54 protein-coding genes and 1 tRNA gene (1 of these 55 running past the window's edge) are annotated in these 56003 nt (G+C 66.4%); 35 read left to right on the forward strand and 20 right to left on the reverse strand.

The window, feature by feature from the left end; translation table 11 throughout:
- Window positions 1-495 (reverse strand): hypothetical protein (locus tag KY389_RS08070; protein ID WP_219830393.1); only part of this gene is annotated, 495 nt, incomplete at its 3' end.
- On the opposite strand from KY389_RS08070, the gene KY389_RS15645 reads away from it, so the two are divergent.
- The 3 genes from KY389_RS15645 (at window position 494) to KY389_RS08080 (ending at window position 2942) form a co-directional block, all read left to right on the forward strand.
- Window positions 494-628, forward strand: coding sequence for a hypothetical protein (locus tag KY389_RS15645; protein WP_281426524.1), 135 nt, complete (start codon window positions 494-496; stop codon window positions 626-628). The genes KY389_RS08070 and KY389_RS15645 overlap by 2 nt on opposite strands.
- Window positions 629-630: 2 nt before the next feature.
- Window positions 631-1758 carry a peptide chain release factor 2 gene (gene prfB / locus KY389_RS08075; protein WP_219830394.1) on the forward strand — a complete coding sequence of 376 codons (1128 nt, stop codon included), beginning with the start codon at window positions 631-633 and terminating at the stop codon, window positions 1756-1758.
- 119 nt (window positions 1759-1877) lie between these two features.
- Window positions 1878-2942: a patatin-like phospholipase family protein gene (locus tag KY389_RS08080; RefSeq protein ID WP_219830456.1), complete on the forward strand. Its 1065-nt coding sequence runs from the start codon at window positions 1878-1880 to the stop codon at window positions 2940-2942.
- On the opposite strand, the gene KY389_RS08085 is transcribed toward KY389_RS08080, so the two are convergent.
- Genes KY389_RS08085 through KY389_RS08095 form a run of 3 tightly spaced genes read right to left on the reverse strand, consistent with a single transcriptional unit; the run spans window position 2939 to window position 5083 of the window.
- A complete protein-coding gene (locus tag KY389_RS08085; protein ID WP_219830395.1) occupies window positions 2939-3853 on the reverse strand; it encodes a pseudouridine-5'-phosphate glycosidase in 915 nt (304 codons plus the stop codon). The two genes, KY389_RS08080 and KY389_RS08085, sit on opposite strands and share 4 nt — an antisense overlap.
- Window positions 3850-4728 (reverse strand): PfkB family carbohydrate kinase, encoded by an 879-nt coding sequence (locus tag KY389_RS08090; protein ID WP_219830396.1) that lies wholly within the window; start codon window positions 4726-4728, stop codon window positions 3850-3852. The genes KY389_RS08085 and KY389_RS08090 overlap by 4 nt, the downstream gene beginning before the upstream one ends.
- A complete protein-coding gene (locus KY389_RS08095) occupies window positions 4712-5083 on the reverse strand; it encodes an ArsR/SmtB family transcription factor (protein WP_219830397.1) in 372 nt (123 codons plus the stop codon). The genes KY389_RS08090 and KY389_RS08095 overlap by 17 nt, the downstream gene beginning before the upstream one ends.
- A 227-nt stretch (window positions 5084-5310) precedes the next feature.
- Here KY389_RS08095 and KY389_RS08100 point away from each other — a divergent pair, with 227 nt between their 5' ends.
- From KY389_RS08100 to KY389_RS08120, 5 genes are all read left to right on the forward strand, one after another.
- Complete coding sequence (locus KY389_RS08100) at window positions 5311-5673, forward strand: AtpZ/AtpI family protein (RefSeq protein ID WP_343222925.1); 363 nt, start codon at window positions 5311-5313, stop codon at window positions 5671-5673.
- A gap of 2 nt (window positions 5674-5675) precedes the next feature.
- Window positions 5676-6422, forward strand: a complete 747-nt coding sequence (locus KY389_RS08105) for a F0F1 ATP synthase subunit A (RefSeq protein ID WP_343222926.1) — start codon at window positions 5676-5678, stop codon at window positions 6420-6422.
- An 84-nt stretch (window positions 6423-6506) separates the two neighbouring features.
- Window positions 6507-6743: a F0F1 ATP synthase subunit C gene (locus tag KY389_RS08110; protein ID WP_219830398.1), complete on the forward strand. Its 237-nt coding sequence runs from the start codon at window positions 6507-6509 to the stop codon at window positions 6741-6743.
- 74 nt (window positions 6744-6817) lie between these two features.
- Window positions 6818-7453, forward strand: a complete 636-nt coding sequence (locus KY389_RS08115; RefSeq protein ID WP_219830399.1) for a F0F1 ATP synthase subunit B' — start codon at window positions 6818-6820, stop codon at window positions 7451-7453.
- On the forward strand, window positions 7450-8013 hold the full coding sequence (locus tag KY389_RS08120; protein ID WP_219830400.1) for a F0F1 ATP synthase subunit B: 564 nt from the start codon (window positions 7450-7452) through the stop codon (window positions 8011-8013). Before KY389_RS08115 ends, KY389_RS08120 begins: the two co-directional genes overlap by 4 nt.
- A 96-nt stretch (window positions 8014-8109) precedes the next feature.
- On the opposite strand, the gene KY389_RS08125 is transcribed toward KY389_RS08120, so the two are convergent.
- From KY389_RS08125 to KY389_RS08140, 4 genes are all read right to left on the reverse strand, one after another.
- A complete protein-coding gene (locus tag KY389_RS08125) occupies window positions 8110-8838 on the reverse strand; it encodes a COG3904 family protein (protein WP_219830401.1) in 729 nt (242 codons plus the stop codon).
- 4 nt (window positions 8839-8842) lie between these two features.
- A complete protein-coding gene (locus KY389_RS08130) occupies window positions 8843-10135 on the reverse strand; it encodes a hypothetical protein (RefSeq protein WP_246588033.1) in 1293 nt (430 codons plus the stop codon).
- Between the two features lie 112 nt (window positions 10136-10247).
- Window positions 10248-10332, reverse strand: a tRNA-Leu gene (locus KY389_RS08135).
- 47 nt (window positions 10333-10379) lie between these two features.
- Complete coding sequence (locus tag KY389_RS08140; RefSeq protein ID WP_246588027.1) at window positions 10380-11903, reverse strand: NAD(P)H-hydrate dehydratase; 1524 nt, start codon at window positions 11901-11903, stop codon at window positions 10380-10382.
- 177 nt (window positions 11904-12080) lie between these two features.
- Between KY389_RS08140 and KY389_RS08145 the strand changes: the two genes are divergently transcribed.
- Both KY389_RS08145 and glnA read left to right on the forward strand, forming a co-directional pair.
- Window positions 12081-12419 carry a P-II family nitrogen regulator gene (locus KY389_RS08145; RefSeq protein ID WP_219830403.1) on the forward strand — a complete coding sequence of 113 codons (339 nt, stop codon included), beginning with the start codon at window positions 12081-12083 and terminating at the stop codon, window positions 12417-12419.
- 101 nt (window positions 12420-12520) lie between these two features.
- Window positions 12521-13927 (forward strand): type I glutamate--ammonia ligase, encoded by a 1407-nt coding sequence (gene glnA / locus KY389_RS08150; RefSeq protein WP_219830404.1) that lies wholly within the window; start codon window positions 12521-12523, stop codon window positions 13925-13927.
- Between the two features lie 66 nt (window positions 13928-13993).
- On the opposite strand, the gene KY389_RS08155 is transcribed toward glnA, so the two are convergent.
- A complete protein-coding gene (locus KY389_RS08155) occupies window positions 13994-15067 on the reverse strand; it encodes an alkene reductase (protein WP_219830405.1) in 1074 nt (357 codons plus the stop codon).
- A gap of 155 nt (window positions 15068-15222) precedes the next feature.
- On the opposite strand from KY389_RS08155, the gene KY389_RS08160 reads away from it, so the two are divergent.
- The 5 genes from KY389_RS08160 (at window position 15223) to KY389_RS08180 (ending at window position 23488) form a co-directional block, all read left to right on the forward strand.
- Window positions 15223-17790, forward strand: coding sequence for a cation:proton antiporter (locus KY389_RS08160; RefSeq protein ID WP_219830406.1), 2568 nt, complete (start codon window positions 15223-15225; stop codon window positions 17788-17790).
- Window positions 17791-17823: 33 nt separating this feature from the next.
- Window positions 17824-20136 (forward strand): Tex family protein, encoded by a 2313-nt coding sequence (locus KY389_RS08165; protein WP_219830407.1) that lies wholly within the window; start codon window positions 17824-17826, stop codon window positions 20134-20136.
- Between the two features lie 14 nt (window positions 20137-20150).
- Window positions 20151-21392 carry an AGE family epimerase/isomerase gene (locus KY389_RS08170; protein WP_219830408.1) on the forward strand — a complete coding sequence of 414 codons (1242 nt, stop codon included), beginning with the start codon at window positions 20151-20153 and terminating at the stop codon, window positions 21390-21392.
- A gap of 107 nt (window positions 21393-21499) precedes the next feature.
- The gene (locus tag KY389_RS08175) at window positions 21500-22636 is read left to right on the forward strand and encodes a sensor histidine kinase (protein WP_219830409.1); all 1137 of its coding nucleotides are present in this window, start codon (window positions 21500-21502) and stop codon (window positions 22634-22636) included.
- A 69-nt stretch (window positions 22637-22705) separates the two neighbouring features.
- Window positions 22706-23488, forward strand: coding sequence for a transglutaminase-like domain-containing protein (locus KY389_RS08180; protein WP_246588028.1), 783 nt, complete (start codon window positions 22706-22708; stop codon window positions 23486-23488).
- On the opposite strand, the gene cbiB is transcribed toward KY389_RS08180, so the two are convergent.
- Both cbiB and KY389_RS08190 read right to left on the reverse strand, forming a co-directional pair.
- Window positions 23485-24396 carry an adenosylcobinamide-phosphate synthase CbiB gene (gene cbiB, locus KY389_RS08185; RefSeq protein ID WP_219830410.1) on the reverse strand — a complete coding sequence of 304 codons (912 nt, stop codon included), beginning with the start codon at window positions 24394-24396 and terminating at the stop codon, window positions 23485-23487. The genes KY389_RS08180 and cbiB overlap by 4 nt on opposite strands.
- Window positions 24396-24953 (reverse strand): histidine phosphatase family protein, encoded by a 558-nt coding sequence (locus tag KY389_RS08190; protein WP_219830411.1) that lies wholly within the window; start codon window positions 24951-24953, stop codon window positions 24396-24398. Before KY389_RS08190 ends, cbiB begins: the two co-directional genes overlap by 1 nt.
- A 178-nt stretch (window positions 24954-25131) precedes the next feature.
- Here KY389_RS08190 and KY389_RS08195 point away from each other — a divergent pair, with 178 nt between their 5' ends.
- From KY389_RS08195 to KY389_RS08230, 8 genes are read left to right on the forward strand one after another with little or no spacing between them, the layout of a single operon-like run.
- Entirely contained in the window at window positions 25132-26292 is a 1161-nt protein-coding gene (locus KY389_RS08195; RefSeq protein WP_219830412.1) for an isovaleryl-CoA dehydrogenase, read from the forward strand.
- Complete coding sequence (locus tag KY389_RS08200) at window positions 26292-26780, forward strand: lysozyme inhibitor LprI family protein (RefSeq protein ID WP_219830413.1); 489 nt, start codon at window positions 26292-26294, stop codon at window positions 26778-26780. Before KY389_RS08195 ends, KY389_RS08200 begins: the two co-directional genes overlap by 1 nt.
- A 3-nt stretch (window positions 26781-26783) precedes the next feature.
- Window positions 26784-28319: an AMP-binding protein gene (locus KY389_RS08205; protein WP_219830414.1), complete on the forward strand. Its 1536-nt coding sequence runs from the start codon at window positions 26784-26786 to the stop codon at window positions 28317-28319.
- Window positions 28320-28359: 40 nt separating this feature from the next.
- Window positions 28360-29964, forward strand: a complete 1605-nt coding sequence (locus KY389_RS08210) for a carboxyl transferase domain-containing protein (protein WP_219830415.1) — start codon at window positions 28360-28362, stop codon at window positions 29962-29964.
- A 53-nt stretch (window positions 29965-30017) separates the two neighbouring features.
- Window positions 30018-31943: an ATP-binding protein gene (locus tag KY389_RS08215; RefSeq protein WP_343222928.1), complete on the forward strand. Its 1926-nt coding sequence runs from the start codon at window positions 30018-30020 to the stop codon at window positions 31941-31943.
- Window positions 31940-32587, forward strand: a complete 648-nt coding sequence (locus KY389_RS08220) for a glutathione S-transferase family protein (RefSeq protein ID WP_246588029.1) — start codon at window positions 31940-31942, stop codon at window positions 32585-32587. The genes KY389_RS08215 and KY389_RS08220 overlap by 4 nt, the downstream gene beginning before the upstream one ends.
- A complete protein-coding gene (locus KY389_RS08225; protein ID WP_219830417.1) occupies window positions 32580-33434 on the forward strand; it encodes a hydroxymethylglutaryl-CoA lyase in 855 nt (284 codons plus the stop codon). Before KY389_RS08220 ends, KY389_RS08225 begins: the two co-directional genes overlap by 8 nt.
- Before the next feature lie 2 nt (window positions 33435-33436).
- Window positions 33437-34222 carry a crotonase/enoyl-CoA hydratase family protein gene (locus tag KY389_RS08230; RefSeq protein ID WP_219830418.1) on the forward strand — a complete coding sequence of 262 codons (786 nt, stop codon included), beginning with the start codon at window positions 33437-33439 and terminating at the stop codon, window positions 34220-34222.
- 107 nt (window positions 34223-34329) lie between these two features.
- Here KY389_RS08230 and glyA read toward each other — a convergent pair whose 3' ends face one another.
- The gene (gene glyA / locus KY389_RS08235; RefSeq protein ID WP_219830419.1) at window positions 34330-35625 is read right to left on the reverse strand and encodes a serine hydroxymethyltransferase; all 1296 of its coding nucleotides are present in this window, start codon (window positions 35623-35625) and stop codon (window positions 34330-34332) included.
- A gap of 186 nt (window positions 35626-35811) precedes the next feature.
- On the opposite strand from glyA, the gene KY389_RS08240 reads away from it, so the two are divergent.
- Complete coding sequence (locus tag KY389_RS08240) at window positions 35812-36573, forward strand: NAD kinase (RefSeq protein ID WP_219830420.1); 762 nt, start codon at window positions 35812-35814, stop codon at window positions 36571-36573.
- Between the two features lie 84 nt (window positions 36574-36657).
- Here the strand turns inward: KY389_RS08240 and KY389_RS08245 are convergent, their stop codons facing one another.
- Entirely contained in the window at window positions 36658-37410 is a 753-nt protein-coding gene (locus KY389_RS08245) for a Bax inhibitor-1/YccA family protein (RefSeq protein ID WP_219830421.1), read from the reverse strand.
- Window positions 37411-37674: 264 nt separating this feature from the next.
- Between KY389_RS08245 and KY389_RS08250 the strand changes: the two genes are divergently transcribed.
- The 6 genes from KY389_RS08250 (at window position 37675) to trpB (ending at window position 46479) form a co-directional block, all read left to right on the forward strand.
- The gene (locus tag KY389_RS08250) at window positions 37675-38034 is read left to right on the forward strand and encodes a helix-turn-helix domain-containing protein (protein ID WP_219830422.1); all 360 of its coding nucleotides are present in this window, start codon (window positions 37675-37677) and stop codon (window positions 38032-38034) included.
- A gap of 205 nt (window positions 38035-38239) precedes the next feature.
- Window positions 38240-39031, forward strand: a complete 792-nt coding sequence (locus tag KY389_RS08255) for an inositol monophosphatase family protein (protein ID WP_219830423.1) — start codon at window positions 38240-38242, stop codon at window positions 39029-39031.
- A 26-nt stretch (window positions 39032-39057) separates the two neighbouring features.
- Window positions 39058-40461, forward strand: a complete 1404-nt coding sequence (mgtE, locus tag KY389_RS08260) for a magnesium transporter (protein WP_219830424.1) — start codon at window positions 39058-39060, stop codon at window positions 40459-40461.
- Complete coding sequence (locus KY389_RS08265; RefSeq protein ID WP_219830425.1) at window positions 40458-41012, forward strand: 5-formyltetrahydrofolate cyclo-ligase; 555 nt, start codon at window positions 40458-40460, stop codon at window positions 41010-41012. The genes mgtE and KY389_RS08265 overlap by 4 nt, the downstream gene beginning before the upstream one ends.
- A 425-nt stretch (window positions 41013-41437) precedes the next feature.
- Window positions 41438-45019: a vitamin B12-dependent ribonucleotide reductase gene (locus KY389_RS08270; RefSeq protein WP_219830426.1), complete on the forward strand. Its 3582-nt coding sequence runs from the start codon at window positions 41438-41440 to the stop codon at window positions 45017-45019.
- Between the two features lie 233 nt (window positions 45020-45252).
- Complete coding sequence (gene trpB / locus KY389_RS08275; protein WP_219830427.1) at window positions 45253-46479, forward strand: tryptophan synthase subunit beta; 1227 nt, start codon at window positions 45253-45255, stop codon at window positions 46477-46479.
- 38 nt (window positions 46480-46517) lie between these two features.
- Here trpB and KY389_RS08280 read toward each other — a convergent pair whose 3' ends face one another.
- The 4 genes from KY389_RS08280 to tyrS all read right to left on the reverse strand — a co-directional run bounded on the left by KY389_RS08280 (window position 46518) and on the right by tyrS (window position 49152).
- Window positions 46518-47129: a DUF4893 domain-containing protein gene (locus KY389_RS08280; RefSeq protein WP_219830428.1), complete on the reverse strand. Its 612-nt coding sequence runs from the start codon at window positions 47127-47129 to the stop codon at window positions 46518-46520.
- Complete coding sequence (locus tag KY389_RS08285; RefSeq protein ID WP_219830429.1) at window positions 47116-47490, reverse strand: DUF2237 family protein; 375 nt, start codon at window positions 47488-47490, stop codon at window positions 47116-47118. Before KY389_RS08285 ends, KY389_RS08280 begins: the two co-directional genes overlap by 14 nt.
- A gap of 142 nt (window positions 47491-47632) precedes the next feature.
- The gene (locus tag KY389_RS08290) at window positions 47633-47788 is read right to left on the reverse strand and encodes a hypothetical protein (protein ID WP_219830430.1); all 156 of its coding nucleotides are present in this window, start codon (window positions 47786-47788) and stop codon (window positions 47633-47635) included.
- A 119-nt stretch (window positions 47789-47907) separates the two neighbouring features.
- Entirely contained in the window at window positions 47908-49152 is a 1245-nt protein-coding gene (gene tyrS / locus KY389_RS08295; protein WP_219830431.1) for a tyrosine--tRNA ligase, read from the reverse strand.
- A gap of 60 nt (window positions 49153-49212) precedes the next feature.
- Here tyrS and KY389_RS08300 point away from each other — a divergent pair, with 60 nt between their 5' ends.
- The 5 genes from KY389_RS08300 (at window position 49213) to KY389_RS08320 (ending at window position 53003) form a co-directional block, all read left to right on the forward strand.
- A complete protein-coding gene (locus KY389_RS08300) occupies window positions 49213-50352 on the forward strand; it encodes an anhydro-N-acetylmuramic acid kinase (RefSeq protein WP_219830432.1) in 1140 nt (379 codons plus the stop codon).
- A 119-nt stretch (window positions 50353-50471) separates the two neighbouring features.
- Window positions 50472-51035, forward strand: a complete 564-nt coding sequence (locus KY389_RS08305; RefSeq protein ID WP_219830433.1) for a PRC-barrel domain-containing protein — start codon at window positions 50472-50474, stop codon at window positions 51033-51035.
- Between the two features lie 239 nt (window positions 51036-51274).
- Entirely contained in the window at window positions 51275-51829 is a 555-nt protein-coding gene (locus KY389_RS08310; protein WP_219830434.1) for a thioredoxin family protein, read from the forward strand.
- Window positions 51830-52522 (forward strand): phosphoglycolate phosphatase, encoded by a 693-nt coding sequence (gene gph, locus KY389_RS08315; protein WP_343222930.1) that lies wholly within the window; start codon window positions 51830-51832, stop codon window positions 52520-52522. It begins immediately after the preceding gene.
- 52 nt (window positions 52523-52574) lie between these two features.
- Window positions 52575-53003 (forward strand): protein tyrosine phosphatase family protein, encoded by a 429-nt coding sequence (locus tag KY389_RS08320; protein WP_219830435.1) that lies wholly within the window; start codon window positions 52575-52577, stop codon window positions 53001-53003.
- A gap of 50 nt (window positions 53004-53053) precedes the next feature.
- On the opposite strand, the gene KY389_RS08325 is transcribed toward KY389_RS08320, so the two are convergent.
- The 3 genes from KY389_RS08325 to KY389_RS08335 form a co-directional block, all read right to left on the reverse strand.
- Window positions 53054-53398, reverse strand: coding sequence for an arsenate reductase family protein (locus KY389_RS08325; RefSeq protein WP_246588030.1), 345 nt, complete (start codon window positions 53396-53398; stop codon window positions 53054-53056).
- 141 nt (window positions 53399-53539) lie between these two features.
- On the reverse strand, window positions 53540-54844 hold the full coding sequence (locus tag KY389_RS08330; RefSeq protein ID WP_219830436.1) for a DUF3422 family protein: 1305 nt from the start codon (window positions 54842-54844) through the stop codon (window positions 53540-53542).
- A 70-nt stretch (window positions 54845-54914) separates the two neighbouring features.
- Window positions 54915-56003, reverse strand: partial view of an NAD(P)(+) transhydrogenase (Re/Si-specific) subunit beta gene (locus KY389_RS08335; protein ID WP_219830437.1) — the 3' portion only. Its footprint extends 354 nt past the window's final position; the window shows 1089 of its 1443 coding nt (coding positions 355-1443); its start codon lies off the right edge, out of view — the gene reads right to left on this strand; its stop codon occupies window positions 54915-54917.

The following is a 56003-nucleotide window of genomic DNA, read 5'->3' on the forward strand; positions in this document are numbered from 1 at the left end:
CCATACAGGGACCGAGGGCAGCGCCGAAGGGCGATCTGTTTCCAGACGGCTGCGTCTGGGGCTTCGGTGGCCCAGGTCGCGCGGCTTCTTCGACCGCGAAGGGCTCGACCTGGACCGCTTCAGCCTGACCGGCCGGGTCGCAAATGCGCTGCCCTGCTGGAGCCGCTGGCCGACGCCATCGGACGCCATGCCCTGACCCGCATGGAACGCCTGCGCCCCCACCTCGATCACGGCATCCTGGAACTGGATAACAGCGCGGCTGAACGCGGCATGCGCGTCATCGCGCAGGGCCGGAAAACCCATCTTCGTCGGCTCCGAGGCAGGCGCCAAGGCCGCCGCCTTCGCCTGCGCCCTGGTCGAAACGGCCAAGCGCAACGCCGTCGATCCCTGTCCCTGGCTTGCCGAAACCCGCATCCGCATCCCGGACTGCAAGATCAACAGCCTGCTGCCATGGCGATGGAACGGATAGCGGTCAGGCCGGATGGTCACGAGCATGGATCCTTCCCTGCTGATGGGCCAGATCAGCGTGGCCGAACGCCGCAGGCAGGCCCACGGTTGCGCCGCCCTTGCCGATGCGGCTCGGGCGCGGTATCACCCCGAACCTGACGCCAGACCGAAGGAAGCCTGACCATGCGCGCCGAGACGCAGTCCACGATCGAAGCCATCCGCCGCTCGCTGGCTCTGCTGGGGCAGCGGCTTGACTGGACGACCGCACCGCACCGGCTGGAAGAAATGAACGCCATGATCGAGGATGGCGACCTGTGGTCCGACCCTGCCCGCGCGCAGAAGCTGATGCGCGAGCGGCAGTCGCTGTCAGATGCGATCGAGACCTATCGCCGGATCGAGGCCGATCTGGCTGCCAATGCAGAGATGGTCGAATTGGCCGAGGCCGAGGGCGATGCCGAGCTTGTTGCCGAGGCCGAGGCAAACCTGAAGGAGCTGGCCAAGCTGGCTTCGCAGAAAGAGCTTGAGGCGTTGCTGAACGGCGAAGCCGATGGCAACGACACCTTTCTTGAAATCAACGCCGGTGCGGGCGGCACGGAAAGCTGCGATTGGGCGGCCATGCTGGCGCGGATGTATGTGCGTTGGGCCGAGAAAAAGGGCTATCAGGTCGAACTTTTGTCCGAGACGCCAGGCGACGAGGCGGGCATCCGCAGCGCGGCCTACAAGATCACCGGCCACAATGCCTATGGCTGGCTGAAATCGGAATCGGGTGTGCATCGTCTGGTCCGCATCAGCCCCTATGACAGTGCGGCGCGGCGGCACACATCCTTCAGCAGCGTCTGGGTCTATCCCGTGGTGGACGACAATATCGAGATCGAGATCCCCGACCGCGACATCCGCATCGACACTTACCGGTCCTCGGGCGCGGGCGGGCAGCATGTCAACACGACCGACTCGGCCGTGCGGATCACGCACCTGCCGACCGGCATCGTCGTGACCAGTTCCGAGAAATCGCAACACCAGAACCGTGCCAATGCCATGGCCGCGCTGAAGGCGCGGCTGTATCAGATGGAGTTGGACAAGCGGAACGCCGCAATCAATGCCCAGCACGCAGCCAAGGGCGAGGCGGGATGGGGCAATCAGATCCGCTCCTATGTGCTGCACCCCTACCAGATGGTGAAGGATCTGCGGACCTCGGAAGAAACCAGCGATACGCAGGGCGTTCTTGACGGCGATCTGGACCGGTTCATGGCCGCCACGCTGGCGCTGGATGTCGCCGGCAAGAGCCGCGCCGAGGCTCGGGCCGAGGACTGAGCGCCGGCGCCGCCCATGGGGCGCTGCGCCGCAGCGTAAAGCTGCGGAACTTGCCCGGCTGTCCGTCGCTTCCTACAATGCTGCAACTGCAACATGAGGCAAAGGGCACGGCGATGGCGATGAAGGACAAGCAGATCAACCTGGCGCTCCAGGGGGGCGGCGCTCATGGCGCCTATACCTGGGGCGTTCTTGACCGGCTTCTGGACGAGCATTGGCTGCACATTTCTGCCATTACCGGGGCCTCGGCCGGGGCGCTGAACGGGGCGGCGCTGAAGGCGGGGCTGGCGGTCAATCCGGGCGTCTCGGGGCGGCGGGCGGCACGCGAGAACCTTGACGCCCTGTGGTCCGAGATCGGCGCCATGAGCGACAATCGCATGGTCCGCTGGATGCAGTCGCTGATGCCCATGACCAAGGGCCTGCAACGCTGGACCGAGATGGTGTCGCCCGCCGCATGGCTGGACAATCTGACGCGGCTGATCAGCCCCTATGACTACGGGCCCTTTTACGTCAACCCGCTCGGCCCGCTGCTGCGGGAATTGCCCCATCCGCATTTCGCCACGACCGAGGGGCCGGACCTGTTCGTCTCGGCGACGAACGTCCGCACGGGGGCGATCCGCGTCTTTACCGGAGAACAGGCCAATGTCGATGCGGTCCTGGCCTCGGCCTGCCTGCCCACCCTGTTCCAGGCGGTCGAGATCGCGGACCCCGTCACCGGGCAGGTCGATGCCTATTGGGACGGGGGCTTTGCGGGGAACCCCGCGCTCTATCCGCTCTACAAGCCGCGTTTTCCGCGTGACATCGTGATCGTGGCGATCAACCCGATGGTGCGCTGTGAATTGCCGCGCACGCCGGTCGAGATTTCGGACCGCGTGAACGAGATCAGCTTCAACGCCTCGCTTCTGTCGCAACTGCGCGCGATCAATTTCGTCAAGGAGTTGTTCGCCGAAAACCGCCTGACCGACAAGGCGATGAAGAACGTCCTGGTCCACATGATCATCGACGACGCGCTGATGACCGACCTGACGGCCCGGTCCAAGCTGATGCCGCGTCCCGGAATGCTGGATCGGATGAAGGCGGCGGGACAGGCCGCCGCCGATGCCTTCCTGAAAGAACATGCCGACAAGCTGAACGAGACCGACAGTTTCGACCTGTCGCAGCTTTTCGCCGGGATGATCGCGCGTTAGCCCATCGCCACCGCGATGGCGGCGGCAAGGCGGGCATTGTTCAGGACAAGCGCGATGTTGCTGTCCAGTGAGCGGCCTTGGGTCAGCTCGAAGATGCGCGACAGCAGGAAGGGCGTGACCGCCTTGGCAGCGATGCCCTGCGCCTCGGCCTCGGCCAGGGCCTGCTCGATCACCGGGTTGATCTGGTCGCGCGGGATTTCGGCCTCGGCGGGGATCGGGTTCGCGACCAATTGCCCGCCGCCCAGCCCAAGGCGCGCGCGCATCGCGGCGGCCGCGGCGATCTCGGCGGGGCTGTCCATCCGCAGCGGCGCCTTCAGTCCCGAATCGCGCGACCAGAAGGCGGGTAGCGCGTCCTGGCCATAGGCGATGACCGGCACGCCAAGCGTTTCCAGAACCTCCCATGTCTTGGGCAGGTCCAGGATCGCCTTGGCCCCCGCCGCCACCACGGTCACGGGTGTGCGCGCCAGTTCGTGCAGATCGGCCGAGATGTCAAAGCTGGTCTCGGCCCCGCGGTGCACGCCGCCGATCCCGCCGGTCGCAAAGACGCGGATGCCCGCCAGATCGGCGCAGATCATCGTCGCGGCGACAGTCGTCGCGCCAGTCCGGCCCGAGGCGACGCAGACGGCCAGATCGGCGCGGCTCAGCTTCATTGCCTGATCGGGCGGGGTCTGCGCCAGCGCGGTCAGCGTCTCGTCCGTCAGGCCGATATGGATCTGCCCGCCCATCACCGCGATGGTCGCGGGAACGGCGCCGCCTTCACGGATCACGGCCTCGACCTTGCGCGCCATCTCGAGGTTCTGCGGCCAGGGCATCCCATGCGTGATGATCGTCGATTCCAGCGCGACGACAGGGCGGCCGGCGGCCAGCGCTTCGGCCACGTCGGGGGAATGGGTCAGGGGCAGGGTGGTCACGGGACATCCTTTCCGGAAACATGGGCGGCGGCGGCCTCGACCGCGCGTCGCAACGCCGCATCGCGCGGCAGGTGGTCAAGTTCTGCGGCCAGATGCGCCGCGAGGAAGCAGTCGCCCGCGCCGGTCACGCGTGCGATCGTGACCGAGGGCGGGCGGCAGGTGATGGTCGGCGCGTTGGCCTGCGCCTCGGCGGCGGGGGCGGCGCCATCCGTCACCAGAACCCGCGCGGCGCCGCGCGCGACGACCGCCTCGGCGGCGGTGGCGGCGTCCGGGCAGGCACGGCCCGCCAGAATCTCGGCCTCGAGCCGGTTCAGGTAGAAACAGCCGCGCCGGGCGGCAATCAGCGGCTCAAGCCTTTCTGCCTTTCCGGGGCTGGCGGGGACAACACGCAGATCGGCCCGGCCAAGGCGCGGATCGCGGGCAATGGCGTCCAGAAGATCCTCGGTCAGGTTGCCGTCCAGCACCACCGGGCCGCTCCAGCCGGGCATCGCATCCAGCGGCGCGAGGATCGCGGCCCCCGCCTGTTCGAGGCTGTGCGCATCCGCGATGGCGGCGATCAGGCCCTCGCTGTCCTCGATGCCCATGTAGCAATCGGTGGGCAGGCCCGTGTCGCGCGCCAGATGGCCGGTCAGCACGCCCAGCCTTTCGGCCTCGGCGACCAGCGCCTCGCCCTCGGGGTCGCGGCCCACGGCCGACAGCACGGCGGGCGCCAGCCCCCATCGCGCCAGCGCGACCGCGACATTCAGCGCCACGCCGCCCGGCAGGTGGCGGATGCGGCCGGGCACGTCGGCGCCCGGCGCCATGCGGCGCGGCGCGCGTCCGATCACGTCCCAGAGCATCGCACCGATGCAGAGCACGTCAGGGGTCCTGGTCATCCTCGCCTCTCAGCTCGGCCTCAAGGAAGCGTTCGAAATCGTCCAGGTCCACCGGGTCGAACTGCCCGAAGCCCTGCATCCAGACCGAGGCCGCGCGCATCCCGTCGGGGTCCAGCTTGCACCAGGTGATCCGGCCCCGCCGCTCTTGCCGGATCAGCCCGGCGGCCGCAAGCACCGAGAGATGTTTCGAGATCGCGGCAAGGCTCATCTGGAAGGGTTGCGCCACATCGCTGACGGCCATGTCATCTTCGAGCAGCATCGACAGGACGCGCCGGCGCGTCGGATCGGCCAGTGCTGAAAAGATCTGGTCAAGCGCGGAGGGACCAGCGGCCGAGGGGGGAGGAGGTTCGCTCATGGGCTGTCCGGCAAGGATGCGGGCGGTTTCTGGGCGGCGTCGGGGTGCCAAAACTCAACCTGACGGTTGAATGATGCTGCGTGCGGATCATGATTGCAAGGGGGGATCGCGACCGCTTGATGCACGCAAACGCCAAGGATTGCAATGCGTTATGGCGGAAATCCTGGCGCTTGACTTGATCGCCCTTAGCCCCTAGACAGCGCCCGACGAAGAAAAGGGCGTGACAGGTGGCCGAAAAGCCCCATTCAGGCGAACGCCAGGGTGCAGAGGAACGGTCGGCGGATGCCGAACGGCTTCGCGCACTGGAAGAACGGATCGCCGCGCTTCGCCCCAAGCCCCAGGGCCCCGGCCCGATGGGGAAATACGAACAGGCAAATCTTGCCTGGCGCATGGTGGTCGAGCTTGTGACCGGCTTGGGGCTGGGTGGCGTGCTCGGCTACGGTCTTGATCATCTTCTGGGGACGACACCCCTGATGATGATCGTGTTCATTTTTCTCGGCCTCGCGGCCGGCATCAAGACGATGATGCGCACCGCGTCCGAGCTAGACAGGAAATCCGGCGAAAGCCCGGATCGAGACGAGAGGGACTGATCGTGGCGACGGAAGCGACTGGCGGCGGCCTTGAGTTCAAGCCGATGGAGCAGTTCGAGGTCAAGGCGCTGTTCGGCGAGACGGTTGCCTGGTACACGCCGACCAACGTGACTCTGTGGCTGTTCCTGACCGCGCTGGCCGCGATCTCGCTGCTGGTCCTCGGCAGCCGTGGCCGCGCCATCGTGCCCAGCCGGGCGCAGTCGGTCGCGGAACTGACCTATGGTCTGGTCCACAAGATGATCGAGGACATCGCGGGCAAGGAGGGCCTGCGCTACTTCCCCTACATCCTGACGCTGTTCCTGTTCGTGGCCTTCGCGAACCTGCTGGGCCTCGTGCCGATGGCCTTCACCGTCACGTCGCACATCGCCGTGACCGGGATTCTGGCCATGGCGGTCTTTGTCGGCGTCACGGCGATCGGCTTCATCAAGAACGGCGCGCATTTCCTGGACCTGTTCTGGGTCCGCTCGGCGCCGCTGGCCGTGCGTCCGATCCTGGCCGTGATCGAGGTCATCAGCTACTTCGTCCGCCCGCTGAGCCTCTCGATCCGTCTTGCCGGGAACATGATCGCGGGCCACGCCGTCATCAAGGTCTTCGCGGGCTTCGCGGCCATTGCCGCCGTCGCCCCTGTCGCGGTCGTCGCCGTGGTCGGCATGTATGCATTCGAGGTGCTGGTGGCACTGGTGCAGGCCTATGTGTTCACGATCCTGACCTGCGTCTATCTGAAGGATGCGCTGCATCCGTCGCACTGAGCCGACGACAGCAGCATTGTGGCGGCGCCATCCCGGCGCCGCAGAGAACCGGACAACCCTCTTCCAACCGCAAGGAGACATACCATGGAAGGCGAACTCGCAAATCTGGGCAAGTACATCGGCGTCGGTCTGACCGCGTTCGGCATGGGCTTTGCCGCTCTTGGTGTGGGCAACGTGGCCGGCAACTTCCTGGCTGGCGCCCTGCGCAACCCTTCGGCCGCTGCCGGCCAGACCGCCACGCTGTTCATCGGCATGGCCTTTGCGGAAGCCTTGGGGATCTTCTCGTTCCTCGTCGCGCTTCTGCTGATGTTCGCGGTCTGATCCTGCGCCATCCTTGCGGCGGGGTGGGGCTGTGCCCCCACCCCTTCGTGACTTACAAGGCCATGGGGTAGGATATGTTCAGCCTGTTGCAAGAGGCCGCCACCACCGCGGTCGAGATCACCGGGGAAGAGGCCGTCGTCATCGACGAGACCGCGCCCCATGCCGCCGATGCCCACACTTACGGGGATGCGGCGCATTACGCGGCGGAAAGCGCGGGCCTTCCGCAGCTGGACGTCACCACCTTCGGCAACCAGATCTTCTGGCTGGTCGTGACGCTTGTGGTCCTTTATCTGGTCCTGTCGCGCGTCGCCGTGCCGCGGATCGCTGCTGTTCTATCGGATCGTCAGGGGGCGCTGACCGGCGACCTGATGGCGGCCGAGGAATTCAAGCAGAAGGCCCGCGAGGCCGAAGCCGCCTATGACAAGGCATTGGCCGAAGCCCGCAGCGAAGCGCAGCGGATCGTCGCGCAGAACCGTGCCGAGATCCAGGCCGAGCTTGAGCGGGCCATCGCCAAGGCGGATGCCGAGATTGCGGCGCGCACAGCCGAATCCGAGGCCCGCATCCGTGAAATCCGCGCCTCGGCGGATCAGAGTGCCCGTGAAGTCGCCCGCGACGTGACGGCAGCCCTGGTCGAAAGCCTCGGCGGCACCGCCGACGCCGCCGCCATCGATGCCGCGCTGGACAGCCGCATGAAAGGGTTCGTGCAATGAAGCGTCTGATCGCCCCCCTGTCCGCTGCCCTGCTGGCCGCCGGACCGGCTGCGGCCGCCAGCGGGCCGTTCTTCTCGCTGCGCAACACCGACTTTATCGTCCTGATCTCGTTCCTGGTCTTTGTGGGTATTCTCGCTTACTACAAGGTTCCGGCCCTTCTGGGCGGGATTCTTGACAAGCGCGCCGAGACGATCCGCAACGAGCTGGAAGAGGCCCGCCGCCTGCGCGAGGAAGCGCAGGAGATCTATGCCAGCTACGAGCGTCGCGCCCGTGAGGTGAAGACCCAGGCCGACCAGATCGTCGCCAATGCCAGGCGCGAGGCCGAGGCCCAGGCTGCCAAGGCCCAGGATGATCTGGCACGCTCGATTCAGCGCCGCCTTCAGGCCGCGCAGGATCAGATTGCCAGCGCCGAGGCCGAGGCTGTTCGCGCCGTCCGCAATCGCGCCGTGGCCGCCTCTGTCGCTGCGGCTGCCGAATTGTTGCAGGCTCAGGTCCGTGCGGGCAACCGCTCGGCCGGGATCGACGACGCCATCGAAGACGTGGCGCGTCGCCTGAACTGAGAATCTGCCTGAACTGAGACAGACGCCCACAGGGCGAGGTCTTGGGGACAGTGATCGGCCCCCGGTTCTGTGCAAGCCGGGGGCCTCTTTGTCCGTTCAACCGGACGCGGCTTCGGTGATGAGTCGGAAATCCAGCAATTGTCCGGGATCGAGGATGGTAATGTCCTCGGGCGGGGTGCGCAGAGCATAGGGCATCAGCCGCAGATCGACGCCCATCTCGGTCAGGTAATCCATCACGCCTGCCTGCGAGCGTTGCAGGTCGCGCACCGCCATGAAGGCGGGAAGGATCGTGTTCTGGCCGAAATAATGCTGGTGGACGCCGACCACGCCCCCCGGTGCGGCGCGGCGCTCTACCCCGCCCGCCAGCATGTAGGGGCAGGCCGACAGGCAGACCGCGCCTTCGTCGATCAGCGTATCGCGCCCGGTGCTTCGGATCACGCGCCCGATGGCCACCGCATCTCCGACCGAGCCGCCCGAACTGTCCAGCCGCACCAGCCTTTCGTTGGCGCGGGTCTGGTCGAGCCAGGCCAGAAACCGGTCGGCATCGCCCGCAGCGATCTGGCCGGTGATGGTGATGGCGTCTTCGGATTGCGAGAATTCGAGCCGTTCGGGCATGGGCCGCATCGCGGGCCCGCCAGGGGCACCGGGTCGCAGATCCGGCCGATAGGGGCGGGTGCTTGGCCCCTGCGCGGGCGGAGCGAAAAGCTCGGGCGCCGCGGCGCCGGGTATGCGCCACATATCGGCCATGACGATGGCGGCGCCCAGCAGAACCTGCGACAGCAGCACCGCCCGGATCGCCCTCTGCGGGCTTGACAGGAACCGCATTCCCTTAGCCCTCGGCGCGGGGGGTGGCGGCGGGCGGACCGGCTTCGGACCGCGCAGTGGCCTCGGGCACGTTCGGGGGCGCCACCGGGCGCAGCAGATCGGCCGCCGCAAGGGCGGCGCGCAATTCGCCCACCGTCATGCGCTCGTCCGTCCGACCCTCGCCACGGCCCGACCGGATCGCAGCCTGCACGACCATGATGATAAAGACCAGCACGGCCGGCAGCAGGTCGATCGAGATCGCCCCCGCCCAGGCCGGCACGAAGTTCCCCGCATAGACGATCACCGCATCCGCTGCCGACATGGGCGTGTAGATCGCGTCATCGGGTTCGGGCAGGGCGATCACCTCGGCCGCCGCCTGCGAAAGGGTTGCGGCGCGCTGCGCGACCAGCGTCAGGACCGCGTTGATCGTGCTGCTCTGGCCCGCCTGAATCTCGGCCGTGCGTCCATCCAGTTCGGGCAGAACCACCGCATCGGCCAGATCCTGAGCCGCCCGCAGGACCAGCGGCGCGGGGTTCAGCTGCCGCAATTCGGTGATGAGGCCGGCCAGGGCGACCGCATCTTCGGAAAAGCGCACGGTGCGGTCGGGCAGGCCCCCCGCCTCGACCGAGATCGAACGCATCCGCGACAGGATCACGTTGCCCTGCGCGAAGGTGCTTTCGATGGGCGCTTCGATACCCAGAAGCTGATCCTCGAGCGCCTGCAATTCCGCACCCTTCTGGGTCAGCACCCGAAAGACCGCCCCGCGCCCGGAAAAGCCCGACAGGATGCCGCCTTCCTCTTGTGCAGACAGATCCTGAAAGCTCTGCCTGACGCGGGCCACGTCGCGCGCGAGCGACTGGCCCGACACGGCATTGGCATGGGCGCGTTCCAGCGCGGTCTGATAGCTTTTGACGGTTGTGGCCATATGGGTTTCCATCGCCGCCCCGCCCGCCAGCGCGGCGGCGTTCAGCCACGAGGACATGGCGATGATCGCCACCGCCCCCAGACCCATCGACAGGAACAGCCCGATCCGCGCCGTGGCGCCGCGCACCGCCGGAAGCAGCCGCAGAAGGTAGGACCAGAAGACGAAGATCCCGACCGACACCGCGATGGAATAGGCCAGTGCGGCGAAGGTCGTCCACAGGCCCGGCTCTTCCAGCAGCGTCCGCACGCCCAGATAGGTGTAGATCCCCGAGGCCGCCGCCAGCACGCCCAGCGCGGTCGGGGTGAAGCTGTCCAGCCAGTCCAGATGGCGTTCCAGTTCGCGCGCGTAGCGGTTGCCGGGATCATCGGGAAGGGCGCGTTCGGGCTGGTCCATGGGGTCTCGCTGCAAGAGGGTCGTCGCGGGCAGATAAGCAGGATCGCGGCCCGTTTTCATCCCTTCCCGGACGGGGTTCCATCACGCTTGCGGCATCACGGCCGCGGAATGATGGTGCGGGTGGAGGGACTTGAACCCCCACGCCTTGCGGCGCCAGAACCTAAATCTGGTGCGTCTGCCAATTTCGCCACACCCGCAATGGCGCCCTCTTAGCAAAGCCCGAAAGCGGGGGCGAGGGGGAAAATCACCGTTCCAGATCACGCAGGATGGCGGGCAGGGCCTCGGGCAGGTCATCGGCGATCAGGCCCGGTCCGATGCGGTGGGCCGCTTCGGCATGAAGCAGGACAGCGGCCTCGCAGGCTTCGGGCGCGGCGCGCGCGCGTGCCAGAAGACCGGTGATCAGACCCGCCAGCACATCGCCCGCGCCCGCCGTGGCCAGCCATCCCAGATCGTGACGCGAATGGATGATCGCGTGATCCGGCGTGGCAATGATCGTGTCGGGGCCTTTCAGCAGGATCGTCGCGCCGAGGTATCGGGCGGCTTCCTGTGCAGCCTCCAGCCGCGAGAGGGGCGCCACGGGGGCCTTCATCCGCGCTGTCAGATCCGGGAAGAGCCGCGCGAACTCGCCGTCATGCGGGGTCAGGACGCAGCCCGGATGAAGTGTCGCGCGCAGGTCCGCGCGCGAGGCCAGCGCGCTGATCGCATCGGCGTCCAGCACGAGCGCGCCGCCCCAATCCAGCGCGGCGGGCAGCAGCGCCTCGGCCCGCGCGATGCCGCAGCCCGGCCCCAGGCATAATGCGCGGATGCGCCCGTCCGACAGCCATTCCGCCAGTGCCTCGGCGCTGTCCACGGCGCGGCGCATCAGGGCGTCGGGCGGGCCGGCATGTTCGGGCATCGCGGCCTTGGGCGGGGCCAGGGTCACAAGCCCCGCCCCCGCGCGCAGTGCCGACCGCGCCGCCAGACGCGCCGCACCCCCGGCGCCCGGCCCGCCCGCCAGGACGACCGCATGGCCGTGATCGTATTTGTGCGCCCCCGGTGCCTTGGCCAGGTTCAGCGCGGCGGGCCGGGCCTGCCACAGGCTGCGCCGGATCGCGGTGGCGGGCGGCGCAAGGCCCAGATCGGCCACCATGACCCGCCCGCACAAGGCCGGACCCTCGGCCAGAAGATGTCCGGGTTTCAGGCTGTGGAAGCTGACCGTCAGATCGGCGGGGATCAGCCTGCCGCCCGGACCGACCAGAGCCCGCCCGCTATCGGCGCAAAGCCCGCTGGGCAGATCGACCGCGACCGAGGCGGCGATCCGCCCCTCGGCCCGGGCAGAGGCCAGGGCAGCAAGCAGCGGTTGATGATCCGTGACGGGGCGCGAGAGGCCAAAGCCGAACAACGCATCGACCAGAAGGTCGGAAGCCCCGACCGGGCCGGGATCGGACGGGTCCACGGGGCGCGCCTCGCCATGCACGCACCAGGCGTCATGGGCCGCGCGCGCCTCGGGCGAAAGGCGCATCGCCTCGCCGCAGAAGAGCACACGCACCTGCCAGCCCCGCTGGGCAAGATGCCGCGCGATCACGAAGCCGTCGCCCCCGTTATTGCCCGGCCCGCACAGGACCAGCGCCCGGCGGGGATCATGCGGGCGTTCCGCGCGCAGTTCGGGCCAGGTCTGCAGGATCGCGGTCATGACCGCCGCCCCGGCGCGCCGCATCAGATCACCGGCATCTGCCGCTCTGCGGGCGAAGGCATCGGATTCCATGGCGCGCGTTTGGGCGGCGGTCATGACTTCCGTGCAATCCGGCACCAGTTTTGCCTTCATCTTGTGCTGTATGCCTAACTTATGTGCATAAATTCCCGCGAACGCATTTCAGCGGCGCCTGAATGAGGCTGCCACATTTACCCGGCCCCGGAAACCCGCCAAGCAGTCTGCAAGGCAAGCCGCGAGGAAGGATCATTTGCGATGAAGAAGATCGAGGCGATCATCAAGCCGTTCAAGCTCGACGATGTCAAAGAGGCGCTGCAAGAGGTTGGCGTTCAGGGCCTTTCCGTGACCGAGGTCAAGGGCTTCGGCCGCCAGAAGGGGCACACCGAATTGTATCGCGGCGCCGAATATGTGGTCGATTTCCTGCCCAAGGTGAAGATCGAGCTGGTGCTGCCCGACGATCAGGTCGATGCCGCCATCGAAGCCATCGTCAGCGCCGCCCGGACCGAGAAGATCGGCGACGGCAAGATCTTCGTGCTGCCCGTCGAACAGGCCATCCGCATCCGCACCGGCGAGACCGGCGACGACGCGGTCTGATCCCCGGCCGTCGGACACGACAACAGGAAACCGGTTCCAACAGGACTTCCGCGCCCGGCCGGCCCTGGCCGCCGGGCAGCTACCATGAAGAAAGGGAAGAGATGAAAATCAAGGATGTCTTGAAGCTGATCGAAGACGAGGATGTCGCCTATGTCGATGTCCGCTTCACCGATCCCAAGGGCAAGCTTCAGCACGTGACGCTGGATCGCGATCTGGTCGATGAGGATTTCTTCGAGGAAGGCTTCATGTTCGACGGCAGCTCGATCGCGGGCTGGAAGTCGATCGACCAGTCGGACATGAAACTGATCCCCGATCCGGCCTCTGCCTATATTGATCCGTTCTACGCCGAAAAGACGCTCTGCGTGCATTGCAATGTGGTCGAGCCCGATACCGGCGAAGCCTACAGCCGCGACCCGCGCGGAACCGCTGCCAAGGCCGAGGCCTATCTGAAATCGACCGGCATTGGCGATGCGGCCTATTTCGGCCCCGAGGCCGAGTTCTTCATCTTCGACGACGTGCGCTATTCGGTCACGCCGCAGAAGGTCTCGTATCAGATCGACGCCGTTGACGCCGCCTGGAACACCGACACCGAATACGAGATGGGCAACCAGGCGCACCGCGCGGCCCACAAGGGCGGCTATTTCCCGGTGAACCCGATCGACGCCGGTCAGGACATCCGCGGCGAGATGCTGTCCACCATGAAGCGCATGGGGATGAAGGTGGACAAGCACCACCACGAGGTCGCCAGCGCGCAGCACGAGCTGGGTCTGATCTTCGGCGGTCTGGTCGAGCAGGCCGACAACATCCAGAAATACAAGTATGTCATCCACAACGTCGCTCATGCCTATGGCAAGTCGGCGACCTTCATGCCGAAGCCCATGAAGGGCGACAACGGCAGCGGGATGCACGTCAACATGTCGATCTGGAAGGACGGCAAGCCGCTCTTCGCGGGCGACAAATATGCTGACCTGAGCCAGGAGGCGCTGTGGTTCATCGGCGGCATCCTCAAGCACGCCAAGGCGCTGAACGCGCTGACCAACCCCTCGACCAACAGCTACAAGCGGCTGATCCCGGGCTTCGAGGCGCCGGTGCTGCGCGCCTATTCGGCGCGTAACCGTTCGGGCTGCGTGCGGATCCCGTGGACCGAAAGCCCCAAGGCCAAGCGCGTCGAGGCGCGCTTCCCCGATCCCTCGGCCAACCCCTATCTGTGCTTCGCCGCGCTTCTGATGGCGGGTCTGGACGGGATCAAGAACAAGATCGACCCAGGCCCGGCCTCGGACAAGGATCTCTATGATCTTCCGCCGGAGGAACTGGCCGAGATCCCGACCGTCTGCGGCAGCCTGCGCGAGGCGCTGGAGGAACTGGAAAAGGACATGGACTTCCTTCTGGCGGGCGACGTATTCACCCGTGACCAGCTCGAAGCCTACATGGCGCTGAAATGGGAAGAGGTCTATGCCTATGAGCATACGCCGCACCCCGTTGAATATGCGCTGTATTACGCCTGCTGAAACAGGAGACAGCGATGACGGAAAGGGCGCCGCAGGGCGCCCTTTCCCGTTCGGTCCGCCCGCGCGTCATTCGGCGGCGATGCCCGTTGCGGCCGGGTAATCGGTATAGCCTGCCGCGCCGCCTCTGTAGAAGGTCGAGGGGTCTTGCCGGTTCAAGGGCAGATCACGACGCAGGCGTTCGACCAGATCGGGATTGGCGATGAAGTCGCGCCCGAAACTGACCGCATCGGCCCGGTCTTCGGCCAGCAGGCTCTGCGCCATCTCGCGGGTCAGCCCCTCATTCGCGATGACCGGCCCGCCAAAGGCCGCACGGATCGCGGGCAGCAGGCTGTCAGGGCCGGGATGTTCGCGCAAGAACAGGAAGGCCAGACCCCGTGCGCCCATCTGCCGGGCGACATGGGTGAACAGCGCACGGGGATCGCTGTCGCCCATGTCGTGGCTGTCACCGCGCGGCGACAGGTGCAAGCCTACCCGGTCGGCGGACCATGCGTCGATCACCGCATCGGCAATCTCGCAGAGGAAGCGCGCACGGTTCTCGATGCTGCCGCCGTAGCGGTCGGTGCGGCGGTTGCTGCGATCCTGCAGGAATTGGTCGATCAGGTAACCGTTTGCGCCATGAATCTCGACGCCGTCGAATCCGGCGTGGCGCGCGCGGCGGGTGGCTTCGGCATAGGCCTCGACGATGCCGGCAATCTCGTCCGTTTCCAGCGCACGAGGCGTCACATAGGGCCGTTTGGGGCGCAACAGGCTGACATGGCCCGCAGGCGCAATGGCCGAGGGCGCGACGGGCAGGGCGCCATTCAGAAAATGCGGGTCCGAGATGCGTCCCACATGCCACAGTTGCAGAAAGATCAGCCCGCCGCGTTCATGCACGGCGCGCGTAACCTGCGACCAGCCCTCGACCTGGGCATCCGACCAGATCCCGGGCGTGGCCTCGTAGCCGACGCCCATGGGGGTGACGCTGGTGGCTTCGGACAGGATCATCCCGGCACCGGCGCGCTGCGCGTAATATTCTGCCATGAGCGCGTTGGGCTGGCGAGATTCGCCTGCGCGCGAACGGGTCAGCGGTGCCATGACGATGCGGTTTCGCAGCGTGACGGCGCCCATGGTCACCGGGTCAAAGAGAGTGGGCATCGGCATCCTTTCGTCTTGTCGGGCGGACAGGGGCCCGCGGCTTCAACTGTTACCGGATGTCGGCGGTTTCAAGGGGCGGGAAAGTCGCTTCAACTTTACCGCGCCCCTTGTTTACCGCGCCCCTTGTTCCCGCGCGCCGCTTCTGGCGTTATCGAACCATCATGGATCTTGTTCTGCTGACCACAATCACGGCGCTGCTGTTTTTGCTGATCGCGGCGGCCGAGCCGGTCGCGGATCGCCTGTCGTTGCCTTTCAGCGTGATTCTGGCGCTATTGGGCATGTTGATCGGGGGCGGCGCCATCTTTCTGCTGGACACCGATTACACGAATGTCTTCAATCCGATCGCGGAAACGATCCTGGCGCTGCCGATCCGCTCGAACGTCTTTCTTTACGTTTTCCTGCCCACGCTGATCTTTCAGGCCACGCTGGAGATGAATGTCCGGCGGATGCTGGACGACTGGGTGCCCATCCTGACGCTGGCGGTGGTCGCGGTGATCGTGGCCACGCTGACCATCGGCTATTCGCTGGCCTGGGTCAGCGGTCTGCCGCTGATGGTCTGCCTGCTGGTCGGCGCGATCGTCTCGACCACCGATCCCTCGGCCGTGGTCAGCATCTTCCGCTCGATCTCGGCGCCGCGCAGGTTGGCGCGCATCATCGAGGGCGAGAGCCTGCTGAACGACGCAGCCGCCATCGCGCTGTTCGGGCTGTTCATGGGCTTTGTCATGCTGGGCGTGCCCGATCCCAGCCTGTCCGAGGCGATGGCGCAATTTCCCGAACTGATCCTGGGCGGGGCCTTTGCGGGCTGGCTGATCGCGCGGGCGGCGCTGGCCCTGATGACGCTGTTCCACAGATTCGAGATGGCGCAGATTTCGGTCTCGGTCGCGGTGCCCTATCTGGCCTATGTCGGGGCCGAGCGGCTTCTGAGCGCCTCTGGCGTGATCGCGGTCGTGGCGGCGGCGTTGACGCTGAACCTGATGGGGCCGGGACGGCTGGCGCCTGCCTTCTGGGTGAACCTGCGCGAGGTCTGGCGGCTGCTGGCCCATTGGGCGGGGGCGCTGATCTTCATTCTGGCGGCCCTGCTGATCCCGCGCCTGCTGGGCGATCTGCGGGCGGGCGATCTGGCGCTGGTGGGCGTGGTGATCCTGGCGGCCTTTGCTGCGCGGGCGATGATCCTGTGGGGGCTTCTGCCGCTGCTGAGCGTGCTGCGCCTGTCGCCCCGAATCGAACGTCCTTACCGCGTGGCGATCATGTGGGGCGGCCTGCGCGGCGCGGTCACGCTGGCGCTGGCGCTGGCGGTGACCGAAAGCCTGCGCGTTCCGGTCGAGACAAAGCGTCTGGTCGGCATCCTGGCCACGGGTTTTACACTCTTTACGCTGCTTGTGCAGGGGACGACGCTGCGTTGGGTCATCAGCCTTCTGGGGCTGGACCGGTTGTCGCCGCTGGACCGGGCCTTGTCCGATCAGGTCGTCGCGGTTGCGTTGCAGACAGTGCGCGAAGAGGTCGCCGCCACGACCGAGAAATACGATCTGCCGCGCGAGACGGTGCGCTCCGAGGCCAAGCGTTTCGCCGCCCGGCTGGATCAGGCCGTCCAACGCGCCGAGGCCGAACACAATGCCGAGATCCTGGACCGCGACCGCATCACGCTTGGCCTGATTGCGCTGGCGGGCCATGAACGCGAGGCGATCCTGCAGCGCGTGCGCGAACGCGCGATCTCGGCCCGGCTGTCGGAACGGGCGCTGTTCGATGCCGACCGGGTGATCGAAGGCGCGCGCCAGGGGGGGCGCACGGGCTATCAGCGCGCGGCGCGCGATTCGTTGAGCTATGGTCCCGCCTTCCGGCTGGCCGCTTTCCTGCGCAACCGGCTGGGCATTTCCGGCCCGCTGGCGCGCATGACGGCGAACCGATTCGAGCTTTTGCTGGCCAAACGCCTGATCCTGCGCGATCTGCATGGCTTCATCGACCGCCGCATCCGCCGGATTCATGGCCGCCGCGTGGCGGAACTGCTGCACGAATTGCTCAATCGCCGGATCGAGGCCGTGGATACCGCGCTGGACGGTCTGCGCCTGCAATATCCCGGCTATGCCGAAGAGCTGGAGCGCCGCTTCATCCGCCGCACCGCGCTGCGGCTGGAGGAACGCGAGTATAACGCCATGCGCGAGGATGGGCTGATCGGCGCCGAGGTCCATACCGAACTGATGGCCGATATCCAGCGCCGCCGCGCCCAGGCCGAAACGCGGCCGCCCCTTGACCTTGCCCTGCGCAAGGACGAGCTGGCGCGCGTCTTTCCGCTGTTCTCGGATCTGGACGATGACGAACTCAGGCGCCTCAGCCGCCAGTTGGGCACGCGCTACGTGGACGCGGGGCAGATCATCATCCGCAAGGACACACCCGCGCGCAGCGTGTTCTTTGTCGCCTCGGGCGCCGTCGAACAGGAGGTCGCGGGCCAGGTCACCCGTCTGGGCCGCGGCGAGATGTTCGGCCAGATGGGCGTGCTGACCGGCCGCATTCGCCGGGCCGAGGTGCGCGCGATCACGCCTTCGACCCTGCTCATTCTGGACGAGACCGGGTTCCGGCGTCTGCTGAAACGCTCGCCTGCATTGCGGCGCGCGGTGCGCGACAGCGTGATCGGCAAGGCCTCGGCGGGCGAGGTGCTGCGGCTGCCGGAATTCCGTCTCGACGAGGCCGCCTCGGCACCCGAGCCGCTTGGCGAGGCCGGCGCCAGCCGCTAGACAAGCGGTCCAGACAAGACACAAGGGTTCCTCATGGACGCAGCCGCCCAGACCGCCGCCCGTATTGCTCGCCAGATCGCGTCCGAAATCGGCGCCAGCCCGGCCCAGGTCTCGGCCGCGGCGGATCTTCTGGACGGGGGCGCGACCGTCCCCTTTGTTGCGCGCTACCGCAAGGAGGCGACGGGCGGGCTGGATGACACACAGCTGCGCACCCTGTCCGAGCGCCTGACCTATCTGCGCGAGATGGAGGCGCGGCGGGCGGCGATCCTCGGTTCGATCCGCGAGCAGGGCAAGCTGACCGACGATCTGGCCCGCAAGATCGCCGAGGCCGACACCAAGGCTGCGCTTGAGGATATCTATCTGCCGTTCAAGCCCAAGCGCCGCACCAAGGCAATGATTGCGCGCGAAAACGGTCTGGAGCCGCTGCTGCGCGCCATTCAGGCCGACCCCGCCGCCGATCCCCAGGCCCTGGCGGCTGCCTATGTCAAGGACACGGTCGAGACGCCCAAGGCCGCGCTGGAGGGGGCGCGCGACATCCTGGTCGAGGAATTGTCCGAAAATGCCGATCTCTTGGGCCGCCTGCGCGATTTCATGCGGCGCGAGGCGGTGATCTCGGCCCGTGTCGTGCCGGGCAAGGAGGAAAGCGGCGCCAAGTTCAGCGATTACTTCGATCATCGCGAGGCCTGGGCCACCATCCCCGGCCACCGGGCGCTGGCGATCCTGCGCGCCGCCAGGGAAGAGGTCGTGACCATCGAGATCGCGCCGGACCCTGATACGGGCGCCGCGCGCGCCGAGGGGATTGTGGCGCAGGCCCTTGGCGTTCTCGGGCAGGGGCCGGGCGCGGACTGGCTGCGTGCGGCGGCGGGCTGGGCCTGGCGCGTCAAGCTGTCGAACGGCATGTATATCGACCTTCTGACCGAACTGCGCCAGCGCGCCCATGCCGAGGCGATCCAGGTCTTTGCTCGCAACCTGCGCGACCTGTTGCTGGCCGCCCCTGCCGGGCCGCGCCCGACGCTTGGCCTTGATCCCGGCATCCGGACCGGCTGCAAGATCGCGGTCGTGGACGCGACCGGCAAACTGGTCGATACGGCGACGATCTACCCTTTCCAGCCCAGAAACGACCTGCGCGGGGCCGAGGCCACGCTGCTGGCGCTGATCGCCCGGCATGGTGTGGAACTGGTCGCGATCGGCAATGGCACGGCCAGCCGCGAAAGCGAACGTCTGGTCGCCGAGGTGCTGAAACGCCTGCCCAAGGGCATCAAGGCGCCCACGCGGGTGGTGGTCTCCGAGGCGGGGGCCTCGGTCTATTCGGCCTCCGAACTGGCGGCGCGGGAATTCCCGGATCTGGATGTCAGCCTGCGCGGCGCCGTCAGCATCGCCCGGCGTCTGCAAGACCCGCTGGCCGAACTGGTCAAGGTGCCGCCGCAATCCATCGGCGTCGGCCAATATCAGCACGACGTGGACCAGCGCCAGCTTGCGAAATCGCTGGAAGCCGTGGTCGAGGATGCGGTGAACGCGGTGGGCGTGGACCTGAACACCGCCTCGGCGCCGCTTCTGGCGCATGTGTCGGGGCTGGGGCCGTCGCTGGCGCAGGCCATCGTCGCGCATCGCGATGCCTGCGGCGCGTTCCGCTCGCGTGCGGGGCTGAAAAAGGTCGCGGGTCTGGGGCCCAAGGCTTTCCAGCAATGCGCGGGCTTCCTGCGGATCCGCGACGGGGACGAGCCGCTGGATGCCTCGGCCGTCCACCCGGAAGCCTATGGCGTGGCGCGCCGGATCGTCTCGGCCTGCGGGCGCGATCTGCGCGCGGTGATGGGCGATGCGGCGGCGCTGCGGCGGCTGAATGCGGCCGATTTCGTGACCGAGGAATTCGGCCTGCCGACCGTGCGCGACATTCTGGCCGAACTGGAAAAACCCGGCCGCGACCCGCGCCCCGCCTTTGTTACGGCCCGTTTTGCCGAGGGTGTCGAGGACATCACGGATCTGCGCCCCGGCATGTCGCTTGAAGGCACCGTGACCAATGTGGCCGCATTCGGGGCCTTCGTCGATATTGGCGTTCATCAGGACGGGCTGGTCCATGTCAGCCAGCTGGCCGACCGTTTCGTCAAGGATCCGCACGAGGTGGTCAAGGCCGGCGACGTGGTTCGCGTCCGCGTCATCGAGGTTGACGTGGCGCGCAAGCGCATCGGCCTGACCATGCGCAAGGACGGCGCCGAGCCTGCCCCCAAGGGGCCGCACTGCGACCGGCAGGATCGCGGCGCCAGGCCGCGCCAGAGGCAGGCGGGGCCTGCGGTCGCCGCGCAGGGCGCATTCGGCGCGGCCCTGGCCGACGCGCTCTGCAAACGATGATGGAGGAGGTCGTCATGCAGGCAGGCCACCCGGACTTTGCGGGACATTGGCTCGACGATCCCATGCACCGGGCCTTTCTGGTGGCGGATGCGCGGCGGGCGCTGGATTTCTTCGATGCCAGCCCCCGTGCGGGCGGCGGCTTTCACCTGCTGGACGGGCAGGGCGTCCCGCGCCCGACCGGCTTGCAGGAATTGCACACAACGACGCGGCTGGTGCATTCCTATGCGCTGGCGCATGTTGCCGGGCGGCCTGACCGGGCGGGGATCGTGGATCAGGGGATGGACTACCTGTGGCGGCGTCACCGTGACGCCGATCATGGCGGCTATCTCTGGGCGCTGGAGGACGACACCATCGCCGATGGCACCAAGCTGGCCTATGGGCAGGTTTTTGTCCTCCTGGCGGCTTCCAGCGCGAAACTGGCCGGGCATCCCGATGCCGACCGTCTGCTGGCCGATGTCTCCGAGGTGCTGGAACGGTATTACTGGGACGAGGCGGCGGGCCTGTTCCGCGACGAATTCACCCGCGACTGGCAGCCCTTTTCGACCTATCGCGGCATGAATGCGAACATGCACGGTGCCGAGGCGCTGCTGGCCGCATACGAGTCCACGGGCGAGACATTGCATCTGACCCGCGCAGGCCGGATCCTTCATTTCTTCATCGACAGGCAGGCGCGCGCCCATGGGTGGCGGATTCCCGAACATTACGATCAGGACTGGCGCGTCGATGCCTCTTATGCGGGCAACCCGGTCTTTCGCCCGGCGGGCACCACGCCGGGCCATAGCGTCGAGATGGCCCGGCTTCTGCTGCAATGGTGGGATCTGGCAGGGCGCCCCGATGACGGCAGCCCCGCCATGGCCCGGGCCTTGACCGAAACCGCACTTGCAGGTGGCTGGAACGCGACCCAGGGCGGACTGGTCTATACGCTGGCGCTTGGGACGGGCGCGGTGGACAACCCGGCGCGCTACTGGTGGCCCGTGACCGAGGCGATCGGCGCGCTGGCTGCGCTGATCAAGCTGGACCCGATGCCGGGCGACGAGGTCTGGTATCGTCGGCTGTGGGGTTTCGCGGCCAGCCATCTGGTCGATCACCAGCGGGGCGGCTGGTGGCCCGAACTGGACCCCGACAATCACCCGACCCAGACCCAGTTTCCCGGCAAACCCGATCTCTACCACGCGCTTCAGGCTGATCTGTTCCCGCTGGTGCCGGGCTTGTCGCGGATCGCTGCGGGGCTGGGACAGGCACGCGCGCTGGTGTGACATGACGCCAGGTCACGCGGCTTGACCGCCGGCGCCGTTCGTGTCAAGCGGTCGAATCCGTCTGAGACAACCAGGCTGCTTTCGTTTCAAACAGATCGGTTTTCACCATGTGCCCCGATGCGCCCGTTGCGCCTCATACCTCTGACCGGCCGGATCTTGCCCAACGCGCGGCCCGAGCGTTGGCCGGGGTCGAGACCGGGATTGCCTTTTCGCTACTTGATGGCAGCCCGGACTGCATCAAGCTGATCGAACTGGACGGCAGTCTCAGCTACATGAACCCCGGCGGGCTTTGCGTGATGGAGATCGAGGATTTCGCGCAGGTGGCCGACCGTCCCTGGTCCGAACTATGGCCTGCAGAGCATCGGCCGTTGCTGGACAAGGCGATCCGGGACGCCTCGGAAGGGCGCGTGACGCGGTTCGAGGCTTTCTGTCCGACGGCGCGCGGCACGCCGCGCTGGTGGCAGGTGACGGTCTCGCCGGTGCGCAACACGCACGGAACGGTTGAACGCATCCTGTCGATCTCGCGCGATGTGACCGACATGGTCACGGCGCGCCGCCAGCGTGAGGAACAGGCCAGGATTCTGGCCGACGAGGTCGCTCAGAAGGACGCGGCCCTGGCCCGACAGCACGTGCTGCTGGGCGAGATCGACCACCGCGTGAAGAACAGCTTTGCCTCTGTGGTTGCGTTGCTCAGGATGAAGGCCCGCGCACATCGCGGCGACGCGGCGGGGATGGCGCTGGAGGATGCTGCAAACCGCATCGCAACCCTTGCACGGGTGCACGAGCAATTGCACCTGGACCCCGGATCGAGCCTGATCGCGCTGGCCGATTATATCCGCGAACTGGCCCTTGATATCGGTGGCGCGCTTGGCGCCAGGATCGAACTGTTGCCGATGCCCTCTGTGCAGATCGCGCCCTCGGATGCGGCGGCAATCGGGCAGATCCTGGCCGAATTGATCGCGAATGCCGTGCGTCACGGCGGCAGATCGGGCCATGCGCCGCAGATCCGCCTGGCGATGGCGCAGAAGGCTCAGGGGCTGTCGCTGGTGGTCGAAGATGACGGGCCGGGTCTGCCCGAGGGCTTCGACCCCGAGGCGGGGACAGGACTTGGGATGCAGGTCTGTTCGATCTATGCCAGCCAGTTGGGCGGCAGCATGAGCGCCGGAGCCTCGGATCAGGGCGGCGCGCGCTTTGAAGTGCTGCTGAACCCGCCCTCGTTGCAGGGCGACGGCGCGGCGGGCTGAGCGGGGGGTTGCGGGAACGAACCGGCGTCTTGCGCATTTCATGGCTTTGGGTCAGGTGACGGAGAAGCCATGATGCAAATGACGATCGAGGTCGATCTGGACTATCTCCTGGCCGCGCCAGGGGCCGCGATCCTGTCGATCGAGGCCGCCGAGACGGAAGGCCAGCAGATCCTGGCCTCGGATCTGCGGCTGGACCCGGCTCTGGCACCGCGTCTGGTGCCTGGTGACGAGGGGGTGGGGCGCAAGATGGCACTGCATGTGCCGGAACGGCTGAGGTGCTGCTATCGCGCCGAACTCAGGATCGACCGGAGCGTCCCCGATCTGCCGCGCCTTGCCGCGCTGCCGGTCGAGGATCTGCCCGCCGAGGCTCTGCGTGCGCTGATGCCCTCGCGCTACTGCGACCCGATCCGGTTTCTGGCCTATGTCGGCACGCGCTTTGGCGATCTGTCGGGCGGGCCCTTGGTTGCAGCTCTGGCGGAATGGGTGCAGGGCGCGCTGACCTATGTGCCGGGTGTGAGTGGCGCGGATACGACCGCGACGGATACCTTCGTCCAGCGGCAGGGCGTCTGCCGCGATTACGCGCACCTGCTGATCGCGCTTTGCCGGGCCGGGCAGGTGCCCGCGCGCATTGCCAGCGTCTATGCCCATTCGGTCGAACCGCAGGACTTCCACGCAGTGGTCCAGGTCTATCTGGACGGTGCATGGCATCTGGTCGATCCGACCGGCATGGCCAGCGCCGACCAGATGGCGCTGGTGGCGGTGGGGCGCGATGCGGTGGATGTTGCCTTCCTGACCACGATCACCCCGGCCAGCATGAGCGATCAAAGCGTGCTTGTCCGCCAGATCCTCTAGGCCACCCAGGCCCCGATCAGCACCAGCCCGACAAGCGCCACGGCGCGACGATAGAGCCCGAGCGCGGCGGCCAGATCGTCTGCACCCGGATCGCGGGCGCCGGGATTGAGCCAGGGCTCGTCCGCGACCCGGTCGGCGTAGATTCGCGGCCCTGACAGGCGGATGCCAAGCGCGCCCGCCATCGCGGCTTCGGGCCAACCCGCGTTGGGCGAGCGATGTGCAGATGCATCGCGGCGCGCGGTCGTGAAAGCCGCGCGTGCGCGCCCCCCCGCAGCCAACGCAAGCAGGCCCGCCGTCAGGCGCGCAGGAATCAGGTTCACCGCATCGTCCAGCCTTGCCGCGAAGGCGCCGAATGCCTCGTGCCGGGGCGTGCGGTGCCCGATCATGCTGTCCAGCGTGTTGATCGCCTTGTAAGCCACGATGCCCGGCAGCCCTCCGATGGCGGCCCAGAACAGCGGCGCGATCACGCCGTCGCTGGCGTTTTCGGCCAGACTCTCGATGCTGGCGCGGCTCAGCGCCGGGCTGTCCGCCCGGGTGACGTCGCGGCCCACGATCATGGCGGTCGCGGCCCGCGCGGCAGGCAGATCGCCTTGGCGCAGAGGATGCAGGACGGCCCGCACATGTTCATCCAGCGACCGCGCCGCGACCAGAGGCCAGGCGAGGATTGCCGCCGCCCAAGGCCCCAGCCAGACCTGCGCGAAAGCCGCCGGAATGACCGCGATCGCGATTACGACCAAAGCTGCCAGCGCGCCCTTGGCGCCGCGCGCGCAACCCCGGTTCAGCGCCCGGTCCAGTGCCGCGATCAGCCGTCCGAGCCATGTCACGGGGTGGCCGATGCGGCGATAAAGCGCCTGCGGCCAGCCGATCAGGGCATCAATCAGCAGCGCGATGGCCGCGATCATCGCCATCAGATGGTCTCCGGCAAAGTCAGATTCACGGCCTCGACCGCCCATTCCGCGCCCGCGGAATCGATTCGGTGGAGGATCGTCAGCGAGAGCGGCGCGACCGCGAATGACAGCGCCCGCGCACCCACCACCAGCGCCAGCGCGGCGCGGACGGTTCCGGCATGGGCCACGATCAGCGTGCCGGGCGGGGCCTCGACCAGCAGGGGATGAACGCGCGCGGCCATGTCCAGAAAGCTCTCGCCACCCTCGGGGCGGTGGCAGGCCAGGGCCTCGGGGGGCAGGGGGCCAAGGTCGGGCAGATCGGTCAGGGGCCGCCCCTCCCACAGGCCCTGATCCTGTTCCAGAAGCGCGGGCAGCATCCGGTCGGGGGCAAGGCCAAGCGCATGGGCCGTTTGCAGGCAACGCCGCGCCGGGCTGCACCAGACCTGCGCCGGGCGCCCGATCCGTGCGGCCATGCGCGCCAGCGCCGCGCGATTGCTGCAATCGGCATCGACCTCGCGCCGCCCGGTGATACGTCCTCCGGTCAGGGCAGGGGCATGGCGCAGGATCATCAGACTCATCGGTCCTCTCCCTGTTTCGCGCGCACCATGCGGCGGGCCGGGACAAAGGGCAAGCCGGGGCCGATTGACGCGGGCCGCACCCGGATGCAGGCTGCACTTGACGCGGAGGGGATGGCCGCGCTATCGGTTAAATGAACGCATGTTCATTTAATATCGGCAGCATGGGGGGGGCTTGCGGATGTTCACACGGGGCATGGAATTCGATCTGGGCGAAGATGTGAACGCGCTGCGCGAGATGGTGCATCGTTGGGCACAGGACCGGATCAAGCCGCTGGCCGCGGCGACCGACCGCGACAATGCCTTTCCCAACGAACTCTGGCCCGAAATGGGCGAGCTTGGTCTGTTGGGCATCACCGTTCCCGAGGAATTCGGCGGCGCCGGGATGGGTTATCTGGCCCATGTCGTCGCCACCGAGGAGATTGCACGGGCCAGCGCCTCGATCAGTCTGTCTTATGGGGCGCATTCAAACCTTTGCGTCAATCAGATCAAACTGAACGGCACCGATGCGCAGCGCGCGAAATACCTGCCGAAGCTCTGCAGCGGCCAGCATGTCGGCGCTCTGGCCATGTCCGAGGAAAGCGCGGGCAGCGATGTCGTCGGCATGAAGCTGCGCGCCGAGAAGCGGGGCGACGGCTATGTGCTGAATGGCAACAAGTATTGGATCACGAATGGTCCCGACGCCGACGTGCTGGTCGTCTATGCCAAGACCGACCCCGAGGCGGGCAGCAAGGGTATCACCGCCTTTATCGTCGAACGCGGGATGCCCGGCTTCTCGACCAGCCCGCATTTCGACAAGCTGGGGATGCGCGGGTCCAACACCGGAGAGCTGATCTTCGAGAATTGCACCATCCCCGCCGAGAACGTCCTGGGCGAGGAAGGGCGCGGCGTGCGCGTCCTGATGTCGGGTCTGGATTACGAACGTGTGGTTCTGTCGGGGATCGGCACGGGCATCATGGCCGCCTGCCTTGACGAGGTGCTGCCCTATCTGCGCGAGCGACGGCAATTCGGCCAGCCGATCGGTTCCTTTCAGTTGATGCAAGGCAAGATTGCCGACATGTATGTCGCGCTGAACACCGCCCGGGCCTATGTCTATGAGGTTGCGCGGGCCTGCGATGCAGGTCGCGTGACGCGCCAGGATGCAGCGGGCGCGGTGCTTTATGCCAGCGAGCAGGCCATGGTGCAGGCCCATCAGGCTGTGCAGGCGCTTGGCGGGGCGGGGTTCCTCAATGACAGCGTGGTCAGCCGGCTCTTCCGCGATGCCAAGCTGATGGAGATCGGCGCAGGCACCAGCGAAATCCGCCGTATGCTGATCGGACGCGAGCTGATGGGGCTGGTCTGATGCGGGCGGCGGCTTTCGCACTCTGCCTGCTGCCCCTGCCGGCGCTGGCCGATCTGCCAGACCCGGCGATCGACCCGGCGCTGGTCACCGATTGCCTGGCGGCAGGCCGGGGCGAGGCCTGCATCGGTCTGGCGGCAAATGCCTGCATGGAACAGCCCGGCGGCTTCTCGACCTATGGGATGAGCGCCTGTCTGGGGCTGGAATACGACCTCTGGGACGGGCTGCTGAACGATCACTACCGCGAGGTAATGGCACAGGCGCGCGCCATGGACGAAGAGATGGCCGGACTGGGCGGCACCTTCGAGGCGCAGGCCCCGGCCCTTCGGGATGCGCAGCGCCGCTGGATCGCCTGGCGCGACGCGGCCTGCGCCTTTGAACGCAGCCGGTGGGGCGGCGGCACCGGGGCGGGGCCTGCGGGCGTGGAATGCATGTTGACCCTGACCGCCCGGCAGGCGCTGTGGCTGGACCAGTATCGCGGCGAGACCTGAACCATGGCGCGCATCCTGGACGGAACCGATTACCAGCGCCTCTGCCGCGATTTCCGCTGGCATTATCCGGCGCGGCTGAACATGGCCGATCAATGCCTGGCCCATCCGGCGGGCGATGTGGCGATCATCGAACATGATGGCCAGCCCCGGCCCGTCACCTTTGGCGAACTGGCCGCCATGACCGACCGGCTGGCCCATGCTCTGGGCGCCGCGCCGGGCGAGCGCGTGGGCATCCTGCGGACGCAATCGGCCTGGACGGCGGCGGCGCATCTGGCGGTCTGGAAATCGGCGGCGATCTCGATTCCGCTCTTCAAGCTGTTCGGTCCCGAGGCCCTGGCGCTGCGCCTGAAGGATGCAGGCGCGCGGATCGTCGTGACCGACCCCGAGGGACGCGCCATGCTGGCGCCCTTTCCCGACCTGCACGTGATCGTCCCCGAAGAAGGCCTGCCCGAAGCCGGAGCTTTCGCCACAAGACCGACCGGACCGGAAGACCCTGCCGTGCTGATCTATACCTCGGGCACGACCGGCGCGCCCAAGGGGGCGCTTCATGGCCACCGGGTTCTGACCGGCCATCTGCCGGGCGTCGAGATGAGCCACGATCTGCTGGGCCAGCCCGGCGATGTGATCTGGACACCCGCCGACTGGGCCTGGATCGGAGGCCTGTTCGACGTGGCGATGCCCGGCCTTGCGCTTGGGGTGCCGGTCGTCGCCTCGCGCATGGCACGTTTCCAGCCTCAGGCGGTGCCCTCCCTGATCGCCGATTGCGCCATCCGCAACCTGTTCCTTCCGCCGACTGCGCTGAAGATGATGAAGGCCGCCGACATCACCCTGTCGGGGTTGCGCAGCGTGGCCTCGGGCGGCGAGCCTCTGGGCGCCGAAATGCTGGAATGGGGCCGCCGGGCGCTGGGGGTGACGATCAACGAATTCTATGGCCAGACCGAATGCAACATGGTCGCATCGTCTTCGGGGATGATGTTCCCGCCCCGGCCCGGCGCCATCGGCAGGGCCGTGCCGGGTTTCGATATCCGCATCATCGACGAGGACGGCAACCCGACCGATGGCGAAGGCGACATTGCCATCCGGCGCGGCGCGGGCAGCATGATGCTGGGCTATTGGCAGAACCCGCAGGCAACGGCGGCCAGGTTTCGCGGCGAGTGGATGGTGACGGGCGACCGTGGCGTGATCGAGGATGGCTATATCCGCTTTGTCGGGCGCGACGACGACGTGATCACTTCGGCCGGCTACCGCATCGGCCCGTCCGAGATCGAGGACGTGCTGCTGACCCATCCCGCCGTCGCACAAGCCGGAGTGGTCGGCAAACCCTGTCCGCTGCGCACGCAGATCGTCAAGGCCTATGTCGTGCTGCGCCCCGGCCATGCGCCCACGGATGAACTGGCCGCCGCCTTGCAGGATCATGCCCGGCGCCTGTCGGCCGCACATTCCTATCCGCGCGAGATCGCCTTTCTGGAGGCGCTGCCGCTGACCGTGACCGGCAAGGTCATGCGCCGCGAATTGCGCGCCATGGCCCAGGCCGAATGATGCGCGCGATCCCGACCCATCTGTTTCACAAGGCCCGCCCATGAAGTTGAGATCCGCCGCCCTGACGACTTCGGATGCCTATCGCGCCAACCGCGCGGCCCATCTGGAAATGCTTGCCGCAATCCGCGAGGCCGCCGAGGCGGCCGCCGCCGGAGGCGGCACGCGGGCGCTGGAGCGTCATGTCAGCCGCGGCAAGATGCCCCCGCGCGAGCGGGTCGCCAATCTGCTGGACCCAGGCAGCCCGTTTCTGGAAATCGGCGCCACGGCGGCGCATGGCATGTATGACGGCGCGGCCCCCTGTGCAGGCATCATTGCAGGCGTGGGGCGCATCCACGGGCAAGATGTCATGGTCGTGGCCAATGACGCGACCGTCAAGGGCGGCACCTATTACCCGATGACGGTGAAAAAGCACCTTCGTGCGCAGGAAATCGCCGAGGAATGCCATCTGCCCTGCCTCTATCTGGTCGATAGCGGCGGCGCGAACCTGCCCAATCAGGACGAGGTCTTTCCCGACCGCGACCATTTCGGTCGCATCTTCTACAATCAGGCCCGGATGAGCGCCAAGGGCATTCCCCAGATTGCGGTGGTGATGGGCTCGTGCACTGCGGGGGGCGCCTATGTGCCCGCCATGTCGGATGTCACGATCATCGTGAAGGGGCAGGGGACGATCTTTCTGGCCGGTCCACCCCTGGTCAAGGCCGCGACGGGCGAGGTCGTGACGGCCGAGGAGCTGGGCGGCGGCGATGTTCATACCCGCCTGTCCGGCGTGGCCGATTATCTGGCCGAAGACGATTCTCACGCGCTGGCCATGGCGCGCCGCGCGGTCAGCCATCTGAACCGCCGCCGCCCCGAGACAGTGCTGTGGCAATCGCCCGAGGCGCCTGCCTACGACCCCGACGAGATCCTGGGCGTCGTGCCCGCCGATCTGCGCACGCCTTACGATATCCGCGAGGTGATCGCGCGGGTCGTGGACGGCTCGCGGCTGGACGAGTTCAAGGCGCGCTTCGGCGAGACGCTTGTGACGGGTTTTGCCCATGTCGAGGGCTGCCCCGTCGGCATCATCGCCAATAACGGCGTGTTGTTCTCCGAGGCCGCGCAGAAGGGTGCGCATTTCATCGAGCTGTGCAGTCAGCGCGGCATTCCGCTGGTCTTCCTGCAGAACATCACCGGCTTCATGGTCGGCCGCAAATACGAGAACGAGGGGATCGCCCGCCATGGCGCCAAGATGGTGACGGCCGTGGCCACGACCTCGGTGCCCAAGATCACGATGCTGGTGGGCGGCAGTTTCGGCGCGGGCAATTATGGCATGGCAGGGCGGGCCTATGGGCCGCGCTTCCTGTGGACCTGGCCCAACAGCCGCATCAGCGTGATGGGCGGCGAACAGGCGGCTGGCGTTCTGGCCACGGTGCGCCGCGAGGCGATCGAGCGCGCGGGCGGTTCCTGGTCGCCCGAGGAGGAGGCCGCGTTCAAGCGCCCGACGATCGAGATGTTCGAGCGGCAGAGCCATCCGCTCTATGCCTCGGCGCGGCTATGGGACGACGGAATTGTGGACCCGCGCAAGACGCGCGAGATTCTGGCGCTGTCGCTGCGCGCCAGCCTGAATGCGCCGGTCGAGCCGACGCGCTTCGGCCTCTTCCGTATGTAAGGGGGGATGCGTCGCATGGGTATTTGGGCAACGGAGAAGGGGAGGGCGCGGCCGTGTTCGACAAGATCCTGATCGCCAATCGCGGCGAGATCGCCTGCCGCGTGATGAATACCTGCCGCAGACTGGGCGTGGCGACGGTTGCGGTATTTTCGGATGCCGACCGCGAGGCGCGGCATGTGTTCATGGCTGACGAGGCTGTCGGGCTGGGGGGCGCAGCGCCCGCCGAGAGCTATCTGCGCGGCGATGCGATCATCTCGGCGGCCAAGGCGACCGGCGCGCAGGCGATCCATCCGGGTTACGGCTTTCTGTCCGAAAACCCGGATTTCGTCGAAGCGGTCGAGGCGGCCGGTCTGGTCTTCATCGGCCCTTCGGCCAGGGCGATCCGGGCGATGGGGTTGAAGGATGCCGCCAAGGCGCTGATGGAAAGGGCGGGTGTGCCGGTCGTGCCGGGTTATCACGGCGCGGATCAATCCCCTGATCGGCTGGCCGGCGAGGCTGAGCGGATCGGCTATCCGGTGCTGATCAAGGCCGTGGCCGGAGGCGGGGGCAAGGGGATGCGTCTGGTCGAGAATCCGCAACGGTTTCTCCAGGCGCTGGAAAGCGCGCGGTCCGAAGCCCAGGGTGCCTTCGGCAATCCTGACGTGCTGGTCGAGAAATACGTCGTGCAGCCCCGTCACATCGAGGTTCAGGTCTTTGGCGATGGCAGGCACGCGGTGCATCTGTTCGAGCGCGATTGTTCCTTGCAGCGTCGCCATCAGAAGGTGATCGAAGAGGCGCCCGCCCCCGGCATGACCGCCGAGATGCGTTCGGCCATGGGTGAGGCCGCCGTGCGCGCGGCCGAGGCCATCGGCTATTCCGGTGCAGGCACGGTCGAGTTCATCGTCGATGGCAGTCGGGGACTGCGCCCTGACGGGTTCTGGTTCATGGAGATGAATACCCGCCTTCAGGTCGAACATCCGGTGACCGAGGCGATCACCGGGGTCGATCTTGTCGAATGGCAGTTGCGTGTCGCCTCGGGCGAGAGTCTGCCCGCGCGGCAGGAGGACATCACCATCACCGGCCATGCCTTCGAGGCGCGGCTTTACGCCGAGGATGTGCCTGCCGGCTTCCTGCCCGCGACCGGGACGCTGGCGCATCTGGACTTTCCCGATGGCGCGCGGATCGAAACCGGCGTGCGCGCGGGCGACCGGATCAGCCCATGGTATGATCCGATGATCGCCAAGGTGATCGTTCACGGCCCGACCCGCGCCATTGCGCTGCGTTCGCTGGAGCGGGCGCTGCGGCGGACCGAGGTGGCAGGGTCGGTGACGAACCTGGATTTCCTGGTCGCCCTGACGCGGCATGAAGGTTTTGGACGGGGTGAGGTCGATACCGGGCTGATCGCGCGCGATCTTCAGGCATTGCTGACCGCCTCTGCACCGGACGGGGCGGCGGTCGCTCTGGGTGTGATCGGGCTTGCGGGACTGCACGACCCCAGGCTGCGCGGCGGCATCACCCTGTGGCAGCCCTTGCGGCGGACCATCGCCTGGCAGGGCGGAAGCGCCGTGCTTGAGGTGCTTGGCCCGGGTGAGGCCCGCGTGACGCTGGAGACCGGTCCGCACGAGGTCCGCTGGCAGGGCGGGCGCTGGTGGGTCGATGGCCGCCCATATCCCGCGCGCATCGTGGAGCATGACGCAGGGGTGAGCGTCTTCGGCGCTGCGACCCTGCACCTTGTGTCCCAGGATCCGCTGGAACGGGCCGGGTCTGATGCCGGTGGCGAGGCGTTGACCCGGGCGCCGATGCCCGGCCTTCTGCGCGCCGTCGATGTGGTCGCGGGTCAGTCCGTGCAGGCGGGCGACCGTCTGGCCGTGCTGGAGGCGATGAAGATGGAACACAGCCTGACCGCCAGCCGTGACGGAGTCGTGGCCGAGGTTCTGGCCAGCCCCGGCGATCAGGTCGAGGCTGGTGCCCCCCTGATCCGGCTGGAGGACGTCGCATGATCCGCCTGCATCACATTCCCGGCTCGCGCTCCATGCGGGTGCTGTGGCTGCTCGAGGAACTGGGCCTGCGCTATGAATTGCGGCTTTGGTCGTTGACCGATGGCGGGATGCGTAGCGCGGAATTTCTGGCGATATCGCCCGCAGGCCGCGTTCCGGCGCTGGAGATCGACGGAAGGGCGATCTTCGAGTCGGGTGCCATTGTCGAATATCTGACCGAACGCGAAGGGCGGCTGGCCCCGCGCCCCGGTGCGCCCGACCGGGCGGATTTCCTGGAATGGGTGCATTTCGCCGAAACCCAGGCCAATATCATCCAGGCGTTGAACATCCACCACGTCTTTCTGCGCCCTGAGAGCGCACGCTCGATCCCGCTGATGAAGCTGGACACGAAGCGGCTGGCGGTGACGGCGCGGGCGCTGGAGGCCCATCTGAGCGGGCGCGAGACGTTGCTGGATAGGTTCAGCGCCGCCGATTGCATGTTGGGCTTCAACATCGACGCGGTTTTCCGCTTCCTGCCGCGGGCGGATTACCCGGCGCTGGACGCCTATGGCCGGCGGATGATGTCCCGGCCCGCCTATCGCCGCGCCGAAGAGGCGGGCGGCGGCAGCCTGTTCGCGCGCGATTTCTACGCGGTGCCCGATGCCTGAGACCGTCGAGATTTTCGAGATGGGCCCGCGCGACGGGCTGCAGAACGAAAAGCGCCTCATCCCGGCGGCCGAGAAGATCGCGCTGGTGGATCTGCTGTCTCAGGCCGGCTTTCGCCGGATCGAGGTGACGAGCTTTGTTCCCGCCAGTTGGGTGCCGCAGATGGCGGATGCGACCCAGGTGATGGCGGGGATCACCCGCCGCCCAGGCATCCGCTATGCCGCGCTGACGCCGAACCTGCGTGGCTATCAGGCGGCGCGGGCGGCGGGCGCAGATGAAGTGGCGATCTTCGCCAGCGCCTCGGAAGGGTTCAGCCGCGCCAATCTGAACGCGACCATCGCCGAAAGCCTGGCGCGCTTTGCCCCTGTGACCGAGGCGGCGCGCGCCGATGGCATCCCTGTTCGCGGCTATGTCAGCGTGGTCACGGATTGCCCCTTTGATGGGCCGACCCCGCCCGGGACCGTGGCCCGCGTCGCCGCCGCGCTCAGAGACATGGGCTGCTACGAGATCAGCCTTGGCGACACGATCGGGCAGGGCCGCCCCGAGACGATCGACGCGATGCTGGCTGCCGTGCTGAACGAAATCCCCCCCGACCGGCTGGCCGGCCATTACCATGACACGGCGGGCCGGGCGCTGGAGAATATCGACGCAAGCCTTGCACGCGGCTTGCGGGTCTTTGACGCTGCCGTGGGTGGCCTGGGCGGCTGCCCCTATGCGCCGGGTGCCGCAGGCAATGTCGCAACCGAGGCCGTGGCGGCCCATCTGGAGGCGCGCGGCTTCCGAACCGGCCTGGACATGGCGCGGCTGCGCCAGGCGGCCGACATGGCCCGCGGGTTGAGAAAGGAATGACGATGCAGACCATCCGCATCACGCGGGACGCGCGCGGCGTTGCAACCCTGACATTGGCGCGGCCCGACAAGCATAACGCCCTGTCACGCCAGATGATGGACGAGCTGACCGAGGCCGCGGCCATGCTTGGCACCGATCCGGGCGTGCGCGTCGTGGTCCTGGCAGCCGAGGGCGCCAGCTTCTGCGCGGGTGGCGATCTGGACTGGATGCGCCAGCAGATTCAGGCCGATGCCGAGACCCGGCGCGAGGGCGCCCGCGCGCTGGCCGGGATGCTGTCGGCGCTGAACCTGCTGCCCAAGCCGCTGATCGCGCGGGTTCATGGCAATGCCTTTGGGGGTGGCGTCGGCATGATGGCGGTCAGCGACATCGTGATCGCTGCCGATGCCGCCCGGTTTGGCCTGACCGAGGTGCGGTTGGGCCTGATCCCGGCCACCATCGGCCCTTATGTGCTGGCCAGAATGGGCGAACCGGCAGCACGGCGGGTCTTTTTCTCGGCCCGCCTTTTCGGTGCGGCCGAAGCGCAATCGCTGAACCTGGTCTCGCGGGTCGTGCCCGCCGACGCCCTTGATGCCACCATTAAGGCCGAGGCCCAGCCCTTCCTGCAGGCCGCGCCCGGTGCCATCGCGGCAGCCAAGGCGCAATGCCGTGCCCTTGGCCCCCGGATCGACGCCGAGGTGATCGAGGACAGTATCGAACGGCTCGTCGCGGTCTGGCAGGGCGGCGAGGCCCCCGAAGGCATTGCGGCCTTTTTCGAGCGCCGCAAGCCGTCATGGCAATCCGACGGCTGATCCGGTCCTTGCCAGAAGACCCGCAGCCCCGCCCCGGCCCAAGATCCAAGGCCCGCCGCCCTGACAGCGGCGGGCCTTGTGCTTTCACCCCGGCAGGGCCGCGCCTGTCACATGCCCTGATAAAGAGGGAACCGGTCGCAGAGGGCCTTGACTTCGGCGCGGACCTTGGCTTCGACCTCGCCATTGCCGTCCTCGCCATGGGCGGCAAGGCCGTCCACGACTTCGACGATCCAGCGGGCGATCTGGCGGAACTCGGCCTCGGCAAAGCCGCGCGTGGTGCCGGCGGGGGCGCCCAGGCGGATACCCGAGGTGACAAAGGGCTTCTCGGGATCGAAGGGCACGCCGTTCTTGTTGCAGGTGATGTGCGCGCGGCCAAGCGCGGCCTCTGTGGCCTTGCCGGTCACACCCTTGGGACGCAGGTCCGCAAGGCACAGATGGTTGTCAGTGCCGCCCGACACGATGTCGATACCGCCCTTCATCAATTCATCCGCCATGGCACGGGCATTCTTGACGACCTGGGCGGCATAGGTCTTGAATTCCGGGCGCAGCGCCTCGCCGAAGGCCACGGCCTTGGCGGCGATCACATGCATCAAGGGGCCGCCCTGCAGACCCGGAAAGACGGCGCTGTTCACCTTCTTGGCGATCTCGGCATCGTTGGTCAGGATCAGACCGCCGCGCGGGCCACGCAGGGACTTGTGCGTGGTCGAGGTCACGACATGGGCATGGGGAATGGGCGAGGGATGCGCGCCGCCCGCGACCAGACCCGCGATATGGGCCATGTCCACCATCAGCCAGGCGCCCACCTCATCCGCGATCTTGCGGAAGGCGGCCCAGTCCCAGGTGCGGCTATAGGCAGTGCCGCCCGCGATGATCAGCTTGGGCCTGTGCTGGCGGGCGCTTTCGGCGATCGCCTCCATGTCAAGCATGTGGTCCTGCTGGCGCACGCCGTAGCTGACCACGTTGAACCATTTGCCTGACATGTTCACCGGTGATCCGTGGGTCAGGTGGCCACCCGAATTCAGGTCCAGCCCCATGAAGGTGTCGCCCGGTTGCAGCAGCGCCAGAAACACCGCCTGATTCATCTGGCTGCCGCTGTTGGGCTGGACGTTGGCATATTCGCAGCCGAACAGCTCCTTGGCGCGCTCGATGGCCAGGGTCTCGACGACATCCACGAACTGACAGCCGCCATAATAGCGCTTGCCCGGATAGCCTTCGGCATATTTGTTGGTCAGGACCGAGCCTTGCGCCTCCATCACGGCGCGGCTGACGATGTTTTCCGAGGCGATAAGCTCGATCTCGTCGCGCTGGCGGCCCAGTTCCTGGGTGACGGCCTTGGCAATTTCGGGATCACGGCTGGCCAGGGTTTCGGTAAAGAAACCGTTGTCGCGGGTGGGGGCGTTCATGTCTCTCGCGTCCTTTATGGCTCGGGCGGCTGCGGATTGGGGGCTTTTACCCCATGGCGGTCCCTGCGGAAAGTGACAAAACGACCCGATGCGCCACAGGGACGACGCCTTTGCCCGCTGCTGCCCAGGGGCTTGCCTTCCGGGGGGCGGACAGGGATGCTGCCCGTCGTCATCAGGGGGAACGGCATGACGCCTGCGATCCATTTCACCGCCAGCCATGCCGCCTCGGCGCAAGAGGCCTGGGCCGCGCTGACCGCGCGTTACGGTCAGGCCAGGCTGGATCAGGCCGAACTGGTGGTCGCCCTGGGCGGTGACGGCTTCATGCTGCAAACGCTTCACGCGACGCAGGGGCTGGGCCTGCCGGTCTATGGCATGAATCGCGGCACGGTGGGTTTCCTGATGAACGCCTATGCAGAAACCGGTCTGCCCGAACGGCTGGCCCAGGCCGAAGAAACGGTGATCAACCCGCTGCGGATGCGGGCCGATTGCACCGATGGCACCCGTCACGAGGCCCTTGCCATCAACGAGGTCAGCCTGCTGCGGCAGGGTCCGCAGGCCGCCAAGCTGCGCATCCATGTGGACGGCCGCCTGCGGATGGAGGAGCTGGTCTGCGACGGAGCCCTGGTGGCCACCCCTGCCGGCTCCACGGCCTACAATTACTCGGCTCATGGTCCGATCCTGCCCATCAACGCCGAAGTTCTGGCCCTGACCGCCATCGCGCCCTTTCGGCCTCGGCGCTGGCGGGGCGCATTGTTGCCCAAGGCCGCGCAGGTCGAGGTCGAGGTGATCCACCCCGAACGCCGCCCGGTCATGGCCGATGCCGACAGCCGATCCTTCCGCGACGTGGTTCGCGTGCGGATCGGATCGGCGACCGAGATCCGCCATCGCCTGCTGTTCGATCCCGGCCACGGGCTGGACGAGCGCCTGCTGCGCGAACAATTCGTCTGACAGGATCCGGATGCCTGCGACCGGGCATGAAAAAACCCCGCCGAATGAACCGGCGGGGTCTGTTCTGTCAGGCTGGCCGGGCGGTCAATCGCGCTGGCCCATGAATTGCAGCAGGAACATGAACAGGTTCAGGAAGTCCAGATACAGGCGCAGCGCGCCCATGATCGCGGTCTTTCCGATGAAGTCCTGATCGGCCCCTTGGGCTGCCATTTCCAGATAGGTGTTCTTGATGTTCTGGGTGTCATAAGCGGTCAGACCCGCGAAGATCAGAACGCCCAGAACCGAGATCGCGAACTGGATCGCCGGCGAACCCAGGAAGATGTTCACGATGGCGGCCACGATCAGGCCGATCACGCCCATGATCAGGAAGCTGCCCCAGCCCGAGATGTCCTTTTTCGTCGTGTAGCCCCAAAGCGACAGGCCCGCGAAGGCGATGGCTGTCACAAGAAAGGTCTGCACGATGGAATAGGACGTATAGACCAGGAAGATCGAGCTGATCGACAGGCCCATCAGCGCGGCAAAGCCGTAAAAGAGCCCGGTCGCAGCCGGGATCGACAGCCGGTTCACCGCGGCACCGAAGGCAAAGACCACCAGCAGCGGCGCAAAGATGATCACCCAACGCAGCGGCGAAGCGTAGATCGCAGCGCCAAGGGCGGTCAACTGCCCTTCGGGCGAGACGGCCGCGTTCGCGATGCCGAAGGCTGCGACGGCAGTCACACCCATTCCGACCGCCATCAGCCCATAAACCTTGTTCATGTAGGCCCGCAGCCCTTCGTCGATCACAGCCTGACGCTGCCCGACGCCCTGCGCGGTGCGGTAAGTGTTGTATTCTGCCATCAACGACTCCCTATCAAGACATTGGGGTTTCCCTTGAAATGCTATATTGTCCGAAATGGTCGGATTTTCAATGCTGCGCGGGCGCGTGGTCCTTGTCGTTCCCGAAAAATTCAACGGCAAGGCCGACCTTCGGGGCGCAGAGCTGCAAGGTAGTGCCATCCATACCTGTCTTTTTGGTCAGAAAGAGGCGCATTTACCACGATGACACTCGAAAATTGCGCGGGGCTGGATTAGTGCTTCCTCAGATTGAGTGGGGTGGTTGAAATGAAGCACGGTGTAGATGTTCATGTCGGCAAGCGCATCCGCCACCGCCGATGGATGATCGGAATGACCCAGCAACAGCTGGCGGACCGGGTCGGGATCAAGTTCCAGCAGATCCAGAAATACGAGACCGGGATGAACCGGGTTTCGGCCTCTCGGCTTTGGGATATTGCGCGCGCCCTGGACGTTCCCGTCAGTTTCTTCTTCGAAGGATTGCAGGACGGCGCGGCCTCGGATTTCGTCGAAGGCGACATCTTCGCCGACAGGGAGGCGCTGCAACTGGTGCGTGCCTATTATGCCATGCCCGAGGCGCAGCGCCGCCAGATCTTTGAACTGGCACGGGTTCTGTCCGCCGCCGCCTGACGCCCGTGACGCCTGAAGCGGGCATGAACATTCGTTGAACAGGGTTTGCGCGCCCGCCCGCAAGGTCCGGCGTGACAGCCACGTGACCACTGTCGATGACGGCTGGCCCCCTGCAGCGCGCCGCGTTAAATCTGTTGCGCCGGGAACGCGCCCCTGGGGCATGTCCGCGCATCAGGCCATGGCAACAGAGCAGGGGTCGCATATCATGGACAGCACCGAAATCAGGGCCGTGGCCCATGCAATGGCCGATGCCGCCCGGCTGGCGATCCTGCCCTTGTTCCGCCAGCCCGGCCTTGCCGCGGACAACAAGCGCTCCGAGGGCTATGATCCCGTAACCCTGGCCGATCGGGCCGCCGAACAGGCCATGCGCGAGCTTCTGGCCCGCCGCCGCCCACAGGATGCGATCCTGGGCGAGGAATTCGGCGCGCAGCAGGGCGAAAGCGGTCTGACCTGGGTGCTGGATCCGATCGACGGCACGCGCGCCTTTCTCTGCGGTGCGCCGTCCTGGGGGGTGCTGATCGGGCTGACCGGCCCCGCAGGCGTGATTTATGGCCTGATCGACCAGCCCTATACCGGCGAGCGGTTCGAGGGTGGTCTGGGCCATGCGCAGATGCAGGGCCCGCATGGGCGTGCCGCCTTGTCGGTGCGCCAGACGACCGGCCTGCGCGAGGCGCGGCTGATGACGACCTTCCCGGAAGTGGGCTCTCCGGCCGAGGCGGCTGCCTTCGCCCGTGTCGCATCCCGGGTGCAACTGACCCGCTATGGCCTGGATTGCTACGCCTATGCGCTGCTGGCCATGGGGCAGGTCGATCTGGTGATCGAGGCGGGGCTGCAATCCCACGACATCGTGGCGCCCATGGCCGTGATCCGCGCGGCGGGCGGCATCGTGACCGACTGGCAGGGCGGCGACCCGTCAGGCGGCGGACAGGTGGTCGCCGCTGCGACCCCGGCGCTGCATAGCGCCGCGTTGGACCTGCTGAACGCCGCGACAGGCTGATCCGAAACCCCAGACAGGAGCGTATCATGGCAGAACACAAGATCCAGAGCCTTGCGATCGAGCCCGAAGCCGAGCGCGAGGACGAGGATTTCGGCCCCAGCCGCGCCTGGCTGTCCCAGATCGACGCCGCCATCGAGCAGTCGGATGCCGATCTTCTGAACCGCCTGCTGGAGCCGGTGCACGGCGCCGATATCGCAGACATCATCGAACGCCTGCCGCCCGCACGCCGGCGCGCCTTTCTGGAGCTCTATTCCGGCGAGATCGACGGCGAGATCCTCTCCGAGATCGACGAATCGATCCGCGAGGAGGTCATCGACCTGCTGCCCCGCAGCGTCCTGGCCGAGGCCGTGCGCGAGATGGACAGCGACGATGTCGTGGACCTGATCGAGGACCTGGACGAGCCCGAGCGCGAACATATCCTTGCCGCGCTGGACGAAAGCGACCGCGCTGCCGTGCAGCAATCGTTGGCCTATCCGGAACATTCGGCAGGCCGCCTGATGCAGTCCGAGGTCGTGACAGCGCCGGAGCACTGGAATGTGGGCGAGATGATCGACTTCCTGCGCGCCGAGGAATGGCTGCCCGAGCAATTCTATCACATCGTCCTGGTCGATCCGCGCCGCCGTCCTGTCGGCTATGTCACGTTGGGCCGCCTTTTGGCCGCCAAGCGCGACGTGCCGCTGAAGAACCTGACCGAGGACAGTTTCCGCACGATCAGCGCCCTGGCCGATGAATCGGATGTGGCCTATCTGTTCAATCAGTATCATCTGATCTCGGCGCCCGTCGTGGACGAATCCGGTCGGCTGGTCGGTGTCATCACCATCGACGACGCGATGTCCGTTCTGGACGAGGAACACGAAGAGGACATGCTGCGCCTTGCCGGTGTGAACGATGAAAGCCGCGTCTCGGACGGGCCGCTTACAACGGCGCGTCTGCGCCTGCCCTGGCTCGTGGTGAACCTGTTCACAGCCTCGTTGTCGGCGGTGGTCATCAGCCGCTTCGAGGACACGATCACCGCGCTTGTCGCGCTGGCGGCGCTGATGCCCATTGTTGCTTCGACCGGAGGGATCGCAGGCACCCAGTCTCTGGCCGTTGCGGTGCGTGCCCTGGCCACGCGCGACCTCAACCGCGCCAATGCGCCGCGCGTGGTGCGGCGCGAATTGTTCGCGGGGATCCTGAACGGGCTTGGCCTTGCGCTGATCCTTGGCTTGGGGGGCACGCTGATCTTCGGGGACATCAAGCTGGGCATGGTGCTGGGCCTGGCCATGATCGCGAACCAGACCGTCGCGGCCCTTGGCGGCGTTCTGGTGCCGCTGACGCTTGACAAGCTGGGCCTGGACCCGGCGCTGGCCTCGGGGACGTTCGTCACGACATTGACGGATGTGATGGGGTTTTTCGCGTTTCTCGGGCTGGCAACGGTGATCCTGATATGATCGCCGACCCCAGGGCGGCCAAGGCCGATCTGCGCCGCGCGGCGCTGGCCGCACGGGCCGCGGGCGGGGATGGCGCAGCCCTGACGCGGCATCTTGTCGAGGTGCTTCTGCCCCACGAGGGGCAGGTTCTGGCGGGTTACTGGCCGATGCGAAACGAAGCCGACCCTCGGCCTGCGATGGCCGCACATCGCGGCCCGCTTTGCCTGCCGGTCGTGGCCGGGCGCGACCGACCGCTGGCGTTCCGGCTGTGGCAGGGCGAGTCCCTGCAGCCCGGTCCCTGGGGGACCAGCCATCCCGCTGATTCGGCGCCCGAAATGCGGCCCGATATCGTGATCGTGCCACTGGCGGGCTTTGATCGGGCGGGCAATCGGCTGGGCTATGGCGGCGGTTTCTACGACAGGACATTGGAAATGCTGCGCTCTGCGGGGTCGGTGCGGGCCATCGGCCTGGCCTTTGCCTGCCAGGAGCTGCCGAATATCCCCGCCGAAGCCTTCGACCAGCCCCTGGATCTGATCGTCACCGAAATGGGTCCACTGCAACCGAGGCGCTGATTTTTGCCCTGTGTTGCAGCTTTGCACCATCTGTGCGCAACCTGGGGACGACTTGCGGCAAGGCCTGTGGAAAACCTTGGGAATGTCACCGGCAAGACTCTGACGATGCCTGACTTTCCGCGCAACCGCCTGATCGCGGCAGATGCGGCGCGCGCGGATTGTGCGTGAATCGCGCAGCTTGGCAAGACCGTGCCTGTCAATCCTGCGTCGGCCTTCTGGCGTAAAAAATATCAGTTGAATTGCACGAAAACGCCCGGCAGGTTGTGGGCCATAGATGATGCACCACAAGATCTGGTGATGCCCGACAGGGAAGCCGGAGCCTCTTGAAAGCCGTATCTGACCGGGTTCCGCCCGGCCTGGCCGCCTTGGCGGGTGGATGGCTTCTGGCCTTGGGCGCATCGGCTGGAACAGGGCAGGGACCGGACATGAAGATCGAACGGCGCTTTACCACCGCAGAGGGCGGGGCCTATGGCGGGATCGCCTTTGCCACGACCACCAGCGAGATCCGCAATCCCGACGGCTCGGTCGTGTTCCGCAATGATCGCGTCGAGGTTCCCGCGGGCTGGAGCCAGGTCGCAAGTGATGTCATCGCGCAGAAATATTTCCGCAAGGCGGGCGTTCCGGCCCGGCTCAAGCCGGTGCGAGAAAAGGGCGTGCCGGATTTCTTGTGGCGCCATGTCGCCGACGAGGCGGCTCTGGCTGATCTGCCCGAGGATCAGCGTTACGGCGGCGAGACCAGCGCGGCGCAGGTCTTTGACCGCATGGCGGGGGCCTGGACCTATTGGGGCTGGAAGGGCGGCTATTTCTCGACCGAAGAGGATGCGCGCGCCTATATGGACGAAATGCGCCACATGCTGGCCCGCCAGATGGGCGCGCCGAACAGCCCGCAATGGTTCAACACCGGCCTGCACTGGGCCTACGGTATCGACGGGCCGGGGCAGGGGCATTTCTACGTGGACCACAAGGCCGGCAAGCTGGTCCGGTCCGACAGCGCCTATGAACATCCCCAGCCCCATGCCTGTTTCATCCAGTCGGTCAGCGACGATCTGGTGAACGAAGGCGGCATCATGGACCTTTGGGTCCGCGAGGCGCGCCTGTTCAAATACGGTTCGGGCACCGGCACGAACTTTTCCTCGTTGCGCGGCGAGGGGGAACGCCTTTCGGGCGGCGGCAAGTCCTCGGGGCTGATGGGCTTCCTGAAGATCGGGGACCGTGCGGCGGGGGCGATCAAGTCGGGCGGCACGACGCGGCGGGCGGCCAAGATGGTGATCTGCGACATGGATCACCCCGATATCGAGGCCTTCATCAACTGGAAGGTCATCGAGGAACAGAAGGTCGCCAGCCTCGTCGCGGGCTCGAAGCTGCACGAGCGCGAGCTGAACGCGATCTTCGCTGCCATCCGCGAGGGCGGGGGCGAGACCGACCCTTCGCTGAACCAGGCCCTGAAGGACGCGATCCGCAGCGCCAAGCGCGCAATGATCCCCGAAACCTACGTCAACCGCGTGCTGCAATACGCCAAGCAGGGCTTCGACAGCATCGAGTTCCCCACCTATGACACCGACTGGGATTCCGAAGCCTATACCAGCGTCTCGGGGCAGAACTCGAACAATTCGGTCCGCGTGACCGACGCCTTCCTGCGCGCCGTGCGCGAGGATGCGCCATGGGAGCTGGTGCGCCGCACCGACGGCAAGGTCGCCAAGACGGTCTCGGCCCGCGAGCTTTGGGACCAGATCGGCCATGCGGCCTGGGCCTGCGCCGATCCGGGCATCCAGTTTCACGACACCATCAATGCCTGGCATACCTGCCCCGAAGACGGACCGATCCGCGGCAGCAATCCCTGCAGCGAATACATGTTCCTGGACGATACGGCCTGCAACTTGGCCTCGATGAACCTGCTGACCTTCTGGTCGGGCGAGGGCTTCGATTCGGGGGCCTATGTCCATGCCGTGCGGCTGTGGACCTTGACGCTGGAAATCAGCGTCCTGATGGCCCAGTTCCCCAGCCGCGAGATTGCGCAGCGCAGCCATGATTTCCGCACGCTTGGCCTGGGTTACGCCAATATCGGCGGTCTGCTGATGCATATGGGGTTGGGTTATGACAGCGATCAGGGCCGTGCGCTCTGCGGGGCGCTGTCGGCGATCATGACCGGGGTGGCCTACACCACCAGCGCCGAGATGGCGGCCGAACTGGGGGCCTTTGCCGGCTATGCACGCAACCGCGAGCATATGCTGCGCGTGATCCGCAACCATCGCGCCGCAGCTTATGGACTGCCCTGCGAGGGCGTGAATGTAGCGCCCGTGCCCCTGGATGCAGCCAATTGCCCCGACCGTACGCTGGTCGCCCTGGCCCGCGAGGCCTGGGACGAGGCGCTGGCCCTGGGCGAGGCGCATGGGTATCGGAACGCGCAGACGACGGTCATCGCGCCGACCGGCACGATCGGTCTGGTCATGGATTGCGACACGACCGGAATCGAGCCCGACTTTGCGTTGGTCAAGTTCAAGAAGCTGGCGGGCGGCGGCTATTTCAAGATCATCAATCAGTCGGTGCCTGCCGCGCTTGAGACGCTTGGCTATGCCTCGGGTCAGATCGCCGAGATCGTGGCCCATGCCGTGGGTCATGGCACGCTCGGCAATTGCCCCGCCATCAACCACACCACGCTGGCCGGCCATGGCTTCGGTCCGGCCGAGATCGAGAAGATCGAGGCCGCTCTGCCCTCGGCCTTCGACATCCGGTTTGTCTTCAACCAATGGACGCTGGGCGAGGAATTCTGCCGCGGGACGCTTGGCATCCCCGACGACAAGCTGGCCGATCCCGGCTTTGACCTGTTGCGCCATCTGGGTTTCACCCGCGCCCAGATCGAGGCTGCGAACGATCATGTCTGCGGCACCATGACGCTGGAAGGCGCCCCGCATCTGAAACCCGCGCATCTGCCGGTCTTCGACTGCGCCAATCCCTGCGGCAAGAAGGGCAGCCGCTCTTTGTCGGTCGAAAGCCATATCCGCATGATGGCCGCCGCCCAGAGCTTCATCTCGGGCGCGATCAGCAAGACGATCAACATGCCTGCGTCCGCGACGATCGCCGATGCTCTGGCGGCTTATGAGCTCAGCCATTCCCTGGGGATCAAGGCCAACGCGCTTTACCGCGACGGGTCCAAGCTCAGCCAGCCTCTGGCCAGCGCCCTGATCGAGGATGACGACGAGGCCGAAGAGATCCTGACCCAGGGTTCGGCGCGCGACAAGGCGGGCGTTCTGGCCGAGAAGATCGTCGAGAAGGTCATCGTCCGCGAAATCGTCCGCAGCCACCGCGAAAAGCTGCCGCAGCGCCGCAAGGGCTATACCCAAAAGGCCATCGTCGGCGGGCACAAGGTCTATCTGCGCACCGGCGAATATGATGACGGCAAGCTGGGCGAGATCTTCATCGACATGCACAAGGAAGGCGCGGGCTTCCGGGCGATGATGAACAATTTCGCCATCGCGGTCTCGGTTGGCCTGCAATATGGTGTGCCGCTGGAGGAATTCGTGGACGCCTTCACCTTCACCCGGTTCGAGCCCGCGGGGATGGTGCAGGGCAATGACAGCATCAAGAATGCGACCTCGATCCTTGATTATGTCTTTCGCGAACTGGCCATCAGCTATCTGGACCGCACCGATCTGGCCCATGTCAAGCCGGAAGGCGCGCGGTTCGACGATATCGGTGGCGGCGAGGCTGAAGCCGCCAATATCGCCCCGGTCAGCGACCGGAGCGAGTTGAAATCACTGACAATGCTGAAGCAGATCAGCAGCGCGGGCTATCTGCGCAAGCGCCTGCCGCAGGATCTGATGGTGCTTCAGACCAGCAGCCTGGCCCAGAGCGCGACGCTGGAGGGCCCCGCCATCGACGCCCGCGCCCGCGCCCGGATGCAGGGCTACGAGGGCGACCCCTGCGGCGAATGCGGCAATTACACGCTGGTCCGGAACGGCACCTGCATGAAGTGCAATACCTGCGGCGGCACCAGCGGCTGCAGTTGATGGGGACACCGTCCCCGGCGACGGGGGCGGGGTGGCGGGGTGGCGGGGTGGCGGGCGAGATCGTCGCAGCAGCAAGCGCGCATCAAGACGCGCACCGGACTGGCCCGCCCCCTTTCTCGGGGGGCGGGTTTCCTGCCGCCTCCGGTCGGGCTTCACCAGCGGGCGGAATGCGGATAGAAGGATGGGGACGAGCCTGCTCGACCCCATCTGAGACAATCCAAAAGGCGCATTCCATGGCCGACGACCTGCCCAACAGCTTCATGCATGGCCCCGACGAACAGGGCCGCTTCGGCATCTATGGCGGCCGTTTCGTGTCGGAAACGCTGATGCCGCTGATCCTGGATCTTCAGGCCGAATACGAGCGCGCCAAGACCGACCCGGCCTTCTGGGCGCAGATGGACGATCTGTGGACGCATTATGTGGGCCGGCCGAGCCCGCTCTATTTCGCCGAGCGGCTGACGCGGCATCTGGGCGGCGCCAGGATCTACATGAAGCGCGACGAGCTGAACCATACCGGCGCGCACAAGATCAACAACGTGCTGGGCCAGATCCTGCTGGCGATCCGCATGGGCAAGACCCGCATCATCGCGGAAACCGGCGCGGGCCAGCATGGCGTGGCGACCGCGACCGTCTGCGCGCGGTTCGGGCTGAAATGCGTGGTCTATATGGGCGCCCATGATGTCGAGCGGCAGGCGCCCAACGTCTTCCGGATGCGCCTGCTGGGGGCCGAGGTCGTGCCCGTCACCAGCGGTCGCGGCACGCTGAAGGATGCGATGAACGACGCGCTGCGCGATTGGGTGACGAATGTGCGCGACACGTTCTACTGCATCGGCACGGTGGCCGGTCCGCATCCCTATCCGGCGATGGTGCGCGATTTCCAGTCGATCATCGGCAAGGAGGTCCGCGAACAGATCATGGCGCGCGAAGGGCGTCTGCCCGACACGCTGGTCGCGGCGATCGGCGGCGGCTCGAATGCGATGGGGCTGTTCTATCCCTTCCTCGACGACCCCTCGGTCGGCATCATCGGGGTCGAGGCCGGGGGTCGCGGCGTCGATGACCGGATGCAGCATTGCGCCAGCCTCTCGGGCGGGCGCGCGGGTGTTCTGCATGGGAACCGCACCTATCTGTTGCAGGATGATGACGGCCAGATCCTTGAAGGCCATTCGATCAGCGCGGGGCTGGATTATCCCGGGATCGGGCCGGAACATGCCTGGCTCAAGGATGTGGGTCGCGCAGAATATGTCAGCATCACTGATGACGAGGCTCTGGCCGCATTTCAGCTCTGCTGCGCGCAAGAGGGCATCATCCCTGCGCTGGAGCCCAGCCATGCCCTGGCCCATGTCATCAAGATCGCGCCAAGGCTGCCCGCCGATCATCTGATCGTGATGAACATGTGCGGACGCGGCGACAAGGACATCTTCACCGTCGCCAGGCATCTGGGCCACGATATCCGCACCTGAGCGGGATGCGCGGGCAGCGTCGGGCCGCCCGCCGCACCTCAGCGGCTGAGCAGCACGATATTCAGATCCGATTCCAGATGCGGCATCGGCAGGATGATGCGGGCGGCATTGCCGTCCACGATCTGGACCCGGCCGACCTCTGGCATGAATTGCGGCGTGGCACCGGGGTCGATTTCGGGCGGCAGGTCGGCATAATCGGGCGGCGTCTCACCCGCCACGAAGGCCGTGCCCAGATAGATCACCTCGCCATCGACAAGCCCGATCCGGCCCCTCATGCGCTGCGATCCGGTCAACTTCTCGAAACTGCCATCGGCCCCAACCCGGCAGCGGAAGGGCTGATAGGCGACCAGCGGCAGCCCGCCGCCCAGTTTCAGGACACGGCAGGACCAGTCCCCTTCGAGCATCAGTGCAGCGCCCAAGGGGGGTAGAGGCTCGCCCGCAAGGCCCGCGACCATCACGCCGACATCGCCCCCGTCGCCCGCCGCCAGCGCACCCATCAGCGCACGGCCCGCGGTTTCGTCGAAAAGCTCAAGCCGGGCGCGGTCATCGGGGCGGATCTCGTTCGACAGGTCGGCCAGTTCGATCGCATGGGCGGGCAGGGCGCCCAGAAGCGCGGCGGTAGCCAGAGCGGCCAGATCAGTTTTCTTCATTGATCGCATGTCTTTGCAACAATTCCAGCGGCAGGATGTCCAGCGCGCGGCGATGGGTGGATTCAAGAACGACCCTGGGCGCCGCGAATTCCTGCGCCGCCTGAAGGAAGCGCGAGGCGCAGAGGCACCAGCGATCCCCCGGCTTCAGGCCGGGAAACCCGTATTCGGGGCGCGGCGTCGAAAGGTCGTTGCCCAGGTAGGCAGACATGGCCAGGAACTCGGCCGTGACGATCACGCAGACCGTGTGGCTGCCGCGATCCTCGGGGCCGGTATCGCAGCACCCGTTGCGATAGAAACCCGTCAGCGGCGCGGTCGAGCAGGGCTGTAACCGGCCGCCCAGGACATTGATCGACGCTTCCATTACCCCCTCCTTCGGCCTCGGGCAAGATTAGCCAATGGCGCGCCCCGGGCCAAGGGAAAGCCGCATGATCCGCAAGGCTTTTGACAGGCATGGAAAAGGGGCCCGAAGGCCCCTTGGGGAAACGTGGTCGCAGGAGCCAGGCTCAGGCGGCGCGGCGGGCAGCGTCGAGTTCGCTGACAATCACGCGCGGCGCTTCCTGGCGGGTGAAGTAGCCATACATCTGGTCAAGGACGGCCTCGGCCTCGGCCGCGCGCTTGCGGTCGGCGATGCTGGTGGTCTTGCTGTCGAGCTTCGACATGGTTCTTCTCCGGGTTCGGGTCGTTCCCTCCCATGGCACTCAGATATTGACTGGCCGGTCGGAAAACCAGAGGCGAAAGCCCCCGCACAAGGCAGCCATGCGCCGGGTTCATGGGACGATCAGCCAATCCGCAGGATGCGGTGCTTCTTCTTGCCGATCGAGACCTTGAGCCCCTCACCGATCGCATCCGCATCCAGCATCCGTTGCGCGTCGGTGACGGGCTCGTTGTTCAGTCGCAGCCCGCCCTCGGCGATCAGGCGCTTGACCTCCTTGCCCGATGGCACCAGCCCCGACCGCACCAGCGCCTGCACGACCGACAACCCGCCCGACAACGCGGCCGCGTCGATCAGCGCGACCTCTAGATCGCCGCCCGCGCCGCCCTGCTCGAAGACCGCGCGCGCTGTTGCCTCGGCGCGCGCGGCGGCTTCTGGACCATGCAGCAGGGCCGTGACCTCGTTGGCAAGACGCACCTTGGCCAGGTTGATCTCGGACCCGCCAAGCGCGGCCAGACGGTCGCATTCGTCCAGCGGCAGCTCGGTATAGAGTTTCAGGAACCGGCCCACATCGGCATCGGTCGTGTTGCGCCAGAACTGCCAGAATTCATAGGGCGACAGCATATCGCCGTTCAGCCAGATCGCGCCGCCCGCCGACTTGCCCATCTTGCGCCCGTCGCTGGTCGTCAGCAACGGCGAGGTCAGCCCCCAGATCACCTTGTCGTCCACACGCCGCGTCAGGTCGATCCCGTTGACGATGTTGCCCCATTGATCCGACCCGCCCATCTGCAACTGGCAGCCATAGCGGCGGTTCAACTCAAGGAAATCATAGGCTTGCAGGATCATGTAGTTGAATTCCAGGAAGGACAGCGACTGCTCGCGATCCAGCCGGGATTTCACGGATTCGAAGGACAGCATCCGGTTGACGCTGAAATGACGCCCGATCTCGCGCAGAAAGGTCAGGTAGTTCAGGTCGTCCAGCCATTCGGCATTGTTCAGCATCGTCGCCGCGCCCGGACCGTAATCCAGGTAGCGGTCGAACACCTTCTGCATCCCGTCGATGTTGCGCTGGATCGCGGCATCGTCCAGAAGCGGCCGCTCGTCGCTGCGAAAGGACGGATCGCCTACCTTGGTCGTGCCACCGCCCATCAGCGTGATCGGGCGGTTGCCCGTTTTCTGAAAGATCCGCAGCATCATGATGTTCAGCAGATGGCCCACATGCAGGCTGGCCGCCGTCGCGTCATAGCCGATATAGGCCGTGACGGGGCCGGCCAGCAGCGCACGGTCCAGCCCCTCGTAATCGGTGCAGTCGGCGACATAGCCGCGCTCGATCAGCTGGGTGAGGAAATCGGACTTGGGCGCGTAGGTCATGGGCTGTTTCCTTCTGTCTGGCCGCGATATACCCGGCGGGCGGGCAAAGGAAAAGGCGCGATGATCCGGGTGTTGGGAATGATGTCGGGAACCTCGATGGACGGGGTGGATGCGGCGCTGATCGAGACCGACGGCATCCGCATCGGCGCCTTTGGCCGCAGCGCCTTTCGCGCGACCTCGGCCAACGAGGCGGCGGTGCTGCGAGCGGCCCTGGGCCGGTGGCCCGGCGATCCGGGCGTGGCCGAGGCCGCGCGCCTGTCCGAGGACGCCCATATCGCTCTGGCGTGCGATTTCCCCGAGGCCGAGCTGATCGGCTATCATGGCCAGACCCTGGCCCATGATCCGCGCGGACGCGGCACGCATCAGGCGGGGTCGGGGGTGCGGCTTGCGGCGCGGACCGGCCGACCGGTCGTGTGGGATTTCCGCACCGAGGATGTGCGGCAGGGTGGCGAAGGCGCGCCGCTGGCTCCGTTCTTTCACTGGGCCTGCGCGGTCTGGGCGCTTGAGCGCGGCCTGATCCAGCCCGCGCCGCTGGCCTTCCTGAACCTGGGTGGAGTGGGCAACATCACCTGGGTGGATCCGCTTGCCCCGGCACCCGAGGCGCCGGGCGCCTGTCTGGCCTTTGATACAGGCCCTGCAAATGCGCCGCTGAACGACCTCATGCAGACGCGGCGCGGGCTGGCGCTGGACCGCGACGGGGCGCTGGCCGGGGCAGGGCGCCCCGACCAGGTGGCTCTGGCCCGCTTTCTGGCCGATCCCTGGTTCGACAGGCCGCCCCCGAAATCGCTGGACCGCGACCATTTCGCCGCGTTGCCCGAATTGGTGGCCGCACTGCCGGACGCCGATGCGGCGGCCACGATGGTTGCAGCAATCGCAGCTTCGGTTCGGGCGGGCCTGCGCTGGTTGCCGTCAGTTCCGCAGGCCATGCTGGTCTGCGGCGGCGGCCGCCGGAACCCGGCCATCATGGCCGCCCTGGCGTCGGACATGCCCATTGCGGTCCTGCCGGTCGAAAGCGCGGGACTGGATGGCGACATGCTCGAGGCGCAGGCCTTCGGCTGGCTGGCGGTTCGGGTGCTGAGGGGCTTGCCGACATCGGGGCCGGATACCACGGCTGCACCCAGTCCCATCTGTGGCGGGCGCATCAGCCAACCGCGTGTAACGCAACCGCGCGTAACGGTAGCGACAAGTCATTGTTCCTGAAAGATCGTGATTTCCAGGGTTGATAAAGATCAGCGGAACAAGGCGCGTCCGGCTTCTGTTGTGGGGACAGCGCTGTGCAGATGCATGGCGAACACACGAAACAGACAGGAGCCAATCACATGAAGCGTTTCATGCTGACCGCCGCCGCAATCGCCCTGACAAGCCCCGCCTGGGCCCAGCAGGCGACGACGACCGAGGCCCCGGCCGAGACGATGCAGACCGCCCCGGCTCAGGATGGTGCGGGGATGACGCAGCCCGGGATGGAGATGGATCAGGCCCCCATGGACGGCGTGGCGACGCACCGCAGCAGCGCAGAACTGAGCGCCGCTCTAAGCGCCGAAAACCAGGGCATCACCGCGTCCTGGCTGACCGACCGCTCCGTCTATACGACGAACCAGCCTTCGACCACCCAGTGGAACGACATCGCGGGCGGCAATCGCCCGGATGACTGGAGCGACATCGGCTCGATTTCGGACCTCGTTCTGACGCAAGAGGGTGAACTGATTGGCTACGTCGCCGATATCGGTGGCTTCCTGGGCCTGGGGACGCATACGGTTCTGCTGGATCGTGACATGTTGCACCTGGTCCGCTTCGACGACGAGGTCGTAATGGCCACGAACTTCACCCAGGAAGAGCTTGAGGCGCTGCCCGAGTTCGATCCGAACAACGTGATGGCCGACTGACACGCCAGCACCGCAGGCGGCCCCGAAGCATCTCGCTTCGGGGCCTTCTTCTGTCTGCAGAACAGACAGCAATCTATCGACCCACAGCCAAGCCAGTCTGCCGCTGGCCGGAGGCGGTCTAGGATATAATCCGAATTATGTTATGAATAATTCGGCCAGTTCGGGGCAATCATCTCTCCGGCCTTGCCCTTCGCATGACGAGGCATCAGGATTGCGGCGATCCGGACGAAAGGTTGGCCATGGCAATTTCTGCACCTCCGTGCGACTTCGGCGCGACTTGGCACCCCTCTGAACTGCCGGGCACCGACGGGCGCATCTACAGCCTTGACGACATCAAGGGGCAGCGCGGCACGCTGGTCATGTTCATCTGCAACCATTGCCCTTATGTGCAATCCATCCTCGACCGGATCCTGCGCGACGCGGCCGCCTTGCAGCGGGCCGGAATCGGGGTCGTCGCGATTTCCTCCAATGACGCCGCAGCCTATCCCGAGGATGCCCCCGACCGCATGAAGCAGCTGGCCGAAGAGCGCGGCTTCACCTTTCCCTATCTGCATGACGAGACGCAGCAGGTTGCGCGCGCTTACGGCGCCGAATGCACGCCCGACTTCTTCGGCTACAACGCCGAGGGCAAGCTGCAATATCGCGGCAGGCTGGACGGCTCGGGCCGACAGCCTGCCGCGCCGGACGCAAGGCGCGAATTATCCGAGGCGATGATGCAGGTTGCGGAAACCGGAAATGGGACGCAAAATCAAATACCTTCAATAGGATGCTCGATCAAGTGGAAGGATTGCTGAATGATGCCTTGTCCCGTCATCTTCGATCTGGACGGCACCCTGATCGACAGCGCGGCCGATATTCATGCCTGCGTCAACGCTGTCCTTCGTGAGAACGGCGTTTCGCCATTATCCTTGCCTCGCGTGCGCAGCTTCATCGGCGGCGGCGTCGAAATCCTGTGGTCCCGCATCATCGCCGCCAGAGGGATCGAGCCGGCCCGTCGAAGCGATCTGGTGGCGGCGTTCATGGCGCGCTACCATCATGCGACCATTCTGACGCGGCTTTATCCCGGTGTGGTCGAGGCGCTGGCTGAACTTTCGGCAGCTGGTCATCCGCTTGGAATCTGCACGAACAAGCCCCTTGGCCCGACCCGCGCGGTGCTGGACCATTTCGGGCTGACGCCTCTGTTCCGGGCCGTGATCGGCGGCGATTCCCTGACTCGGAAGAAGCCCGACCCTGCGCCTCTGCGCGCTGCCTTCGCGGCCTTGGGGGCGCGAACCGGCGTCTTTGTCGGGGACAGCGAATTCGATGCGGACACCGCCGCTGCCATGGGTGTGCCCTTCCTGCTCTTTACCCAAGGCTACCGCCACAGCGCCGTGGATGATCTGGTCAGCCATGCGCATTTCAGCGATTTCGCAGCCCTGCCTGGTCTTGTGGCACAGTTCAAGGCTGAGACGGGCAATCATCGGCCTGCCCTGCCGCCCGTGTCTTGACACCGACCAGCGAAAGGGCTGAATCAGGCAGCAACAACAAGAGAGGTCAGCCATGGATCTGCGTCAACTCAGCCCGGACCTTGCCGTTTCGGACCAGATCCAGCCCGAGGAGGTCAGCGCCCTGGCGGCGGCGGGTTTCAAGGTTCTGATCAATAATCGTCCCGATCCCGAGGTCGGCCCGGACATGGACCACGAGACAATGGCCAAAGCTGCGGCCGATGCCGGGATGCGCTACCACTATCTGCCGTTCACGCCCGGAGAGATCACGCCGCAGTTGATTTCGGGTTTTGGTGCCGCGCTGGCCGATCCCGGGCCGACCATCGCCTATTGCCGCACAGGCAACCGTTCGACCGTGCTCTGGGCCCTGAATCAGGCGGGAAAGCGACCGGTCGGTGAGATTCTCAAGACTGCTGCGGATGCCGGCTATGATCTGACAGGCGTGCGCCCGCTGATCGAGTCTCTGGCGAGTCGCAAGGTCTGAACCGTCGCAGCACCCGTCCAGGCGGGACGCGACGGCCCAAACTCTGCGCGTCAGGCCGGAACCCCAAGCGCGCGTTTGACATTGGCCGTCCAGCCAAGCAGTCGATCGTCACCGGCACGGATCGCTGGGCGTTTCATCACGGAGGGTTTGGCCTCCAGCATCTCGACCAAATCGGCGCCGCGCTCTTCCTCGGACATGCCGCGCCAGGTCAGGCTGGCCCGGTTGATGATCTTGTCGCCGAAATCCGCGACCAGCGCCTCGCGTTCCTCCTTGGACAGCGGGTCTTTCTGAACGTCGCGAAAATCGACCTTCCAGCCGTTCTCCTCAAGGCCGGCAATCGCCTTCAGGCAGGTCGAACAATGCGAAAGGCCGAACATCGTCAGTGACTTTGACATGGATTCCTCGATCAGATGAAAGGAACGAACGGCACCCCGCAGGCGGCAAGGGTCAGCAGCAGGCACAGAGGCAGAATGCGGCGCATGAGGTTTCTCCGTGGGGTCGCGGGCACTATTGCCGCAGCGCGCCCCGCTCACAAGTCACATTTCGCCGTGCTCGCTTCGATGCAGCTTTTGTCGCACGCGTCTAATCCCGGCCCAGGCGACGACCAGCACCAGCGGCGTCAGAACCGCGATGGTGATTGCCTTGTCCAACCCAAGCGCCGAGGCCAACGGCGCCAGAGCATAGGACAGAAGGCCGATGGCGTAATAGCTGATCGCCACGACCGACAGGCCCTCGACCGTGTGCTGCAGCCGCAATTGCAGATCGGCGCGGCGGTCCATGCGCTCCATGATCTTCTGGTTCTGGGCCCGGCGCTCGACCTCGACCCGGGTGCGCAGCAATTCGCCGCTGCGGCTGGCGCGCGCCTGCATCTCGGCCAGCCTGGCCTCGGCCGATTGCGTGGTCCGCATGGCAGGCAGATAGCGGCGGCGCATGAACTCGGTCAGCATCTGCATCTGCATGAAGCGCGTCTCGCGCAGGACTTCGATCCGGTCGCTGACGATAGCCTGATAGGCACGGGTAGCACCAAAGCGGAAGCTGTGCTGCGCGGCTTGCGCCTCCAGTTCGGTGGCGATGGGCAGAAGATCGTGCAAGACCTCCTCGGCCGGGCGGGTATCGTCGGCCATGCTGGCGACCAGCGCCGACAGGCGGCTTTCCAGCGCGTTCAGCCGCGCCGTCAGCGAACGCGCCCGCGTCAGACCCAGCATCGAGGCCGCGCGGTAGGTCTCCAGCTCGACCAGGCGATGAACCAGCCGCCCGATCCGGCTTTCCGAGACGCCGGGTCGCACGAAGACGGCAAAGCGCATCCAGCCAGCAGGGTCGATGCGGAAATCGCTGGCGATCACGGCGGTTTCCTCCAGCACCCAGACTGCGGCGAGGCTGTCTGCCGAAAACCAATCCGATATCCGTCCAGGGATTTCGGTCGGATCTTCGGGCAAAAGATCGACCTGCACCATCACCGCCGCGATCCGCAGCCCAGGAGCCGCGCTCTGCCAGGCGTCGGGGAAAATCGCCGCTGCCGAGGGATCAAAGGGGCGGATCGGCAGGCCCGGCGTCATGGCCATGTAGGTCACGAATTCGGTATGGCTTTCCCATTTCAGTTCGTGCCGCCCCAGCCTGCCCTGATAATGGCTGTCCGAGGGGTCGGGCCGTGGCCCGCCATGACGCAAGACGATCTCGGCCAGATGGGCATGGTCCCGCGCACGGTCGCGGTTGGCAGCGTCCCCCGGTTCCTTGAAGGCCAGAAAGACCGCCGTGGCCGGTGCCGTCAGACGCGGCGAGGGCCGCGCGTGAAGCTCGTTGACCAATGCATAGCGCATCGGATGTTCGGCGGCCGGGTCCATGCGCCTCTCCTTGACCCCGTCTGGGACAGGGCCGCAAACGGCCCCTGCCCTGTCTTTGCGAATACGCCGATCACTCGATCAGAGGCAGAAGCCTGCTGATGCTGTCCTTGGCATCGCCATAGAACATTCGGGTGTTTTCCTTGTAGAACAAGGGATTCTCGATCCCCGAATAGCCGGTGCCCTGACCGCGCTTCGACACGAAGACCTGTTTGGCTTTCCAGACCTCCAGCACAGGCATCCCGGCAATGGGGCTGTTCGGATCGTCCTGCGCCGCCGGGTTCACAATGTCGTTCGAGCCGATGACGATCACCACGTCGGTCGAGGGGAAATCGTCGTTGATCTCGTCCATCTCCAGAACGATGTCATAGGGAACCTTCGCCTCGGCCAGCAGCACGTTCATGTGGCCGGGCAGACGGCCCGCGACGGGGTGGATGGCAAAGCGCACCTGCTTGCCGGCCGCGCGCAGCTTGCGCGTCAGCTCGCTGACCGCGCCTTGGGCCTGCGCCACGGCCATGCCGTAGCCCGGAACGATGACCACGCTGTCGGCGTCGTTCAGCGCCGCCGCCACGCCGGCCTCGTCGATGGCGATCTGCTCGCCCTCGATGGCCGCCGCGGGGCCCGTTTCACCGCCGAATCCGCCCAGGATCACGCTGACGAAATGGCGGTTCATCGCCTTGCACATGATGTAGCTGAGGATCGCGCCCGAGCTGCCCACCAGCGCGCCGGTGACGATCAGCAGGTCATTGCCAAGCGTGAAGCCGATCGCGGCCGCGGCCCAACCGGAATAGCTGTTCAGCATCGACACGACCACCGGCATGTCGGCGCCGCCGATGCCCATGATAAGGTGATAGCCGATGAAGAAGGCAAAGCCCGCAATCAGGATCAGCCACAGGATGCCGGGGCCGACGCCCGCAAGATAAAGCATCCCCAGCAGAACCGAGGCCGCCAGCGCGCCGGCGTTCAGCATGTGCCCGCCCGGCAGTTTCTTCGGCCTTCCGTCCACGCGGCCCGACAACTTGCCGAAAGCCACGACCGAGCCGGTGAAGGTCACGGCGCCAATGAAGACGCCCAGAAAGACCTCGATCTTGAGGGTGGTGATCTCGGCCGGCGTCTTGGTGGTCAGCACAGCGGCAAAGCCGGTAAAGTCAGTGACCAGCCC

Source organism: Paracoccus bogoriensis, assembly GCF_019431455.1.
GTDB classification, from domain to species: Bacteria; Pseudomonadota; Alphaproteobacteria; order Rhodobacterales; family Rhodobacteraceae; genus Paracoccus; species Paracoccus bogoriensis.

Coding starts and splice junctions, on each gene's coding strand:
- KY389_RS08280 (WP_219830428.1), bottom strand. CDS start 47,129: ATGAAGAAAACTGATCTGGCCGCTCTGGCTACCGCCGCGCTTCTGGGC.
- KY389_RS08210 (WP_219830415.1), top strand. CDS start 28,360: ATGAAGTTGAGATCCGCCGCCCTGACGACTTCGGATGCCTATCGCGCC.
- KY389_RS08190 (WP_219830411.1), bottom strand. CDS start 24,953: ATGAGTCTGATGATCCTGCGCCATGCCCCTGCCCTGACCGGAGGACGT.
- mgtE (WP_219830424.1), top strand. CDS start 39,058: ATGGCAGAACACAAGATCCAGAGCCTTGCGATCGAGCCCGAAGCCGAG.
- KY389_RS08225 (WP_219830417.1), top strand. CDS start 32,580: ATGCCTGAGACCGTCGAGATTTTCGAGATGGGCCCGCGCGACGGGCTG.
- gph (WP_343222930.1), top strand. CDS start 51,830: ATGATGCCTTGTCCCGTCATCTTCGATCTGGACGGCACCCTGATCGAC.
- KY389_RS08230 (WP_219830418.1), top strand. CDS start 33,437: ATGCAGACCATCCGCATCACGCGGGACGCGCGCGGCGTTGCAACCCTG.
- KY389_RS08120 (WP_219830400.1), top strand. CDS start 7,450: ATGAAGCGTCTGATCGCCCCCCTGTCCGCTGCCCTGCTGGCCGCCGGA.
- KY389_RS08240 (WP_219830420.1), top strand. CDS start 35,812: ATGACGCCTGCGATCCATTTCACCGCCAGCCATGCCGCCTCGGCGCAA.
- KY389_RS08140 (WP_246588027.1), bottom strand. CDS start 11,903: ATGACCGCCGCCCAAACGCGCGCCATGGAATCCGATGCCTTCGCCCGC.
- KY389_RS08205 (WP_219830414.1), top strand. CDS start 26,784: ATGGCGCGCATCCTGGACGGAACCGATTACCAGCGCCTCTGCCGCGAT.
- KY389_RS08115 (WP_219830399.1), top strand. CDS start 6,818: ATGTTCAGCCTGTTGCAAGAGGCCGCCACCACCGCGGTCGAGATCACC.
- KY389_RS08090 (WP_219830396.1), bottom strand. CDS start 4,728: ATGACCAGGACCCCTGACGTGCTCTGCATCGGTGCGATGCTCTGGGAC.
- KY389_RS08330 (WP_219830436.1), bottom strand. CDS start 54,844: ATGGACCCGGCCGCCGAACATCCGATGCGCTATGCATTGGTCAACGAG.
- KY389_RS08195 (WP_219830412.1), top strand. CDS start 25,132: ATGTTCACACGGGGCATGGAATTCGATCTGGGCGAAGATGTGAACGCG.
- KY389_RS08290 (WP_219830430.1), bottom strand. CDS start 47,788: ATGTCGAAGCTCGACAGCAAGACCACCAGCATCGCCGACCGCAAGCGC.
- KY389_RS08160 (WP_219830406.1), top strand. CDS start 15,223: ATGGATCTTGTTCTGCTGACCACAATCACGGCGCTGCTGTTTTTGCTG.
- KY389_RS08310 (WP_219830434.1), top strand. CDS start 51,275: ATGGCAATTTCTGCACCTCCGTGCGACTTCGGCGCGACTTGGCACCCC.
- KY389_RS08175 (WP_219830409.1), top strand. CDS start 21,500: ATGTGCCCCGATGCGCCCGTTGCGCCTCATACCTCTGACCGGCCGGAT.
- KY389_RS08165 (WP_219830407.1), top strand. CDS start 17,824: ATGGACGCAGCCGCCCAGACCGCCGCCCGTATTGCTCGCCAGATCGCG.
- prfB (WP_219830394.1), top strand. CDS start 631: ATGCGCGCCGAGACGCAGTCCACGATCGAAGCCATCCGCCGCTCGCTG.
- glyA (WP_219830419.1), bottom strand. CDS start 35,625: ATGAACGCCCCCACCCGCGACAACGGTTTCTTTACCGAAACCCTGGCC.
- KY389_RS08110 (WP_219830398.1), top strand. CDS start 6,507: ATGGAAGGCGAACTCGCAAATCTGGGCAAGTACATCGGCGTCGGTCTG.
- trpB (WP_219830427.1), top strand. CDS start 45,253: ATGGCCGACGACCTGCCCAACAGCTTCATGCATGGCCCCGACGAACAG.
- KY389_RS08220 (WP_246588029.1), top strand. CDS start 31,940: ATGATCCGCCTGCATCACATTCCCGGCTCGCGCTCCATGCGGGTGCTG.
- cbiB (WP_219830410.1), bottom strand. CDS start 24,396: ATGGCGATGATCGCGGCCATCGCGCTGCTGATTGATGCCCTGATCGGC.
- KY389_RS08200 (WP_219830413.1), top strand. CDS start 26,292: ATGCGGGCGGCGGCTTTCGCACTCTGCCTGCTGCCCCTGCCGGCGCTG.
- KY389_RS08300 (WP_219830432.1), top strand. CDS start 49,213: ATGATCCGGGTGTTGGGAATGATGTCGGGAACCTCGATGGACGGGGTG.
- tyrS (WP_219830431.1), bottom strand. CDS start 49,152: ATGACCTACGCGCCCAAGTCCGATTTCCTCACCCAGCTGATCGAGCGC.
- KY389_RS08155 (WP_219830405.1), bottom strand. CDS start 15,067: ATGCCGATGCCCACTCTCTTTGACCCGGTGACCATGGGCGCCGTCACG.
- KY389_RS08305 (WP_219830433.1), top strand. CDS start 50,472: ATGAAGCGTTTCATGCTGACCGCCGCCGCAATCGCCCTGACAAGCCCC.
- KY389_RS08170 (WP_219830408.1), top strand. CDS start 20,151: ATGCAGGCAGGCCACCCGGACTTTGCGGGACATTGGCTCGACGATCCC.
- KY389_RS08325 (WP_246588030.1), bottom strand. CDS start 53,398: ATGTCAAAGTCACTGACGATGTTCGGCCTTTCGCATTGTTCGACCTGC.
- KY389_RS08245 (WP_219830421.1), bottom strand. CDS start 37,410: ATGGCAGAATACAACACTTACCGCACCGCGCAGGGCGTCGGGCAGCGT.
- KY389_RS08145 (WP_219830403.1), top strand. CDS start 12,081: ATGAAGAAGATCGAGGCGATCATCAAGCCGTTCAAGCTCGACGATGTC.
- KY389_RS08130 (WP_246588033.1), bottom strand. CDS start 10,135: ATGGACCAGCCCGAACGCGCCCTTCCCGATGATCCCGGCAACCGCTAC.
- glnA (WP_219830404.1), top strand. CDS start 12,521: ATGAAAATCAAGGATGTCTTGAAGCTGATCGAAGACGAGGATGTCGCC.
- KY389_RS08265 (WP_219830425.1), top strand. CDS start 40,458: ATGATCGCCGACCCCAGGGCGGCCAAGGCCGATCTGCGCCGCGCGGCG.
- KY389_RS08285 (WP_219830429.1), bottom strand. CDS start 47,490: ATGGAAGCGTCGATCAATGTCCTGGGCGGCCGGTTACAGCCCTGCTCG.
- KY389_RS08125 (WP_219830401.1), bottom strand. CDS start 8,838: ATGCGGTTCCTGTCAAGCCCGCAGAGGGCGATCCGGGCGGTGCTGCTG.
- KY389_RS08095 (WP_219830397.1), bottom strand. CDS start 5,083: ATGAGCGAACCTCCTCCCCCCTCGGCCGCTGGTCCCTCCGCGCTTGAC.
- KY389_RS08320 (WP_219830435.1), top strand. CDS start 52,575: ATGGATCTGCGTCAACTCAGCCCGGACCTTGCCGTTTCGGACCAGATC.
- KY389_RS08250 (WP_219830422.1), top strand. CDS start 37,675: ATGAAGCACGGTGTAGATGTTCATGTCGGCAAGCGCATCCGCCACCGC.
- KY389_RS08270 (WP_219830426.1), top strand. CDS start 41,438: ATGAAGATCGAACGGCGCTTTACCACCGCAGAGGGCGGGGCCTATGGC.
- KY389_RS08080 (WP_219830456.1), top strand. CDS start 1,878: ATGAAGGACAAGCAGATCAACCTGGCGCTCCAGGGGGGCGGCGCTCAT.
- KY389_RS08255 (WP_219830423.1), top strand. CDS start 38,240: ATGGACAGCACCGAAATCAGGGCCGTGGCCCATGCAATGGCCGATGCC.
- KY389_RS15645 (WP_281426524.1), top strand. CDS start 494: ATGGATCCTTCCCTGCTGATGGGCCAGATCAGCGTGGCCGAACGCCGC.
- KY389_RS08180 (WP_246588028.1), top strand. CDS start 22,706: ATGATGCAAATGACGATCGAGGTCGATCTGGACTATCTCCTGGCCGCG.